51 protein-coding genes, 1 tRNA gene, 1 other RNA gene, 2 pseudogenes and 1 riboswitch (2 of these 56 only partly in view) are annotated in these 57,671 nt (G+C 46.8%); of the genes and pseudogenes, 27 read left to right on the forward strand and 28 right to left on the reverse strand.

Annotated elements, in window-relative coordinates; genetic code table 11:
* The 4 genes from C2757_RS06105 to C2757_RS06120 form a co-directional block, all read right to left on the reverse strand.
* Positions 1–1,761 carry the 5' portion of an arginine/lysine/ornithine decarboxylase gene (locus tag C2757_RS06105; protein ID WP_215373534.1) on the reverse strand. It extends 507 nt beyond the left edge of the window, so 1,761 of the gene's 2,268 nt are visible here — the first part of the coding sequence; it begins with the start codon at positions 1,759–1,761; its stop codon lies off the left edge, out of view.
* Entirely contained in the window at positions 1,758–2,669 is a 912-nt protein-coding gene (locus C2757_RS06110) for an ion channel (protein WP_215373536.1), read from the reverse strand. Before C2757_RS06110 ends, C2757_RS06105 begins: the two co-directional genes overlap by 4 nt.
* Before the next feature lie 15 nt (positions 2,670–2,684).
* Positions 2,685–3,251 carry a dCTP deaminase gene (dcd, locus tag C2757_RS06115; protein ID WP_215373538.1) on the reverse strand — a complete coding sequence of 189 codons (567 nt, stop codon included), beginning with the start codon at positions 3,249–3,251 and terminating at the stop codon, positions 2,685–2,687.
* Positions 3,252–3,313: 62 nt separating this feature from the next.
* A complete protein-coding gene (locus C2757_RS06120) occupies positions 3,314–4,153 on the reverse strand; it encodes a formate dehydrogenase accessory sulfurtransferase FdhD (protein WP_215373539.1) in 840 nt (279 codons plus the stop codon).
* A gap of 153 nt (positions 4,154–4,306) precedes the next feature.
* On the opposite strand from C2757_RS06120, the gene metG reads away from it, so the two are divergent.
* The 4 genes from metG (at position 4,307) to panC (ending at position 8,009) form a co-directional block, all read left to right on the forward strand.
* Positions 4,307–5,977: a methionine--tRNA ligase gene (gene metG, locus C2757_RS06125; RefSeq protein ID WP_215373541.1), complete on the forward strand. Its 1,671-nt coding sequence runs from the start codon at positions 4,307–4,309 to the stop codon at positions 5,975–5,977.
* A gap of 115 nt (positions 5,978–6,092) precedes the next feature.
* Positions 6,093–6,281: a DUF3460 family protein gene (locus C2757_RS06130; protein ID WP_215373543.1), complete on the forward strand. Its 189-nt coding sequence runs from the start codon at positions 6,093–6,095 to the stop codon at positions 6,279–6,281.
* Positions 6,274–7,161: a ScpA family protein gene (locus C2757_RS06135; RefSeq protein ID WP_215373545.1), complete on the forward strand. Its 888-nt coding sequence runs from the start codon at positions 6,274–6,276 to the stop codon at positions 7,159–7,161. The genes C2757_RS06130 and C2757_RS06135 overlap by 8 nt, the downstream gene beginning before the upstream one ends.
* Positions 7,158–8,009: a pantoate--beta-alanine ligase gene (gene panC, locus C2757_RS06140; protein ID WP_215373547.1), complete on the forward strand. Its 852-nt coding sequence runs from the start codon at positions 7,158–7,160 to the stop codon at positions 8,007–8,009. Before C2757_RS06135 ends, panC begins: the two co-directional genes overlap by 4 nt.
* Before the next feature lie 14 nt (positions 8,010–8,023).
* Here the strand turns inward: panC and C2757_RS06145 are convergent, their stop codons facing one another.
* The 6 genes from C2757_RS06145 to C2757_RS06170 form a co-directional block, all read right to left on the reverse strand.
* Complete coding sequence (locus C2757_RS06145; protein ID WP_215373548.1) at positions 8,024–8,956, reverse strand: methionyl-tRNA formyltransferase; 933 nt, start codon at positions 8,954–8,956, stop codon at positions 8,024–8,026.
* Position 8,957: 1 nt separating this feature from the next.
* The gene (frc, locus tag C2757_RS06150; protein ID WP_215373550.1) at positions 8,958–10,205 is read right to left on the reverse strand and encodes a formyl-CoA transferase; all 1,248 of its coding nucleotides are present in this window, start codon (positions 10,203–10,205) and stop codon (positions 8,958–8,960) included.
* A 138-nt stretch (positions 10,206–10,343) separates the two neighbouring features.
* Positions 10,344–10,772, reverse strand: coding sequence for a PAS domain S-box protein (locus tag C2757_RS06155; protein ID WP_215373552.1), 429 nt, complete (start codon positions 10,770–10,772; stop codon positions 10,344–10,346).
* A 68-nt stretch (positions 10,773–10,840) separates the two neighbouring features.
* Complete coding sequence (frc, locus tag C2757_RS06160; protein ID WP_215373554.1) at positions 10,841–12,091, reverse strand: formyl-CoA transferase; 1,251 nt, start codon at positions 12,089–12,091, stop codon at positions 10,841–10,843.
* An 89-nt stretch (positions 12,092–12,180) separates the two neighbouring features.
* Positions 12,181–13,890 (reverse strand): oxalyl-CoA decarboxylase, encoded by a 1,710-nt coding sequence (oxc, locus tag C2757_RS06165; RefSeq protein ID WP_215373556.1) that lies wholly within the window; start codon positions 13,888–13,890, stop codon positions 12,181–12,183.
* A 191-nt stretch (positions 13,891–14,081) separates the two neighbouring features.
* Positions 14,082–14,699: a Crp/Fnr family transcriptional regulator gene (locus C2757_RS06170; protein WP_215373558.1), complete on the reverse strand. Its 618-nt coding sequence runs from the start codon at positions 14,697–14,699 to the stop codon at positions 14,082–14,084.
* Between the two features lie 72 nt (positions 14,700–14,771).
* A riboswitch (cobalamin riboswitch) is annotated at positions 14,772–14,985 on the forward strand.
* Positions 14,986–15,126: 141 nt separating this feature from the next.
* Here C2757_RS06170 and C2757_RS06175 point away from each other — a divergent pair.
* The 5 genes and pseudogenes from C2757_RS06175 to C2757_RS06195 all read left to right on the forward strand — a co-directional run bounded on the left by C2757_RS06175 (position 15,127) and on the right by C2757_RS06195 (position 18,775).
* Positions 15,127–17,136 carry a TonB-dependent receptor domain-containing protein gene (locus C2757_RS06175; protein ID WP_215373560.1) on the forward strand — a complete coding sequence of 670 codons (2,010 nt, stop codon included), beginning with the start codon at positions 15,127–15,129 and terminating at the stop codon, positions 17,134–17,136.
* A gap of 27 nt (positions 17,137–17,163) precedes the next feature.
* The gene (locus tag C2757_RS06180; protein WP_215373562.1) at positions 17,164–17,442 is read left to right on the forward strand and encodes a hypothetical protein; all 279 of its coding nucleotides are present in this window, start codon (positions 17,164–17,166) and stop codon (positions 17,440–17,442) included.
* Positions 17,417–17,653: pseudogene (locus C2757_RS09070) on the forward strand (cell division protein ZapA); the annotation flags it as partial. The gene C2757_RS06180 and the pseudogene C2757_RS09070, both read left to right, overlap by 26 nt.
* 84 nt (positions 17,654–17,737) lie before the next feature.
* Positions 17,738–17,956, forward strand: a non-coding RNA gene (gene ssrS / locus C2757_RS06190) — 6S RNA.
* Entirely contained in the window at positions 17,957–18,775 is an 819-nt protein-coding gene (locus C2757_RS06195) for a sulfite exporter TauE/SafE family protein (protein WP_215373564.1), read from the forward strand.
* Between the two features lie 12 nt (positions 18,776–18,787).
* Here the strand turns inward: C2757_RS06195 and C2757_RS06200 are convergent, their stop codons facing one another.
* From C2757_RS06200 to C2757_RS06240, 9 genes are all read right to left on the reverse strand, one after another.
* Positions 18,788–20,311: a malonyl-CoA synthase gene (locus C2757_RS06200; protein ID WP_371817015.1), complete on the reverse strand. Its 1,524-nt coding sequence runs from the start codon at positions 20,309–20,311 to the stop codon at positions 18,788–18,790.
* A gap of 35 nt (positions 20,312–20,346) precedes the next feature.
* Positions 20,347–21,705: a TRAP transporter large permease gene (locus tag C2757_RS06205; RefSeq protein WP_215373566.1), complete on the reverse strand. Its 1,359-nt coding sequence runs from the start codon at positions 21,703–21,705 to the stop codon at positions 20,347–20,349.
* A gap of 2 nt (positions 21,706–21,707) precedes the next feature.
* Positions 21,708–22,214 carry a TRAP transporter small permease gene (locus tag C2757_RS06210; protein WP_215373568.1) on the reverse strand — a complete coding sequence of 169 codons (507 nt, stop codon included), beginning with the start codon at positions 22,212–22,214 and terminating at the stop codon, positions 21,708–21,710.
* 3 nt (positions 22,215–22,217) lie between these two features.
* Entirely contained in the window at positions 22,218–23,291 is a 1,074-nt protein-coding gene (gene dctP, locus C2757_RS06215) for a TRAP transporter substrate-binding protein DctP (protein ID WP_215373570.1), read from the reverse strand.
* A gap of 175 nt (positions 23,292–23,466) precedes the next feature.
* Entirely contained in the window at positions 23,467–24,771 is a 1,305-nt protein-coding gene (locus C2757_RS06220) for a malonyl-CoA decarboxylase domain-containing protein (RefSeq protein WP_215373572.1), read from the reverse strand.
* A gap of 131 nt (positions 24,772–24,902) precedes the next feature.
* Complete coding sequence (locus tag C2757_RS06225) at positions 24,903–25,811, reverse strand: LysR substrate-binding domain-containing protein (protein ID WP_215373574.1); 909 nt, start codon at positions 25,809–25,811, stop codon at positions 24,903–24,905.
* Between the two features lie 4 nt (positions 25,812–25,815).
* Complete coding sequence (lgt, locus tag C2757_RS06230) at positions 25,816–26,607, reverse strand: prolipoprotein diacylglyceryl transferase (RefSeq protein WP_215373576.1); 792 nt, start codon at positions 26,605–26,607, stop codon at positions 25,816–25,818.
* Between the two features lie 5 nt (positions 26,608–26,612).
* Positions 26,613–27,077, reverse strand: a complete 465-nt coding sequence (locus C2757_RS06235) for a DNA polymerase III subunit chi (RefSeq protein WP_215373578.1) — start codon at positions 27,075–27,077, stop codon at positions 26,613–26,615.
* Positions 27,078–27,092: 15 nt separating this feature from the next.
* A complete protein-coding gene (locus tag C2757_RS06240) occupies positions 27,093–28,691 on the reverse strand; it encodes a leucyl aminopeptidase (RefSeq protein WP_370623893.1) in 1,599 nt (532 codons plus the stop codon).
* Positions 28,692–28,853: 162 nt separating this feature from the next.
* Between C2757_RS06240 and lptF the strand changes: the two genes are divergently transcribed.
* The 3 genes from lptF to C2757_RS06255 all read left to right on the forward strand — a co-directional run bounded on the left by lptF (position 28,854) and on the right by C2757_RS06255 (position 32,124).
* Complete coding sequence (gene lptF / locus C2757_RS06245; protein ID WP_215373581.1) at positions 28,854–29,969, forward strand: LPS export ABC transporter permease LptF; 1,116 nt, start codon at positions 28,854–28,856, stop codon at positions 29,967–29,969.
* Positions 29,966–31,120 carry an LPS export ABC transporter permease LptG gene (gene lptG / locus C2757_RS06250; RefSeq protein WP_215373583.1) on the forward strand — a complete coding sequence of 385 codons (1,155 nt, stop codon included), beginning with the start codon at positions 29,966–29,968 and terminating at the stop codon, positions 31,118–31,120. The genes lptF and lptG overlap by 4 nt, the downstream gene beginning before the upstream one ends.
* A 62-nt stretch (positions 31,121–31,182) precedes the next feature.
* Positions 31,183–32,124: a CysB family HTH-type transcriptional regulator gene (locus C2757_RS06255; protein WP_215373584.1), complete on the forward strand. Its 942-nt coding sequence runs from the start codon at positions 31,183–31,185 to the stop codon at positions 32,122–32,124.
* Positions 32,125–32,161: 37 nt separating this feature from the next.
* On the opposite strand, the gene C2757_RS06260 is transcribed toward C2757_RS06255, so the two are convergent.
* A tRNA-Leu gene (locus C2757_RS06260) sits at positions 32,162–32,246 on the reverse strand.
* 152 nt (positions 32,247–32,398) lie between these two features.
* Between C2757_RS06260 and C2757_RS06265 the strand changes: the two genes are divergently transcribed.
* The 8 genes and pseudogenes from C2757_RS06265 to rng all read left to right on the forward strand — a co-directional run bounded on the left by C2757_RS06265 (position 32,399) and on the right by rng (position 39,052).
* The gene (locus C2757_RS06265) at positions 32,399–33,118 is read left to right on the forward strand and encodes a YebC/PmpR family DNA-binding transcriptional regulator (protein ID WP_215373586.1); all 720 of its coding nucleotides are present in this window, start codon (positions 32,399–32,401) and stop codon (positions 33,116–33,118) included.
* A 20-nt stretch (positions 33,119–33,138) separates the two neighbouring features.
* Positions 33,139–34,416: a phosphoribosylamine--glycine ligase gene (gene purD / locus C2757_RS06270; protein WP_215373588.1), complete on the forward strand. Its 1,278-nt coding sequence runs from the start codon at positions 33,139–33,141 to the stop codon at positions 34,414–34,416.
* Positions 34,417–34,457: 41 nt separating this feature from the next.
* Complete coding sequence (hemF, locus tag C2757_RS06275; protein ID WP_215376989.1) at positions 34,458–35,369, forward strand: oxygen-dependent coproporphyrinogen oxidase; 912 nt, start codon at positions 34,458–34,460, stop codon at positions 35,367–35,369.
* On the forward strand, positions 35,366–36,055 hold the full coding sequence (locus C2757_RS06280; protein ID WP_215373590.1) for a nicotinate-nucleotide adenylyltransferase: 690 nt from the start codon (positions 35,366–35,368) through the stop codon (positions 36,053–36,055). Before hemF ends, C2757_RS06280 begins: the two co-directional genes overlap by 4 nt.
* Before the next feature lie 46 nt (positions 36,056–36,101).
* A pseudogene (rsfS, locus tag C2757_RS06285) lies at positions 36,102–36,485 on the forward strand (ribosome silencing factor); the annotation flags it as partial.
* Between the two features lie 35 nt (positions 36,486–36,520).
* Positions 36,521–36,964 carry a 23S rRNA (pseudouridine(1915)-N(3))-methyltransferase RlmH gene (gene rlmH / locus C2757_RS06290; RefSeq protein ID WP_215373593.1) on the forward strand — a complete coding sequence of 148 codons (444 nt, stop codon included), beginning with the start codon at positions 36,521–36,523 and terminating at the stop codon, positions 36,962–36,964.
* Positions 36,965–36,968: 4 nt separating this feature from the next.
* Complete coding sequence (locus C2757_RS06295; RefSeq protein WP_215373594.1) at positions 36,969–37,592, forward strand: nucleoside triphosphate pyrophosphatase; 624 nt, start codon at positions 36,969–36,971, stop codon at positions 37,590–37,592.
* Complete coding sequence (rng, locus tag C2757_RS06300) at positions 37,589–39,052, forward strand: ribonuclease G (protein ID WP_215373596.1); 1,464 nt, start codon at positions 37,589–37,591, stop codon at positions 39,050–39,052. Before C2757_RS06295 ends, rng begins: the two co-directional genes overlap by 4 nt.
* Before the next feature lie 7 nt (positions 39,053–39,059).
* Here rng and msbA read toward each other — a convergent pair whose 3' ends face one another.
* On the reverse strand, positions 39,060–40,823 hold the full coding sequence (gene msbA / locus C2757_RS06305) for a lipid A export permease/ATP-binding protein MsbA (RefSeq protein WP_215373597.1): 1,764 nt from the start codon (positions 40,821–40,823) through the stop codon (positions 39,060–39,062).
* A gap of 10 nt (positions 40,824–40,833) precedes the next feature.
* On the opposite strand from msbA, the gene C2757_RS06310 reads away from it, so the two are divergent.
* The 3 genes from C2757_RS06310 to C2757_RS06320 are packed head-to-tail and all read left to right on the forward strand — an operon-like array spanning position 40,834 to position 43,540.
* Positions 40,834–41,595: a glycosyltransferase family 2 protein gene (locus tag C2757_RS06310; protein WP_215373599.1), complete on the forward strand. Its 762-nt coding sequence runs from the start codon at positions 40,834–40,836 to the stop codon at positions 41,593–41,595.
* Positions 41,592–42,371, forward strand: a complete 780-nt coding sequence (locus tag C2757_RS06315; protein WP_215373601.1) for a glycosyltransferase family 2 protein — start codon at positions 41,592–41,594, stop codon at positions 42,369–42,371. The genes C2757_RS06310 and C2757_RS06315 overlap by 4 nt, the downstream gene beginning before the upstream one ends.
* 11 nt (positions 42,372–42,382) lie before the next feature.
* On the forward strand, positions 42,383–43,540 hold the full coding sequence (locus C2757_RS06320; RefSeq protein WP_215373603.1) for a glycosyltransferase family 9 protein: 1,158 nt from the start codon (positions 42,383–42,385) through the stop codon (positions 43,538–43,540).
* On the opposite strand, the gene dnaE is transcribed toward C2757_RS06320, so the two are convergent.
* Positions 43,541–47,155 carry a DNA polymerase III subunit alpha gene (gene dnaE, locus C2757_RS06325; RefSeq protein ID WP_215373604.1) on the reverse strand — a complete coding sequence of 1,205 codons (3,615 nt, stop codon included), beginning with the start codon at positions 47,153–47,155 and terminating at the stop codon, positions 43,541–43,543.
* Between the two features lie 3 nt (positions 47,156–47,158).
* Here dnaE and gluQRS point away from each other — a divergent pair, with 3 nt between their 5' ends.
* Complete coding sequence (gene gluQRS, locus C2757_RS06330) at positions 47,159–48,112, forward strand: tRNA glutamyl-Q(34) synthetase GluQRS (protein ID WP_215373606.1); 954 nt, start codon at positions 47,159–47,161, stop codon at positions 48,110–48,112.
* 16 nt (positions 48,113–48,128) lie between these two features.
* Here the strand turns inward: gluQRS and C2757_RS06335 are convergent, their stop codons facing one another.
* The 3 genes from C2757_RS06335 to C2757_RS06345 all read right to left on the reverse strand — a co-directional run bounded on the left by C2757_RS06335 (position 48,129) and on the right by C2757_RS06345 (position 51,266).
* Complete coding sequence (locus C2757_RS06335) at positions 48,129–49,547, reverse strand: DEAD/DEAH box helicase (protein WP_215373608.1); 1,419 nt, start codon at positions 49,545–49,547, stop codon at positions 48,129–48,131.
* A gap of 8 nt (positions 49,548–49,555) precedes the next feature.
* Entirely contained in the window at positions 49,556–49,963 is a 408-nt protein-coding gene (locus C2757_RS06340; protein WP_088524809.1) for a heme-binding protein, read from the reverse strand.
* A gap of 118 nt (positions 49,964–50,081) precedes the next feature.
* Positions 50,082–51,266 (reverse strand): alanine--glyoxylate aminotransferase family protein, encoded by a 1,185-nt coding sequence (locus C2757_RS06345; RefSeq protein WP_215373610.1) that lies wholly within the window; start codon positions 51,264–51,266, stop codon positions 50,082–50,084.
* Positions 51,267–51,461: 195 nt separating this feature from the next.
* Here C2757_RS06345 and C2757_RS06350 point away from each other — a divergent pair, with 195 nt between their 5' ends.
* A complete protein-coding gene (locus C2757_RS06350) occupies positions 51,462–52,148 on the forward strand; it encodes a GntR family transcriptional regulator (protein ID WP_215373611.1) in 687 nt (228 codons plus the stop codon).
* Positions 52,145–55,237 carry an FAD-binding and (Fe-S)-binding domain-containing protein gene (locus tag C2757_RS06355; RefSeq protein WP_215373613.1) on the forward strand — a complete coding sequence of 1,031 codons (3,093 nt, stop codon included), beginning with the start codon at positions 52,145–52,147 and terminating at the stop codon, positions 55,235–55,237. Before C2757_RS06350 ends, C2757_RS06355 begins: the two co-directional genes overlap by 4 nt.
* A gap of 7 nt (positions 55,238–55,244) precedes the next feature.
* Here the strand turns inward: C2757_RS06355 and C2757_RS06360 are convergent, their stop codons facing one another.
* The 3 genes from C2757_RS06360 to queG are packed head-to-tail and all read right to left on the reverse strand — an operon-like array spanning position 55,245 to position 57,502.
* Positions 55,245–55,607 (reverse strand): AzlD domain-containing protein, encoded by a 363-nt coding sequence (locus tag C2757_RS06360; protein WP_251366723.1) that lies wholly within the window; start codon positions 55,605–55,607, stop codon positions 55,245–55,247.
* Positions 55,604–56,389 carry an AzlC family ABC transporter permease gene (locus tag C2757_RS06365; protein ID WP_215373615.1) on the reverse strand — a complete coding sequence of 262 codons (786 nt, stop codon included), beginning with the start codon at positions 56,387–56,389 and terminating at the stop codon, positions 55,604–55,606. The genes C2757_RS06360 and C2757_RS06365 overlap by 4 nt, the downstream gene beginning before the upstream one ends.
* 3 nt (positions 56,390–56,392) lie before the next feature.
* Positions 56,393–57,502 (reverse strand): tRNA epoxyqueuosine(34) reductase QueG, encoded by a 1,110-nt coding sequence (gene queG, locus C2757_RS06370; protein ID WP_215373617.1) that lies wholly within the window; start codon positions 57,500–57,502, stop codon positions 56,393–56,395.
* A gap of 43 nt (positions 57,503–57,545) precedes the next feature.
* Between queG and tsaE the strand changes: the two genes are divergently transcribed.
* Positions 57,546–57,671: the 5' portion of a tRNA (adenosine(37)-N6)-threonylcarbamoyltransferase complex ATPase subunit type 1 TsaE gene (gene tsaE / locus C2757_RS06375; protein ID WP_215373619.1), read on the forward strand. Its footprint extends 426 nt past the window's final position; only the first 126 of its 552 coding nucleotides appear in the window; it begins with the start codon at positions 57,546–57,548; its stop codon lies beyond the right edge, outside the window.

Here is a 57,671-nt window from a genome sequence, read left to right on the forward strand (position 1 = left end):
GGTATTCCAACGACCTTTAGTAATACCGATCGTAAACATGATGAAGAAGGAATACAGCCCACACTTCTCAACGATCACACCATGTTCAGCTAAGTACTTAGTGACGATGCTCGCTGGAATGCCCATGGAGCCAAAATGGCCCTCGATGTCGAGACCTGGAGTAACGACTGTCGCCTTGATCGGGTCAAGCATATTGAAGTCTGTGGCAAGTTTGCCAAAGTCATGCCAAGTAGCATTGGGCTCTAATACCCAATCGGAGCGCTCGCCAATACCCTCTTCAGCTAAGTGCTCTGGACCCCAAACTTTGAACCACCAATCGGCGCCAAATTGCTCATCGACTTCGCGCATTGCACGACGGAAGTCCATCGCTTCAGCAATAGATTCCTCAACCAAGGTTGTACCGCCAGGAGACTCCATCATTGCCGCTGAAACATCACAGGAAGCAATGATGGCGTACTGTGGGCTAGTAGAGGTGTGCATCAAGTAAGCCTCATTAAAGCAATCACGATCCAACTTAGTATCTTCAGCATCCTGAACCAATACCTGAGAAGCTTGTGACAAACCAGCTAATAATTTATGCGTTGACTGGGTTGCGAACATCAAACTCTTCTTCGTGCGTTTACGGTCAGCGCCAATCGCATGCATGTCTTTATAGAATGGGTGGAATGCAGCATGAGGCAACCAAGCCTCATCAAAGTGCAGGGAATCTACTTTGCCGTCAAGCATCTCTTTAATCATCTCAACGTTGTACACAATGCCGTCATAAGTACTTTGCGTCAAAGTCATGACGCGAGGAACAACATTCTTATCCTTAATAAAAGGATTTGCTGCAATTTTCTTCTGGATATTGGCCCACTCAAACTCTTCTTTCGGGATCGGACCAATAATACCAAGGTGATTACGAGTAGGCATCAAGAAAATCGGGATCGCACCCATCATGGTGATGGAGTGAATCACTGACTTATGGCAATTGCGGTCAACCAAGACCACATCGCCAGGCGCTACGGTGGAATGCCAAACAATCTTGTTCGATGTTGATGTCCCGTTTGTAACAAAAAATAAATGGTCTGCATTGAAGATGCGGGCAGCATTACGCTCACTTTGCAATACTGGACCAGTGTGGTCCAAGAGTTGACCTAATTCTTCAACCGCGTTACATACGTCAGCACGTAACATGTTTTCACCAAAGAATTGATGGAACATCCGACCCACAGGGCTCTTCAGGAAAGCAACTCCACCAGAGTGGCCCGGGCAATGCCAAGAATAAGAGCCTTCAGAGGCGTAATTGGTGAGGGCACGGAAGAATGGTGGCGCTAATGAATCGAGGTAAACCTTGGCTTCACGAATAATATGACGTGCAACAAACTCTGGCGTGTCTTCATTCATATGAATGAAGCCATGCAACTCACGCAAGATATCGTTAGGCATATGGCGTGAGGTACGAGTCTCACCATATAAGAAAATGGGAATATCTTCATTGCGCTTACGCACTTCAGTAATGAATGCACGCAAATTATTTAATGCTGGAAGATCATGGTCTTCAGAATCTGATACAAACTCTTCATCATCAATGGAAACAATGAAAGTTGAGGCACGTGAAGCTTGTTGCGCAAAGGAAGTTAAGTCACCATAACTGGTTAAGCCAATAACTTCCATACCTTCATGCTCGATCGCTTCGGCAAGGTCGCGTATACCTGAGCCCGAAATATTTTCGGAACGAAAGTCCTCATCAATAATGATGATTGGGAAACGAAATTTCATAAAAACTCCCCTGCTATTCGGTCCGAGGCATTCGGAACCCACTTCTCAAAATTAGCCAAGTCTATGACTCGACCGCCATCTGGCGAAACCGTGACTATATCGATAAATGTCGCATTTTGCTGAATATCTTTGGGCAAATATACGTGACGTGCATAGACTTGATTTGCGAGGCTCTCATGGTAACCAGTAAATGTGACCAATAGGTGCCAAAGATTGCTGGAGCCTTGGGAAAAGCACTCTGCCAATGGACTGGATTCATCTAGGCTATGCATCGCCGTCCAGGTTAAGGAAAATACTGGGCTCTCCGAGCGATGGAGGGTCAACTCTACCGAACGCCGGTAACGCTCCCCCTCAGAGGTGATGCTCTCAGCAATCAACCAAAGCCGTAACTGGGCCTCCACAATATGGGAGCTACGACAGTTAGCCACCCGAAATTTGAGGGTCTTCATGCCATCATGATTTCCGACTACAGCTACCTTAGAAAAGCGCACACCAGCAGTTGGGCGAGTAAAGCGGGCAAAAGCCAAACCCGTTGTTAGTGCGGAATATACGATCCCAAAAAATGCTTCAAAGGTCACGATGGAATTAGGCCAATGCCCTACTGGTGTCATCTGACCATAGCCAATCGTTGCCATTGTCTGGACACTGAAATAAAAGACATCTAAAAGTGAGCCTGGTTTGGTATTGGTAATAGCACCTGGGCCGCAAGCTAGGTATCCCAAGGCAAATAGCAGATTGGTTCCCAGATAAACCAGAATCACTAAGAGCATGAACTTGCTCCAAGTAGTTCCTAATAGCCAGTGGTAGAAATCATTCTCTGGTCGCGCTAAAGATGAGCGGGTTAAGGTAGCCCGATAGTCCTCAAGGTTTATCCGCGTGGGGCGGCGGCCAAACTGGAATTCGTCCACTGGCAGGAAAAGCTTTTAGGTCTTAGGCAGGGTTACGCCCCGCTGACCCTGATATTTTCCGCCGCGATCTTTATAAGATGTTCCGCACACTTCATCGCTCTCAAAGAAGAGTACCTGCGCACATCCCTCGCCCGCATAAATCTTGGCAGGCAATGGCGTCGTGTTAGAAAACTCCAAAGTCACATAGCCTTCCCACTCTGGCTCAAATGGAGTGACGTTCACAATAATTCCGCAACGTGCATAAGTACTCTTACCTACGCAAACTGTTAACACGCTGCGCGGAATCTTGAAATACTCAACTGTTCTAGCCAATGCAAATGAATTCGGCGGGATGATGCAAACATCGCCCTTGAAATCGACAAACGATTGCTCATCGAAATTCTTAGGATCAACAATCGTGCTGTTGATATTTGTAAAGATCTTAAATTCATCTGCACAACGAATGTCGTAACCATAGCTTGATGTGCCATAACTTACGATTTTGTTGCCAGCAGCGTCTTGGCGAATTTGTCCAGGCTCGAACGGGTCGATCATGCCTTGTTCGCCCATACGGCGGATCCAGTGGTCAGATTTAATAGTCATGGGCGAATTGTAAAACCTTCACCGCCCTTACCCCGCATTTATTGGGGTCTAAAGGCCCAAAATTAGCTGTTTTGGCTAAAAACCACCCGTTCAGGGGCGTTGTAGATCTCGAAGTGTTTGCCCGAGCAGCGGGACAGGATAGTGAGATTGGTTTTGCGGGCCAGTTCTAGGCCCATCAGGGTGACACCCGAGCGGGTTAGCAAGAAGGGAATGCCCATTTGTGCACCTTTAATCACCATCTCTGAAGTCAGACGACCCGTTGTGAAGAAGATTAAATCTTTTCCGGATTTATTGGCCAACCACATCAAGCCAGAAATCGAGTCCACCGCATTGTGACGACCAACATCTTCTATAAAGTGGAGCAACTGAACGCCGTGATCTCCTGATCTCTCAAAAACGGCGCAAGCATGCACAGACCCAGACTTTTTATATATTGAGTCATGTACTCGAATGGCTTCAATGAGGGCAACAATAGCTTCCTGGGATAACTTGGGTCCATCTGGCAAAGAAATCTCTGCCATCTCTTCCATCAAGCCACCAAACATAGTTCCCTGACCACATCCTGTGGTGACCACGCGCTTACTGGTGAGTGCATCGATATCTACCGTACTGCGGCGTGTTTTAACTGCAGCCGAATCGGTCTCCCAATCCACCTGAATACTTTCAATATCGTGCACAGACTCTACGAGGCGTTGATTACGCAGATAGCCCAGTACCAAAGCCTCAGGAGCGCTCCCCAGAGTCATCAGGGTGACCACCTCCCGCTTATCCAGATAGATGGTTAGAGGACGCTCACCAGGAATATGGGTGAGTTTCTTTCTTCCGGCCTCATCCAATATCTCCACCTCATGCACCAAGGGCACGGAGACATTGGACATCTGGATATCGGGTTTTACAGCCATGCAAGACTTTCTAAATCGGGTTGAAACTGAAGTTAATGGGGCTGAATTTAGCATTCGGGAGTGCTTTACTTTAACCGCAGACTAAAATCGTTGCAGAAGCCCGCATAATTGCGTATTACCCTAATTTAACCTTCTTATTTAAGTCCGCATTACATGAGCAGCCCCCAGCGTCGCCTCCTAGTTACCTCAGCATTGCCATATGCCAATGGCCAGATCCATATCGGCCATTTAGTGGAATATGTTCAAACCGATATATGGGTACGCTTTCAACGGATGCGCGGCCATGAAGTTCACTATGTGGGTGCTGACGATACGCACGGCACTCCAATCATGTTGCGAGCAGAAAAAGAAGGGATTACTCCCAAGGAATTAATCGCCAATGTTTGGAAAGAACACAAGCGAGACTTTGATAACTTCCTGATCTCATTTGATAACTACTACACGACTGATAGTCCTGAAAATGAAAAGCTGTCTCAAAGCATTTATCTCAAACTCCGGGATGCTGGCTTAATTGAAAAGCGTGCCATTGAGCAAGCCTATGATCCCGTTAAAGAGATGTTCTTACCAGATCGTTTTATCAAAGGCGAATGTCCTAAGTGCGCTGCCAAAGATCAATATGGCGACTCTTGTGAAAAATGTGGTGCCACTTACTCTCCTACTGATCTCAAGAATCCTTTCTCGGTAGTAAGCGGTGCAACCCCGATCAAAAAAGTGTCTGATCATTACTTTTTTAAATTATCAGATCCACGCTGCGAAACTTTCTTAAGAGACTGGACACAAGTCAGAACACCATTGCAAGCTGAAGCGCGCAATAAGATGAAAGAGTGGGTTGGCCAGCCTGGCGAGAGCAAGCTTGGGGACTGGGATATCTCCCGCGACGCCCCCTATTTCGGCTTTGAGATCCCTGATGCCCCAGGTAAATACTTCTATGTCTGGCTGGATGCCCCGATTGGCTACTACGCTAGCTTCCTGAACTATTGCCAAGCCAAAGGCCTGAATTTTGATGAATGGGTCAAGCCAGATACCACTACAGAGCAATACCATTTCATTGGTAAAGATATTCTGTATTTCCATACTTTGTTTTGGCCAGCGACACTGCAATTTTCTGGCTATCGCACACCCACCAATGTATTTGCTCACGGCTTCTTAACCGTTGATGGCGAGAAGATGAGTAAGTCTCGCGGCACATTGATTTCAGCGAACAGTGTGATTGAGTGTGGATTTAATCCTGAGTGGTTCCGCTATTACTTTGCTACGAAACTCAATGACAGCATGGAAGATTTGGATCTGAATCTTCAAGACTTTATCGCACGAGTAAATAGCGATCTCTTAGGCAAGTACATCAATATTGCTAGTCGTAGTGCTGGCTTCTTGGTGAAACGTTTTGGCGGTATTGTGTCTGATGCAGCGATGAGCAACCCGTTGCTCAAAGAAATTGAAGGAGCGAGCAAAAAAATTGCGCAGCTTTATGAAGGGCGTGAATATGCCAAAGCGCTGCGGACCATCATGGAACTTGCTGACACGGTGAATGGCTTTGTAGATGAAAACAAGCCTTGGGAAATTGCCAAAGACCCGGAGCGCGAAGCCCAATTGCAGCAGGTTTGCAGCATTACGCTTGAGGCCTTCAGAATGCTGAGTCTCTACCTCAAACCGGTTATTCCGCAGGTTGCTGCAGGCGTAGAGGAGTTCCTCTCGCTCCCGCCGCAGGTCTGGAACGATATCCACACGCCGCTATCGAGCAAGAATCCCATTCAGGCCTATAAACACCTCATGACCCGAGTGGAGGCCCCTCAAATTGAGGCTTTACTGGCTGCAAACCTGTAAAAATACCCCTAAAAAGCACCTATAATGGTGCCGTAGTCCAAGAATGACTGTAGGGATGAATTTCCGAATTTATTCCATTAAGTCATTGAATTTATTGAGTATTTTAGGAAATACCATGGCAAGATATCAATCTGAATTCACCCAGTTCTTAAATGAGCTCAAAACTGAGAAGCCCAATCTTGAGGCTGAGCAACAAGCGGGTCGCGCCCTCTTGTGGGACAAAGAGCCATTGAGCGTTGAAGACCAACGTCGCGCAAAAGCCGCGAAATTAAAGCAACGCGCTTACGTATATTCGAATGACTAATTTAGGTAATGGGTTGGAGCCTGAGCCAAGTGCTCAACCGATCTCCGATTTACTGGACAGCACGCCGTCTGTAACCGACGGGATGTCAGAAGCGTTTGCCAAGCTGTATGGCGAGCCACTCTTTAAGCTTCCTACTGATCTTTATATTCCGCCAGATGCACTCGAAGTTTTCTTGGAGGCATTTGAAGGGCCGCTTGATCTCTTGCTTTACTTGATCCGCAAGCAGAATTTCAATGTACTTGATATTCCGATGGCGCAAGTAACACAACAATACTTAAGTTACATCGATCAAATTCGCCATCACAATCTTGAGCTTGCTGCCGAGTACTTGCTCATGGCAGCAATGTTGATTGAAATTAAATCTCGCATGCTTCTGCCAATGAAAAAAGCAGATAGCGAAGAGGAAGTCGAAGATCCTCGTGCAGAATTAGTACGTCGTCTCTTAGAGTACGAACGCATGAAGTTAGCCGCACAAGAGCTTGACCAGATCCCTCAGCAAGGACGGGACTTCCAGGTTGCACATGGCTTTGTGGATACTACCGTTGCCATTACTTGGCCTGAAGTGAACTTAGAAGACTTGCAAATGGCCTGGCGTGATGTATTGCATCGCGCCAAACTCACCCAGCACCACACCATTACTCGTGAAGAACTCTCTGTACGTGACTTTATGACCCGCATCTTGCGTCGCTTACAAAGCAGTCGCTTTATTGAGTTTGGCGAGCTCTTCGAAGATGCCATTAAGAGTGGCAAGGGGATTCCAGTTGTGATCGTGAACTTTATTGCGATACTAGAACTCTCTCGCGAGGCTTTGGTTGAGATCACTCAAGCTGAGCCCTATGCACCAATTTATGTACGCCTTGCCTACACTCCTGTTGCATGAAAATCATTAGCGATATCCAAGAGCTGCGCGACCATTTGCGCGGCCAAAACCGCGCCTCTTTTGTGCCGACCATGGGCAACCTGCATGAAGGTCACCTCTCACTCATGCGACTAGCAAGACAACACGGTGATCCAGTGGTGGCTAGCATCTTTGTCAATCGCTTGCAGTTTGGTCCAAACGAAGACTTCGATAGCTACCCACGCACTATGCAGGCTGATATTGAGAAGTTGGAAAAAGAAGGTGTGTACATTCTGTTTGCACCGACTGAACGCGATCTGTATCCACAACCCCAAGAGTACCGTGTTGATCCACCTCAACAGCTTGGCGATATCCTCGAAGGCGAGTTCCGACCAGGATTTTTTAAAGGCGTATGCACAGTCGTATTGAAATTATTTTCTTGTGTCCAACCCAAGGTGGCGGTGTTTGGTAAAAAAGATTACCAACAGCTGATGATTATTCGCCAAATGGCCAAGCAGTTTGCTTTACCTGTTGAGATTGTTCCAGGTGAAACCATTCGCGCTGAAGATGGCTTGGCCCTCTCCTCCCGTAATGGCTATCTATCCACTGCAGAGCGCTTAGAAGCACCCGAGCTCATGAAAACCTTAAAAGACGTGCGTCAACGGGTCCTCGACCTCAATGTTCGTGACGCAAAATCGCTTTCAGAAATTGAAAAACTTGCTGTCGCATCCCTTGCTGGGCGTGGCTGGGAACCGGATTACATCGCGATTCGTCAGCAAAGTGATTTAGCACCGGCTTCAAATGAGACCTTGCAAGCTGGTGAGCCGCTGGTGATTCTCACGGCTGCGAAGCTAGGCAAAACGCGTTTGATTGATAACCTAGAAATTTAATCTGGGTGATATTCCTACAGGGTGAAAGATTGACCTACTTGTAGGTTTAACTCTTTCGCCAATTCAGCACCAGTCACCTTTCCTGCGCCACCCTTGGCTTTGAGGACCTCAATCTGTCCGCCATGGCAAGTGACAAAGAATGAATCTAGGGTGATCTGAGTAATTTCTCCAGGCTTTCCTTTAACAGCGCCATAAGTTGCAGCGATATGCTTATGGCAATCGTAGATCTGCACTTTCTGCTCACCAAACTTTGTCCATGCCCCAGGCGCTGGATTGCAAGCCCGGATGAGGTTATAGATTTGGCTGATATGTGTTGCCCAGTGAATCTGTGCGGCATTAGCATCAAACCAACCTTCGTAGTTGGCTTGTGATTCATCTTGAACCACCTCTTGATGCTTGCCTGCTACTACAAGGTCTGCAGCTTCTAGCAATGCTTTCACGCCAATTGGAAATAGATGATCAAAGTAGATTTTTCCAAGAGTGTCATCGGGACCGACAGCAACTTCCTTTTGCAAAATCACTTCGCCCTCATCTAAACCATCAGAAGGACGGAAAATCGTTAAGCCCGTTTTTTCTTCGCCCAATGCAATCGCCCAATTGATAGCGCTCGGACCACGATACTTTGGCAAAAGTGATGGGTGGTATTGAATTGTGCCGTGCTTCGGAATCTTACAGAGCTCTTGCGGAACAAACTGCAATACATAGGCCATCACGCAGATGTCCGCATTGCTATCAATCATGGCTTGAGCAGCCTCTGGACCCTTGAGCGAGCTAAACTGCAAGGGGGTCAATCCCCTTGCTAGCGCAGCCTCTTTAAGCACTTCAGGCTTAGTTGATTTGGGATTATCTGGTGGACAGAAAACGGCAACCACTTCATCGCCGCGATCTAAAAAGGCCTCTAAAGCCGCCTTACCGAAATCCGCACTCCCAATCAAGGCGACCCGCATCTTAAATAACCTTATCGTGACGGAGAGAAATCAATTCATCTGTTGAGTAACCAAGTTCACTCAAAATCTCATCAGTGTGCTCACCGAGCAATGGCGAACGCAACACCTCAGTGGGGCTATCAGACATCTTGATCGGATTACCGACAGTTAGGTACTTGCCACGAATCGGGTGATCTACTTCAACTACAGTACCAGTAGCACGCAATGCAGGTTCTTCTGCAATCTCTTTCATGGACAAAATTGGGCCACATGGAATGTCGTATTTATTCAAGACATCCATCACCTCAAACTTACTCATGGTCATGGTCCACTTTTCGATCTCACCAAAGATCTCCATCAAATGGGGCAAGCGAGCCATTGGCGATGCAAAACGTACATCCGTAATCCAGTCTTCACGACCAATGACTTTGCAAATCGCTTCCCATACAGGGGCTTGTACAACTACATAAATATAGGAGTTGGGATCAGTCTCCCAGCCTTTACATTTCAGAATCCAACCAGGTTGACCACCACCAGAGGCATTACCGGCGCGGGGTACAGACTCACCAAACTCGCCATTCGGGTACTGTGGGTACTCTTTCATCGTGCCATTGCGCTCAAGGCGCTGTTGATCGCGCAACTTCACGCGGCACAAGTTTAGTACCGCGTCTTGCATTGCAGCCAATACCTTTTGACCGCGGCCAGTATGAGTGCGCTGATACAAAGCAGTAACGATGCCTAGTGCCAAATGTAAACCAGTACCACTATCACCAATCTGCGCACCAGTTACCATCGGAGGGCCATCATCAAAACCGGTAGTGGATGCAGAACCACCAGCACACTGCGCAACGTTCTCATAGACTTTGCAATCTTCGTATGGACCAGGACCAAATCCTTTGACTGATGCCATGATCATCATTGGGTTGAGTTCTTGAATACGCTCCCAAGTAAATCCCATGCGATCGAGTGCACCCGGTGCAAAGTTTTCCACCAATACGTCACATTCCTTGATCAAACGCTCAAGAATTTCTTTGCCCTTTTGGGTTTTGGTATTCACCGTGATTGAACGCTTGTTATGGTTCAACATGGTGAAATACAAACTATCTGCGTCAGGAATATCACGCAACTGACCGCGTGTTGCATCCCCTTCACCAGATTTTTCTACCTTGATAACGTCAGCTCCGAACCAAGCGAGTAATTGCGTACAGGTTGGCCCAGATTGAACGTGCGTAAAGTCGAGGATTTTGACCCCTTCTAGTGCTTTTGCCATGATTTAAGTCCTAATAAGAATGAAATTTTGAATTAGGGCAATTTTACCAGCGAGAAATGGGGGTAAATCAGTTATGCCCGCTTTTTGGGCATCCATGCCAGATCAGCCTTAATCATTACTTCTAAAGCCTATATGCGGTTATGCAAGAGGGTTTTCAAGGTCAGCGATCCGCTTTTTGAGCGCCCTCTCCTGGGCAAAGCGCTCAGTTTCATCCCGAATCACCGCTAAGACTCCATTCGCTTGATGATGGTCATCAAACAACATCCCCACTGTAAAAGCGATAGAAAGCGTGCTGCCATCTTTGTGTAAGGCGGGAACTTTTAGCAAAGAAGCGCCATAACGGGTGGTACCCGTCTTCATTGAATTGCTATAGCCCGCGTTATGTTGATGACGCTGGCGCTCAGGCACGATCAGATCTAAAGTCTGGCCAAGCGCCTCTGCTGCTGAGTAACCAAAGATGCGCGTTGCTGCCGGATTCCACAGAATGATCTTTTCATGCGCATCCGCAACAATAATGGCATCACCCATGCACTGAACCAATTGATGTAGATCTACAGTTGTATTCATGTTCTCAGTCTATAGAATAAAAAAGGCGCTCACAAGGAGCGCCTTTAAATTCATGCGGTAACTAGAAATTAAACCGCACGTGCCTCGTGCAATTTAGCAATTTCTTCTTTGCCATATCCAAGGTCAGCCAACACTTCATCAGTGTGCTCACCCAATACTGGAGAAGGCTTCACTTCAATTTCCAAATCAGAGAACTTGATTGGGCTACCGATAGTCAAATACTTGCCACGAACCTTGTGGTCAACTTCAACAATCGAACCGCTCTTACGCAAGTCTGGTGAGTTTGCTAGTTCTTTCATAGAGAGGACTGGCGCGCAAGGAATGTCGAACTTGCGGAGAATATCCACAGCTTCGTATTTAGTCTTGTCTTTAAGCCAGTCTTCGATGGTTGCGAAGATGTCAAAAATCTTGTCTTGACGCGCTTCAGCAGTCATATAGGCTGGATCAGTTGCCCACTCTGGTTTGCCCAATGCTTTGGTAATTGGCTCCCAAGCATGGCCTTGAATAGTGAAGTAGATATAGGCATTAGGATCAGTTTCCCAGCCCTTACACTTCAACACCCAACCTGGCTGACCACCACCACCAGCGTTACCGCCACGTGGAACTACGTCAGTAAATGAACCGTGTGGGTACTGTGGATACTCTTCCAAGTAACCAATTTTGTCTAAACGCTGTTGATCGCGCAACTTCACGCGGCACAAGTTCAATACAGCGTCTTGCATTGAGCAAGAAACTTTTTGACCTTTGCCAGTTTTTTGACGCTGCATCAATGCAGTCAAAATACCAATTGCCAAGTGCATACCAGTATTAGAGTCGCCTAACGCTGCAGCAGAAACTGTTGGAGGACCATCCCAGAAACCAGTGGTAGAAGCAGCGCCACCAGCACATTGCGCTACGTTCTCATACACTTTCAAGTCTTCGTATGAGTGGCCATCGCTAAAGCCTTTAACGGAAGCCAAAATCATTTTTGGATTCAGCTCCTGAATACGCTTCCAAGAGAATCCCATACGATCTAATGCGCCTGGGCCAAAGTTTTCCACCATGACGTCAGAGGTCTTGATCATCTTTTCCAACACTTCTTTACCTTCAGGCGTTTTGGTGTCCAAAGTTAAAGAACGCTTGTTACCGTTGAGCATAGTGAAGTACAAAGCATCTGCACCTGGCACATCGCGCAACTGGCTACGGGTTACGTCACCAGATCCTGGACGCTCTACCTTAATGACGTCAGCACCATAAAAGCCCAATAGCTGAGTACATGCAGGACCTGCTTGTACGTGGGTGAAGTCAATAATGCGAATGCCGTCTAATGGTTTAGTCATGTTTGTTTCTCCTTAATTATTTCTTATTTGTTACTCAATGTATTCCAAAAATATGATCTTTTTATTACTGGCTTAAATCCTGTATGAACTTATTTCTTAGAAGCTGTAGAAGCTGGGTTTAAGTTCGTTAAACGCCCGCTCTCAGTACCCGCAGTTTCATCAATGACAGCATTGATGAGTGCTGGCTTACGAGCTGCAATCGCTTCTGTTAAAGCTGCCTCTAGTTCTGCTGGAGTAGTAACGTAATAACCCACTCCACCGAATGCTTCCATCATCTTGTCGTAACGTGCATCTTTTACGAAAACGGTTGGGGCAACATCAGCACCACCAGTAGGATTTACATCGGTGCCACGATAGACGCCGTTGTTATTAAAAACTACTGTGGTGATAGGCAAGTTGTAACGGCAAATCGTTTCGAGCTCCATACCGCTAAAGCCAAATGCGCTATCGCCTTCTACGGCAACAGTTGGCAAATCACTGATTACTGCAGCACCAATGGCATAACCCATACCAATACCCATAATGCCCCAGGTACCAGAGTCAAAACGCTTACGTGGCTTGTACATATCCACGATTGCTCGGCAATAGTCAAGCGTGTTAGCGCCTTCGTTTACCAAGTTCACATCTGGGTTCTTCTTGATCACATCACGAATTGCACGCAATGCGCCGTGGAAGTTCATTGGGTTTGCTTCTTTAGCAAGCGTTTCTGCCATCTTCGCAGTGTTCTTCTCTTTCTTCTCATTAATTGCAGCAATCCATTCAGCACTTGGCTTAGGAACAGCAGCAATACCCTTCAAGAGCTCACCAACGCATGAACCGATATCACCAATCAATGGAGCGGCGATTTGTACGTTGCTATCCACTTCGTTGGCTTGAATATCAATTTGAATAAATTTCTTTGGATCTTTACCCCAGGTTTTGCCTTTGCCGTGTGCAAGCAACCAGTTCAAACGCGCACCGACCAACATAACGGCATCAGCTTCAGCCAATACAAAAGAGCGCGCGGCAGAAGCAGATTGTGGATGGTTATCAGGCAATAAACCTTTGGCCATCGACATTGGCAAGTAAGGAATGCCAGACTTCTCGATCAAATCACGAATCTCTTTATCCGCCTGTGCATAAGCTGCGCCTTTACCCAAGAGGATCAATGGACGCTTAGCGCCTTTGAGAACATCTAAGGCACGAGCCACAGCATCAGCAGCTGGGATTTGACGTGGAACAGGATCGATTACCTTGAAAATAGATTTCTTGGCTTCTTCCACTGGCATGGTTTGACTGAGCAACTGTGCTGGCAAGTCCAAGTACACGCCACCTGGACGACCAGAAACGGCTGCACGAATAGCGCGCGCAAAACCGATGCCAATATCTTCAATGTGATTAATACGATATGCCGCTTTGCAGTAAGGCTTCGCCGCATTGAGCTGATCCATCTCTTCGTAATCACCCTGCTGCAAGTCAACGATCTCACGCTCGCTAGAACCAGAAATCAAAATCATTGGGAAACAGTTCACTGTGGCATTAGCCAAGGCTGTCAAACCGTTCAAGAAGCCAGGTGCAGAAACTGTCATGCAGATACCAGGCTTTTGTGTCATGTAACCCGCAATTGCCGCAGCATTACCGGCATGCTGCTCATGACGGAAACCAATAAAACGTATCCCTTCAGCTTGCGCTAAACGGCATAAGTCTGTAATTGGAATACCAACAAGACCGAAAATTGTATTGAGATCATTCGCCTTCAAGGCGTCAATGACGAGATGAAAGCCATCAGTTAATTGTGTGTTTTGGTTATCTGTTGTCATAGTATTTTTGTCAATTGCAAATTTGGCTCTTCATGAGCTCTTAGCAATTTAGCTTACGCTAGTGTCTCCAATCAAGTTATTAATTGCACAACGGGTATTGTTCCCGCCTAGGCAGTAACGAATATTAGGCTCGGGGGTGTGGATCATCATTGACTTCGGTCAATTTCCCCCTAAATCTTGGGGGTGCAAGCTCAGATAAAAAGCTCTTTATGCTTTGTTTTGAGGCGACTCAGGGTCTCAGGGGAGAGGTTCAGATAGGCCGCCAGCTCCTTTTTGGGGAGCAACTCAAACAAGTCCTCGTATTTACGTAAGAAGCGCTCTACTCGGCCCGGGGCATCGAGCATATGCAGGGTAATGGTATGAGCCATGATCTCACTCATTAAGCGCATGACCTCGAACTCAAAGCTTTCCTTGAGGGGTTTATGTTGCTCTAAAAACTCAGCCCATTTTTTGAGGGGCATCCGAGCTACACGGGCTTTGGTGACACTCGCAATGCTATAAGGTGCGGCCGTTTTAAGGCGCCAGGCAGCATAGCTGGTCTCAATATCCTTTTCGATGGCAAAACGCAGAATCATTTCTTTTGCATCAGAGCTAGAAACAATCCGCTTCAGAATGCCATCGAGCACAAAGTACTGCTCCATCTGGTGATCACCTTGATGCAGCAGGATTTCTGATTTCTTGAGGTCCGAGATCTCCAAATGGCTCTCTAGTTCAGCCATTTCTTCCGGACTCAAGCTGCTGAGAACGGAGTTTTGACTCAGCTGCAGGCGAATCAGGTTTTTTTCGGGGTGCTTGTCTAATGCGGTCATGAATCCTTAATCCTAGACCCATTATTGTAGGCTTTTTTACCCTGAATTTCACAGTAAATACCCCCAAATAGGCTAGAATTGAGAGGTCGTGGTGCTTTATTGCAATGCAATAAGGTTAAACGGGAAACACTAAACGTGTGCTGCCCCCGCAACGGTAAGTAAATGCCTCTTCAGCAGCAGTTTTGGAGGTCAGGAATTTGAACGCCACTGTGCGCGTCAATCGCATGGGAAGGCCAAATTCTGAGATTTACTAGCCCGGATACCGGCCAAGACAGGTGGAATTTCGCGGACGGGGACCTTCGCGCGCCAGTGAAGCTCTTGGTCTATCGATCTTGCGCCAAATTGACGCCAATCTCCTGCACGAGAAATTCTGTTCGACCCAGCTTACGGGGAGGTGAGCTAGGCATTCGATCACAGAAAGTCAAGAATGAAACAGCAGTTCAGTAGCAAACACTTTGGCACCCTTCTCTGTGCCGGGCTAGTTATTTATGGCGGCGCAACAGAGGCGCAGAATAGTTCTAGTGTTTCGGTAACCAATTCTCTAGACCCAATCAATCCGATTATTGTTACTGCAACGAGGACGCCTAAGTCAGGCAATGATGTGTTGGCAGACTACACATACATCAGTAGAGATGAAATTGAAAATTCAGCGCAATCAAGCCTTCCTGATTTGCTTCAACAACAAAGAGGAGTTCAGATATCGAGCTCCGGTGGGTCTGGAAATATTTCGAGCGTTTACTTAAGAGGCACAAGTAATGCTCAAAGTTTAATTCTGATAGATGGCGTGAAAATTGATTCTGTTGGAGGCGGGGCTATATGGAACTCTATTCCACTCTCCCTAATAGATCATATTGAAATCATTTATGGCCCTCAAAGCACCTTTTATGGCTCAGATGCAATGGGTGGTGTAGTGCAAATCTTTACCAAGAAAGGCAGTGCAGCAACAGAGTTTGATGTCTCTGCAGGATACGGCTCCTATAACACTAGCATTTCAAGTGCATCCGTCTCAGGATCCTTGGGAAGCGAGAAATCAACCCAATATTCAATTGGGGTAAGCCAAGAAAATTCAGCTGGGTTTAACACCGTTGCCAGTAACAATCCAGCTAACCCCAGTGGCGCAAATTATCGTGGGTGGGGGCCATACCCTACAGTTGCGACTGGCTACACCAGAATAGGAACCACTGGGTCTATATCCAATACTTGGTCGCAAGGACAAGAACTGGGTTTCAAAATATTTGCTAGCAAAAACAATTGGCAATATCCAAGCTACGATTATTTAGGTGGGGCTGCAGCAGTAAACGGCGGTGTAAACCAGTTGTCCGTATTTTCTGCCTACTCACGAAATCAAGTAACGGATATCTGGAATAGTCTGTTTCAGATGTCGAGTTCAACGAATGCAACTCAAGCGAATACTCCTCAAAGCAATGACAAATTAGTTACGCCGGCCTATGATTTTCTTTGGCAAAACGATATCAAAATTGGTCCAGATAAATTGCAAGTTCTGTTAGAACGAAATATGCAATATGCCAATATGGATAATTCGGCTTATTCGACATACTGCGGATATGGTCCAGCAGGTGCATGCAACAATATCAATGTCAGCCAACTTCGAACCACTAACTCCATTGCTGGTGCTTACGAATTAAAACGGGGCAATAACCTCGCCACCCTCTCAGTTAGAAATGACCAAATTTCTCAATATGGGTCTAAGGTTACTTACAGTGCTGCGTATGGATATTTTCTAACCAAAGAATTTAGAGTGAATGTGAATTACGGCACTGGATTTAGAGCGCCATCATTTAGTGATCTTTACTACCCGGGTTACGGGAACATCAATTTGCAGCCGGAGACAAACAAAAACGTTGAAGGCGGAATTCATTATGAGACACAAAGTTACGGCCTACATCTCACCGCCTATCAAAATAGAATTGAGAATTTTATTATTCCCATTAATTGTGATCCGAACCTAGGATGCGCAAACCCAGCATATTATTCACAATCCTATCCAGCAAACTTTAGCCTGGTTCAAATTAAAGGCGCTTCTTTGGGCGCAGACGCAAGAATTTCAAATTTAACGCTGAAAGCGTCTGCCGATGCAATGAGTACTGTAGATCAAACCACAGGTCTAGATGTGCCCAATAGGGCAAATTGGGTTGGCAATTTACTGATTGATTACAAGCTTAATAAATTTAATGTTGGGTCAAATGTCACAGTAACCGGAGCAAGATGGGGAGGCGTCAATTCCGATCAAACAGCAAATGTGAATAACCTACCTAGCTACACCCTGGTTGGCCTTTATGGGAGCTACCAAATAGAAAAAGGTCTCTCCACTTTCATTAGGTGGAATAACGTATTCAATTCACAATATCAGACCAGCTACGGCTACGCTAATGCTGGATCTAATGTATTTGTGGGCCTTCGCTACGCCATGAAATAAAGGCTTTTTTCAGTCTACAATGCCAGTATGAATGAGCCCACCCCTCTCTCTACTGACATTGATACTGATGCCCTGAGCGCATCCCTTAAAAGGATTGCCGAGAAGATCCATTCGATCTCTGAATCTGTAAAGCAGTTAACGCAGAATCGCGTGCAGCTTGAGGGCAAAATTGAGGATGCTCAAAAACGCGTGCAACGCATCTTGAGTCGTCTTCCAGAACAAAACGATGGTCGCCAATTAAATTTACTTGGTGAAGCTATTCCACCCACCAACGCAGAGGATGATAGTGAGCCAACAACGCATTGAAGTAACTCTTGCCGGTCAAAAAATTACGCTGGCGACTAGCACTGAGCATGAACCCCTCCTGCGCGCAGCCTGCGTGTTAGTAGATGAACAAATTCAATTAGCTATTGGCGGCGGTAATCGCAGCATTGAACGCGCTAGCATGATGGCCGCCCTTAAAATTGCAGGTGACTTAATTACTCTGCAAAAAAAACAAACGCAACAAGCCCCCTCTTCCAACGTGAGCCCTGATGAAGTCATTCGACTTCAGTCAGAAATTCGTGCACTCGAAGATCAAGTGGATGCTTTGATGCAAACCCTTTCCCTGCCTGGTTCGCCAAGGCCAATAGTTCCTTGAACCGATGCGCAAGCATCCGGAACGATCTTTACCTTGTGGGCGTGAGCGTTTCGGTAGTTCACAGTGCCAACTTAGACTTGGTGACTCCCTGAACTCCTTAATGCACCCGAAACAGAGTAGCCGTTCCACCTTGAACCTTAGGGTTCAGGATGACGGCCTAGCGGCTAAGGCGGGGAATTCATGTTACTAAGCGATATCTTGATGCTCCTCTTATGTGGGGCTATCTCTGGATTTTTAGCAGGTCTTCTTGGCATTGGTGGCGGCATGATTCTGGTGCCCTTCATGATCCTGGTATTTAATCATCTCGGATTTAGTCAATCAGTGATTGTGCATATGGCCATTGCAACTGGTATGGCTACTATTTTGTTTACTACCTCTTCTGCCATTTGGGCTCACCATAAGCATGGCTCAATTGATTGGAAGTTGGTTGCTTCACTCAGCCCCGGAATGATTTTTGGCGGTCTTGTGGGTGGCAGTGAATTATTTGAAGCCATCAAAACCTCTTGGCTCTCTTTATTTTTCGCCATCTTTATTGTCTACACATCCATCCAGATGCTACTCAATAAAAAGCCAAAAGCAGGACGAGATCTTCCAGGACCCTTAGGCTTATTTGGCTTTGGCACATTTGCGGGCGCTCTAGCCAGCTTGGTTGGTGCAGGCGGCGCATTCATCACTATCCCATTTATGCTTTGGTGCAATGTAAAGCCCCACACCGCAATGGCCAGCTCCTCTGGCTTAGGACTACCGATTGCTGCTGCAGCGACGATTGGGTATATGTATGGTAGTTGGGGCAACCCTAATCTACCAGCTGGCTCGCTAGGCTTTGTCTATCTGCCTGCAGTCGCCTGCATTGTTGTAATTAGTATTTTCACTGCCCCTTGGGGAGCAAAGATGGCCAGAAAACTGAATGTCGCTCAACTCAAGCGTGTTTTTGGCATCATGTTATTTTTCCTTGCAGCCTTCATGTTCAATGAAAGCCGCAAGGCGTTTGGTTTTTAATACCCAACGAAATTATTTAGCGTACTGCTCACGCAAAATATTCTTCTGCACTTTACCCATTGCATTACGCGGTAGGTCGCTCACAATCTCTAAACGTTTTGGTATCTTGAAATTAGCAATCTGAGTTTTCAGAGTTGCGATCATGGAGTCAGCATTTAACTTTGCGCCGGCTTTAGGTACTACGACTGCCATCACCGCCTCACCAAAGTCTGGATGCGGAATGCCAATCACTGCACTCTCATCGACACCATCCATGTCATCGATAAAGCCTTCAATTTCTTTTGGATACACGTTGTAACCACCAGAAATAATCAAATCTTTGCTGCGACCAACAATGCAGAGATAGTCATTCGGAGCCTTGCCGCCATTAGCGTCGCCACCCCAACGTCCGACGTCACCCGTCTTAAACCAGCCGTCTTTAGTAAATTCTTCAGCGGTCTTCTCAGGCATACGCCAGTAGCCCTTGAATATATTGGGGCCCTTCACCTGAATGCTGCCAATTTCATTTACGCCACATGGCTTATTATTTTCATTTACTACGCGAACCTTAACGCCAGGGAGAGGTAGTCCCACAGATCCGCCCACTCGCGCACCTTTGTAAGGATTGGAAACCAACATCACGGTTTCGCTCATGCCATAACGCTCAAGAATTGGCTGACCAATAACCTCTTTGAATGAATTGAAGGTTTCTGTCAGCAACGGTGCGGATCCAGAAACAAACAAGCGCATATTGCGGGCAACTTTTTTATTGAAACCTTTATCTGCTAATAAGCGAACATAGAAGGTAGGCACGCCCATCATGACAGTTGACTGTGGCATGTGGTGAAGCAACTGTGCGATATCCAAGCGAGGCAACCAAATCATTTTGCTGCCATTGATCAAAGCGCCATGTGCTGCTACAAATAAGCCATGTACATGGAAGATTGGCAATGCATGCAATAGCACGTCGCCCTTTTTCCAGCCCCAGAACTTTTGCAAGACCTGAGCATTGCTGTAGAGGTTTTTATGGGTCAGCATTGCGCCCTTGCTACGCCCTGTAGTACCAGAGGTATACAAGATTGCTGCCAAATCATCATCTTTAGTGACGACAGTTTTAAATGAGTCGCTTAGACCAGCTGCACGCTCAAGTAAGGTACCCGTGCGGTTTTCATCCAAAGTGAAAACATGATTTGTACCTGCTTTAGATGCGACCTTGGATACCCAAGAATAATTCTTACTACTGCACACCATCACTGCAGGCTCGGCATTCTCAATGAAGTATTGGATTTCAGCAGCTTGATAAGCGGTATTGAGAGGCAAATAGACATAGCCTGCACGAATGGTAGCCAGGTACAAGAAAAGCGCCTCTGGGGATTTCTCCACTTGAACCGCGACACGAGAGCCCACAGGGAGCTTCAGGCTCTTGAGTAAATTGGCTAACTTAGCAGTTGCACCCTCTAGGTCGCCCCATGAGTAATACAAACCGTCATGCGTTTCCAATGCACAAGCTTTTTTATCTTTTGGAAAACCTTTTTCCAATACCGAGTACAAATTCATGAAAATTCCTAAAGGACTTATTGATCAATATGCTTTCAATGCAGTTTGGCTGGGCCCATGACAAGATCAGACAATCCAGTTGCAATCTCTGGTACGAAGCAGAGCAAAACAACGGAAAGAATCATGATGATCACGAATGGGAACACACCCCAAATAATCTCGTTGAGCGAAATATCAGGAGCAATGTTTTTAATCACAAAAATGTTGAGTCCTACTGGAGGGTGAATCAATCCAGTCTCCATCACAATCGTCATGACGACACCAAACCAGACCAAATCAAAGCCAGCAGCTCTGAGGGGTGGCAAGAAAATGGGAGCAGTCATCAAAATGATCGAAACTGGAGGCAAGAAGAAACCCAAAATCACCACCAAAGTCAGGATAGCTGCCAATAGCCCCCAACGACCAAAGCCTAAATCAACGATGGCTTGGGCTGCAGATTGACTAAGGTGCAAATGACTCATCACATTGGAGAACAGGAGTGACATACCGATGATGAACATCAACATGGTGGACTCTTTGATCGTTGCATTCAGCAAAGGTGATAAATCTTTAACACGCCACATCTTGTAAATACCGGCGATCAAAGCAAAGGCCAGAATTGCACCAAGGCCAGCAGTTTCTGATGGCGTTGCATAACCACCATACAAGGCAATCATCACACCAATCAAGAGAACCAAAAATGGCAGTACCCGGGGCAGCGAACTCATCTTCTGCTGCATGGTGTAGGTTTGACGCTCCAAGATTGGCTGGCGAGGCGCGCCAACTTTAACAGCCTCTAAAGCCAAGTTGTATTCCTTGCGGAAGCGGTAAACCGTATAGATCGAGAAAAACAATACCAACATCAAGCCAGGGCCAATACCAGCAAGGAACAAACGCCCCAATGATTGCTCTGCCGCAACAGAGTACAGAATCATCGTAATCGATGGTGGCAACAAAATACCTAGAGTGCCACCAGCAGCAATAATGCCTGCAGCCAAACCAGGGGAATAACCACGCTTACGCATTTCTGGAATACCTGCGCTACCAATTGCAGAGCAGGTTGCTGGGCTTGAGCCCGCCATTGCAGCAAATAAGGCGCAAGCTAACACGTTTGCCACGCCAAGGCCACCTGGAACTTTGCCTAGCCATACATGCAAAGCCTCATACAAATCTTGACCGGCACGTGAACGACCAATCGCAGCACCCTTCAAAATAAAGAGCGGAATTGAGAGCAAGGTGATACTTGCCATTTCTTCATAAACGTTTTGGGTAACCGTATCCAAAGAGGATGATGGCATGAAGAAAAACATAAAGACCACTGCAACAGAACCCAATGCAAAAGAGATTGGCATTCCTGAAAACATAATGAGTAGCGTGACTACTGCAAACAATAAACCGAGCATCATAATTGACATGCTTATTCCCCTTTGCCTGGATTAGATACATCTCCAAACGCTTGGAGCAAGATTTGAAATGCCAATAAGCTCATACCAATCGACATCATGATGTAAGGAATCCACAGCGGCGGGGCCCATGAAGAGGATGTGACTTGACCATCAATCCAGGCCTCATGAAACAAGGCCCACGACTTCCATGCAAAAAAGGCACAGAAGGCACAGGAAGCGATATCAATTAGCAAAATCCGCACACGATTGATAGACCTCGGCAACATGGTTGAGATTGCTGAGATTCCAACATGACCCCGTATCTCCTGAACATAGGCACCACATAGGAATGTCGCGCCCACCAAGCAAAATACAGCTGCTTCATCTTGCCAGTCTGTCGTAGCCCCAAAGAAGGCACGTGAGGCAACGCTGTAACTCAATATCACAGATGCTGCCACCAATGCTAAAGAGCCAAATAACACCATTAGCTTGTTTAATCCCGACATGAAGCGGTCGGTCGCTTGTAAAAGTTGAGTCATGGATTAGGTCACTTTTTCTGCTGCTTTGAGTAATGCCGCACAGCTTTCATTCTTTTCGGCGTAATCCTTCCAAGCACTATCGCGCGCAATGGCTTTCCACTTATCCACGATTGCTGTATCGATATCTGTCACCTTGCTGCCTGCTCTTGCATAAGCCAGTGCCGCTGTTTTATCATCGTCCTTGGCCTGCTCCATACCAAATTTTTCCATCTCAGCACCCGCAGCCATCAAAGCATCGCGTTGATCTTTTGGTAATGCATCAAAAATTTGTTTGGACATCATGAGTGGCTCAAGCATGAACCAATAGGATTTATTGCGGGCACTAGTAAATGCTTTTGCCAACTCTTCCAGCTTGAAAGACATGAAGCTGGTTGAAGAAGTAAATGCCGCGTCCATTGCACCGGTCTGCATGGCTGCGTAGATTTCATTGGATGGCAAAGAAATAACAGATGCGCCTGCAGCTTTGAGCATCAAATCAAATTCACGGCTACCACCACGGATTTTCATGCCCTTTACATCCTCCGGAAGGACGATTGGCTTGGATCGGCTGGCAACGCCACCCGCCTGCCAAACCCAACTGAGAATCACAATACCCTTATCTTCTAAGATCTTGGTCAGCATGCGCCCTACTTCAGCAGTTTTCCATTTTGCAGCCTGCTCATAGCTACTCACCAGTGCTGGCATCAATCCAATATTGAGCTCAGAAACTTCACCGCCGGCATAGGGCATCGGGAACAATGAAATATCTAGAGCACCCTTACGCATTGCACTAAATTGGGCATTGGTTTTCATGAGGGATGATCCAGGATAAACCTGAAACTTCAGCGCGCCTTTAGTGCGCTTTTCTACGGACTCAGCAAATTTACGACACAAGCGATCTCTAAAATCGCCTGCTTGAATGGTTCCACCAGGAAACTGATGAGAAATATTTAAGGTTTTTGTGGCGCCTTGTGCATTGATATTTGGGCTATAGCCCATTACGCCAGCTAAAGGCAGCGCTGCAGAACTCGCCAACAATTGGCGGCGCAGTGCATTTGGTTTAGATGCGCCAGATCCTGAATTGAATTCATTGCTCATATTGATCTCCTAATTTCTTGTCTTTATATTTATTCAAACTACTTATAAATTGCCGGATCTTAGCGCCCAGCTTCTTTGTTTTCATTCTAAAGCGAATACTCTATGAATTCTGCTTTAGAACATCTCCTCCAGCTATATATTGCTTAAACTGCTTTAAATCTTACTTTCATCCCCATCAAGGTGCCATTAAACGACCAACTGCACGCGAATAATCAATTTCACCCTGTGTAAATCGCTCATGATTCTCCTCAACTGCGGAGAGATCATACAAATAGTTCACCATCAGCGCAGCAGATTGACGCAATCCCTTGCGGGAGAGATCAGCAGCCCAGTTAATCTGATGCAGTCTTGCGCCATTACCTAAATGGAATTTGGCTACTGGATTACCGTTGCGGCCTGCAGACCCTAATCCAAGATAAATACTTGCCAAACTTAGCAAAGCATTTTTTTCTTTTTCAGTTGCATTATCTGGATGCCATCCACCACTCAATCTCTCCGTCCAAGAGCGATTAGCTAAACCCAAGGCTTCTAGAGCTTGCTCCTTAGCAACCCGAATCGCTGGCTTCAGTTGAGCGCCCGCTTTATCTGGACCAAGATCAGCACCGGCAGCAACCCAGTCAATAAAACCTGGAATTGGTGACAAGGTTACAAAGGTTTTTAATCCTGGAAATTCAGCATGCAACTTTTCAGCAACGCGCTTAATTAAAAAGTTACCCATCGAAACACCACGCAAACCAGGCTCGCAGTTACTGATCGAGTAAAACGCAGCAACCTTATAGTTTGTAGTTTGATGAACAGTCTCTGCTTTCTTATCGACCAACGGAGTAATTACCGCAGGAATATCTGGCAGCAAGGCTACTTCAACAAAGATTAATGGCTCATTAGGTAATTGCGGATGGAAAAATGCAAAGCATCTACGATCAGGCTGGAGGCGGCGGCGCAGGTCATCCCAACCATCAATCGCATGCACCGCTTCATGCTGAATCAGCTTCTCCAAAATCTCTGCAGGAGACTTCCAATCAACCTGATGCATCTTTAAGAAACCAGGATTGAACCAGGAAGATAGTAAGTGCCGTAAATCAAAATCTACGGCCGTTAATTCAGGTTGCTTTTCAAGAAGCGCTAATAGATCACGACGCATTGCCACAAGAGCAGCAGTGCCATTGGTGGCACGATTTAAGCGACGGAATAACTCTTGTCTTGGTGGCTCAGCAACACGTTGTAACTTAATATAGTTTCTGGCGTTGGCTTCTGCGGAAAAATTTTGTGCTGCAGCCATCACTGCTGCTGGATCCGGATTGAGTTTTTGAAATAAGAATGTGAAAAACTTCGCGTGCTGATCTTTTGACAACTTGCGGTAATTGTTAATCACTTCATCTGCCATGCTGACAGCATTAGACTCCCCTCGCTCAGATATCAAGCGATTCACTGCGCCGGTAAGGCGAGATAAGTAACGGGCTTTTGCTAACTTTTCAAGCATGTAGATCTCTTTAAAAAATCAGTCCGTAAATAGACCAATTCAATTTATTACCGCTTGATGTCAGAATCAATTAACGCAGATTCATATTCATTAACTTTAAGTTAATGAATATTAGCAAAGTTTTGGAGTGCTTAATTATTATTGCGTTGCAACATACGGGTTTCAGCCGCTAAGGCTAAAACATTGGGGTTGGCTTCATTAGCCTGAAGGTACATAAGGGCAATATGCTGAAAGACCTGATATTTTGGCATTAGAGGGGTGAAGTCTAGAGCATCGCCCATTAAAGCCTTGACTCTTCCAGGCAGCAGCGACCTTCCCAAATCACCCGAAACCATATTCATCAGGGAAAAAATATCGCCTACTTTCATCACAACACTCGGCTCAAAACCAGCCAAGCGAAAGGCCTCGTAAAAACCTGCAGTCGTTGCGAAACCGTCCTGCAAGGTCATAAATTTCTCATCTTTGTATTCAGATAAATCAACACTGGATTGCAAGGGTTTACTTTTCTTCGATGAAGCCAAATACAGTTGATCCTCAAACAAGGGAACTACCTGCACCCCCTCTGGCAAATTTTCTGAGGGAACTGCAATGACTATCGCATCTACCGCCCCTTCTGATAACTTCTTCATGAGATCTTCATTCGAACCCAGATACAAATCAATATCCAATTCAGGCCTACGAATTTTGGTACCCATAATCAATCGCGGAATGATGTTGGCCGTTAGGGAATACATCGAGCCTAAGCGAATTTGACTGCTCTCAACGCCTGCTTTAGCTCTCGCCTTCTTGAGAATGCGCTCCATATCTCCCAGCCACTCGCTACTGGCTTCAGCCAGATAAAGCGCTGCAGGCAAAGGCTTCAGTTGCCGCCCTTCCTTAACGAATAAAGGACATGCAATGCCGACCTCTAAAGAATGAAGCGCCTTGTGAATGCTGACTGCGCTTAAGTGCAACTCATCGGCAGTTTTGGTGAGACTTCCAGTCCTCACAAAAGAGCACAGAATCTCCAGCTTACGAAGGGTGAGTTCTTCGTTCAGCATCAGCTTATGCAGCGGCCTTCGATTTAAATATAGTCATCAGGTAAATACCCAAGAAAATCATTGGCAGGCATAACCATTGCCCCATAGATAGCCCAAGCCCAAGAAGACCCAAGAAAGCATCTGGCTCTCGAGCGTATTCAGCTAAGAATCGGCAAACTCCATAACCTAGAAGAAAAAGTCCTGAAACTTGGCCAATACGATGGGGTTTGCTGGAATAGATCCACAACACAATACCCAATAAGACACCTTCACCAAGCATCTGATAGATCTGGGATGGATGACGCGGGATGCTATCCACTAAAGGAAAGACCATTGCCCAGGGAAGATCAGTAGGTCTGCCCCAGAGCTCACCATTAATGAAATTACCCAAGCGCCCAAATGCCAAACCAAATGGTACGAGTGGCGCTACTAAGTCACTCACCACAAAGAAACTGGTCTTTCTATTTTTGGCAAACCAATACATAGCCACTAAAACTCCCAACAAACCTCCATGGAAAGACATGCCGCCTTCCCAGATTTTAAAAACACTCAAGGGGTGTGAAAGATAAAAGCCAGGCATATAAAATAGTACATAACCCAAGCGCCCGCCGAGCACAACCCCCAGAACACCTGCAAAAAGCAAGTCTTCAAGGTCTTTATAAGTCCAGCCGAGAGCTTGATAACGAGGTGCACGAATGCGCAAACGACCTAAGAGCAAGAACTGCGCAAAAGCCATTAGGTACATCAAACCATACCAATGGACTGCGAACGATCCAATACGAATCGCTGCAGGATCAAACTGAGGATGAATGAACATTCAAATTAACTCTTGGACTGGTCAAAGTTATGCAGCTCGTGACCCAACTCGCGATAGGCTTTATAGCGCTCACGCCCAGCTAAGCGCTCTGCTTCATTGACTGTCACTACTTCCACAATTCGGGGAAAGCGAGCCACTAATGTAGGAACATCCTTGGGCATGCGCATCCCCAAATGAATCATCACATCTGCATGAGGAATATTTTGTAGCGCAGGAGAAGAAAAGTCGTCCGTTAATACGATGGGAGTCTCAGTGGCAGCTTCGTCATCAATAAAGCAATGGGGCAAAAAGTCAGTTGCACTAAAAGACCAAAGTAATGCATCTAATTTTTTCAAATCTGCAGCTTCACCAATCATCACAATATTACGCACTGCTTGCCCAGCAGGTGTAGCACTCCAAATCTTGCGCGTTAAGCGGCAAGCGTATTCCAGCTTATCCCCAACATTACTGTGAAAGTCGATGCGCGCCATGTGAACTTAAATAAATTACTTAGACTCGAGCAAATAATTCACCAGCAAAGGCACTGGACGACCTGTTGAACCTTTAGCTGCGCCACTCTTCCAAGCAGTCCCTGCAATATCTAAGTGGGCCCACTTGTACTTTTCAGTGAACCGCGACAAGAAGCAAGCCGCCGTAATGCTGCCGCCAGGCCGACCGCCAATATTGGCTACATCCGCAAAATTCGACTTTAATTGCTCGTGGTAAGCGGCATCTAAAGGGAGACGCCAAACAGTATCCAGTGAAGCATTACCCGCTTTAGTTAAAGCGGACACCAAGTCTTCATCCTCCGAGAATAAGCCGCTGTGTACATGCCCTAAAGCAATCACACAAGCACCAGTCAGAGTGGCAATATCAATAACCGCTTTAGGTTTAAAGCGCTCAACGTAAGTTAGGGCATCACAGAGTATTAAACGCCCTTCTGCATCCGTATTGAGAATCTCAATTGTTTGACCAGACATGCTTTTCACAATATCGCCCGGTCTAGTCGCTCGACCCGATGGCATGTTCTCGCAACTTGGAATAACGCCAATCACATTCTTTTTGAGCTTCATCAAACCCGCTGCATACAGAGTCCCAATCACTGAAGCAGCACCACACATGTCGTACTTCATTTCATCCATGGCTTCGCCCGGCTTCAATGAGATACCACCGGTGTCAAAGGTAATCCCCTTGCCCACCAACACAATGGGTGCTTCACCAGCTTTACCCCCCTGATGACGCATCACAATAAATTGCGGAGGGGTCTCAGAGCCTTGAGTTACCGATAGAAACGAACCCATACCTAGGGCTTCTATCTGCTTGCGTCCCAGTACATCTACTTTAAGACCAGCCTTTTTGCTCAAGCCTTGAGCAGTCTTGGCTAAATAGGTCGGGGTACACACATTGGGAGGAAGATTGCCTAGGTCTTTTGCGAGATGCATGCCTTCAGTCATCGCAATACCTTGCTCAACAGCAGCCTTCAATGGTTTTGCGCAAGCATTGTTGCCCGCGAATACTAGATGCTTAAAAGAATCTGCTTTATCTTTTGCCTTGTGCTTCATAGTAGGTTGACGAACCCCAAAACGATAGGCCTGATCACCTGCATACTGAATACATAAGCGTACTTCTTCAGCAAGCAATTCTGCATGATGAGTAAAGCTGGGTACAAACCATAGAGCACTTTGAATCGACCCGCCGCTGAGTGCTTTTAATCCCGCACGCGCCACCTTTGAAAAGCTCACTAAATTGCGCTCACCTGCGACATGGCTATCACCCAAACCAATCAAGAGAACACGTTTAGCCTTCACTCCATTTGCCACCCAAGTCTTATCCGCACGCAATAGGCAAACTGACGATTGCTTCACATCAAGATCGCCAAGAGAAAGGGCATGCCCGACAGCACCACTAAGGAACTGATCAAGCTCAACGAGAAGCCCAGCCTTATGCTTTGCATTCTTAGTGCCGCTGAGTGCGTCAAAATCCGCCTTGGAAAAGGCCAACACCAAACAATCGGAACTATGGGCTAACAAGCCTTTCAGGCCAGATTTGAGGAGTTTTGGACTCTGGAGGTCGGCTTGAGGGAAAATCTTGGTACTAAATTGAATGGTCATAATCTATTGCAGTGTTTTGGTCGATTCAAAGGGGTATAAATTCAGGAAATGGCTCTTTTATCCATTATCCTCCGACAGTAGAGCTTCTTCTTTTATCTACACCAATATAAGCCATTTAAGCCCCACTCCCAAATTCCCAGAGCCATCTACCAAAGCATGATTTTCCACCAAGCCCTCCGCCGCGAACTCAGTTTTACGACTGGTGGGGTATTTTTGGTCTTGGTCACCATTATGGTGACCACCCTAGTGATCCGAATTTTGGGCTATGCAGCTAACGGCACAGTCAACCCTGAAGATGCGCTGGTATTAATAGCGCTGGCTACTTTGGGTTACCTTGCGGTATTGCTGACGGTGTCGCTGTTTGTAGCAGTCTTAATTGTTCTTGTTCGTTGGTACAAAGACTCTGAAATGATCGTCTGGTTTGCCAGCGGTCTGAGCATTACGAATCTCATTCGTCCTATTTTGCAATTTGCTACTCCTCTTCTCATCATCATTGCATTGTTGGCCTTGTTTGTATGGCCTTGGGCAAATCGAGAATCAACCCTGATTAGCCAACGCTTCCAACAACGTGATGACGTCTCAATGGTGAGCGCTGGTCAATTCAAAGAATCCGCCAAAGCAGAACGGGTGTTCTTTATTGAGGAACTCGATATTGATAAAAACGAAGTAAAAAATATCTTCGTTGCCGACTCAAAAAATGGGCGCCTAAGCGTAGCCGTTGCCGCAACTGGCTTTGTGCAAAACTCTCAGGGTGGCGAAAAATCCATCGTTCTACACCATGGCCGCCGCTATGAAGGCCAGCCTACCCAGCCCGATTTCAGAATTCTAGAATTTGATGAATACAGCACAAAGATTCGGAGTAAGGAGGCTTTGGCTCCAGCCCCACGGGATCGAGAAAAAACTATCTCAGAGCTCTTAAATGACACTAGCCCAGATATGCTCAATCCAAACCGCGCCGAACTTTTATGGCGCATTGGTCTTCCGCTCATGGCGCTTGGCCTTGTTCTGATTGCGATTCCCTTAGCCTACGTGAATCCGAGATTGGGTAACTACACTGCGATGTTCTATGCAGTCTTAATTTATTTAATTTATAGCAATCTACTCAATCTCACGCAGAACTTTGTTGCAAAAGGCAAGTTGAGTATGTTGATTGGCATTTGGCCAATCCATCTACTTGCACTACTCATTGCGCTATTCCTAATCCGCAATCGTATTAACCCATCCCTCAAATGGTGGCAGCGACAACTACCCGCAAGGCTTGGTCGCAAATGAAATTGCTCTTTCCATTCATCTACGAGCGTTACTTAGCCAAGCAAATTTATGCGGCATTTGGTTTTATTCTGTTTGCGCTAGTTGCCTTGTTTTTGTTCTTTGATATTTTGAGCGAGCTGGGCTCAGTACAAGGCGGATATACGCTTCCTTTAGCACTGTTGCACGTGCTTTTGAAAGCACCGAGTCGGATCTCTGAAATTATTCCGATTGCTGGATTGATTGGGAGCATCTATGTGTTTGCCATGCTGGCAAGTCAATCTGAGTTCACAATTCTGCGCATTGCAGGATTAGACGTCAAGCGTGGCCTGATTACTCTTGCCAAGATTTCTCTGCCACTGATTGTCCTCACACTTGTCATGAGTGAGTGGGTTGGACCATTTACCGAAGCAAAATCCGAGCAAATTCGAATGAAGGCTCTAGGGTCTACTTATTCATCTCAATTTAGAACCGGCGTCTGGGTGAAAGATCGTCTGCGCGACGAAGATGGCAGCGGTCCAGTACGCCCCGGAGTGCGGTATGTAAACGTGGGCACCGTAGATAAAGATAATGAGATCCACAATATACGGATGTATGAGTTTGATGACACCTACCATCTTCTCTCCATTCGTAGCGCAGTATCAGGTCAGTTCGATGAAACAGGCATCTGGGTACTCAATGATGTTACTGAAACGCGCTTCAAAGAAACCAAACAAACAGATCCCTTGAATCCAGTCTTTTCTGCGCAAACATTTACACACCCCATTCTGACTTTGGAATCTGAAGTCACGCCGCGAATTTTGAACGTGTTACTGATTAGTCCAGAAAAAATGTCTATCGTGAGTTTGGGTCGATTCATTTCTCATTTACGGGAGAATAAACAAGATGCCCAACGTCACTCCATCGCTTTTTGGAAAAAAGTGGTTTACCCCTTTACGATTTTTGTAATGCTTGCTTTAGCCCTGCCTTTTGCCTACTTAAAAGTACGTGCCGGAAGTGTGGGTATCAAAGTATTTGGTGGAATCATGCTGGGGATGAGTTTTCAACTCTTTAACTCACTGTTCTCAAATGTAGGTTTACTGGGCTCATGGCCTGCATTTATGACTGCCTTGATCCCGCCTTTGCTGTATTTCCTCCTAGCATTAGTCGGATTACGCTGGGTTTCTAAGGCCTAATACCCAAAATTCATTTAGAATTTGATTCCTATATCTTTGTAGATATATAGATAGGAATCCATATGAATCTCCATCAATTCCGCTTTGTCCGCGAAGCCGTCAGACAAAACTTTAATTTAACTACTGCCGCAAAGGCGCTCTTTACTTCTCAGCCTGGAGTGTCCAAGGCCATTATTGAGCTTGAAGATGAATTGGGTGTGGAGATCTTTCGTCGTCATGGCAAACGCATTCGCTCTCTCACCGAACCCGGCAAAAGAATTTTGCTTTCGATAGAGCGCATCCTCGATGAGGTAGAAACTCTCAAGCGGGTTGGTAAAGATTTTGCGAGCCAAGATCAAGGCAACTTTGTAATTGCTACAACGCATACTCAAGCACGCTATGCACTACCTAGAGTACTCACTGAATTTACGAAGCGTTTTCCCAAGGTACGTGTCAGCATTCAACAGGGTAACCCTGGTCAAATTGCAGAACTCCTCATTCATGATCGTGCTGATATCGCGATAGCAACTGAAGGCATCGCCAATACCCCTGGAGTCCTTGCTTTACCGGGCTATCAATGGCAACACGTCATCATGGTACCTTTGAGTCACCCGCTTCTTAATCAAGCCACTGTGACACTAGAAGAGATTGCTAAATACCCTATCATCACTTATGACAAAGCCTTTGCTGGTCGCAGCAAAATTGATGCTGCTTTTGCTCAACGCAATTTAAACCCAGACATTATTTTGGAAGCAATTGATGCAGACGTGATCAAGACCTACGTAGAAACTGGTATGGGTATTGGTATTGTTGCAGGCCATGCGTACGACACTGATCGAGATCGCAATCTCAAAGTGATTCCTGTGGGGCACTTATTTGGCAACAACGTCACTCATCTAGGTGTTAAACAAGGCGCTTATCTGCGCTCATTTGTGTACACCTTCATAGAACTATTCTCACCCACCCTAACAAAGAAAATTGTCGAGCAGGCGATGTCCAACGAATCGGATTCCTACGAAATCTAGCTTTAAAGTAAGCTCAACAGCTGCAATGTCAGTTGAGTGGTGCCTCGGGGCGGACTCGAACCGCCACGCCTTGCGGCACCGGATTTTGAGTCCGGCACGTCTACCAATTCCATCACCGAGGCAGGTGTTTGCAGTGGAAATTCTGCACAATTTGCTGTTTTGTTACAGCCAAGACATGAGAGTGTAACAAAAATTGGCTAAGAGCCCCCTACCTCCACCCTAGAACACCTTAAAATGAGGGTCTCTAGCCAAATTATTAAAAGGAATTACCCGTATGGCCGGCCACTCGAAATGGGCCAATATTCAGCACCGCAAAGGTCGTCAAGACGAAAAACGCGGCAAGATTTGGACCAAACTCATTAAAGAAATTACCGTAGCTGCCAAATTAGGTGGCGGCGATATTGCTACCAATCCCCGTTTGCGCTTAGCCATTGATAAAGCCAAAGACTCCAATATGCCTAATGACAATGTGCAAAGAGCAATTGCGCGCGGCACAGGTTCGCTTGAAGGCGTGAGCTACGAAGAAATTCGTTACGAGGGATACGGCATCAATGGTGCTGCGGTCATCGTGGATTGCCTCACCGATAATCGCACTCGCACTGTTGCAGAAGTGCGTCATGCGTTTAATAAGAATGGCGGCAATATGGGAACCGAAGGTTCTGTAGCTTTTCTCTTTAAACACTGCGGTCAAATGCTATTTGCTCCTGGTACCAATGAAGATCAACTGATGGAAGTTGCTCTTGATGCAGGCGCGGAAGATGTTATTAGCCATGATGACGGGTCACTTGAAGTGCTTACTCCTGTGCCGGATTTTCCAAAGGTGCAAGATGCAATTAACAAGGCTGGTTTGAAGTCTGAACTCGCCACAGTGGCGATGCGCCCTGAAACAGAAATTGCATTGGAAGGTGATCAAGCCGAGAGTATGCAGAAATTACTCGATGCGCTTGAAAACTTAGATGACGTGCAAGAAGTATTTACGAACGCTGCTCTTTAACCCTCTTTACATCTTCAAATATGAAAATTCTTCTGATTGGATCTGGTGGACGCGAACATGCATTAGCTTGGAAGCTTGCACAATCACCTCAAGTACAAACTGTCTATGTAGCACCGGGCAATGGCGGCACTGCCACCGCTAAACAAACTACCGCTGGGATTGAGAATCTACCCATTACTGGGCTACAAGAATTAGCTGATTTTGCTAAAAGAGAAAAGATTCATCTCACCGTAGTTGGCCCAGAAGCGCCACTAGCTGCTGGGATTGTGGATGTCTTCCGTAACAATGGTTTGCGCATTTTTGGCCCCACTCAGTTAGCTGCTCAATTGGAGTCCTCGAAGGATTTCTCAAAAGCGTTTATGAAGCGTCACGGCATTCCAACTGCCGATTACCAAACTTTCTCCAGCGCACTGCAAGCACACGCCTATATCGATGCCAAGGGCGCGCCAATCGTCATTAAGGCGGATGGCCTGGCCGCTGGTAAAGGTGTAGTGGTAGCAATGTCTCTTGAAGAAGCCCATGCAGCAGTGGACATGATGCTGGCTGATAACAAATTGGGTAACGCTGGCGCTCGGGTAGTGATTGAAGAATTTCTCACGGGTGAAGAAGCGAGCTTTATTGTTTTAGTAGATGGTAAACACGTTTTGGCTTTAGCAACCAGCCAAGATCACAAGCGCTTATTAGATGGTGATCAAGGTCCTAACACTGGTGGGATGGGCGCCTACTCTCCTGCGCCAGTAGTCACCCCAGAAATTCATGCGCGAGCCTTACGCGAAGTCATCATGCCGACAGTGAAAGGCATGGAGGCTGATGGCATTCCATACACCGGCTTCTTATATGCTGGCTTGATGATTGCACCCGATGGCAAGATCAAAACTTTGGAATTTAATTGCCGCATGGGCGATCCCGAGACACAGCCCATCATGGCACGTCTACGTAGTGATCTGGTAGACGCTTTAGATCATGCTGTCGATGGCAAGCTCAATGAGGTAGATCTGGATTGGGACCGTCGTACAGCCTTAGGTGTAGTGCTAGCTGCCCATAACTATCCCGACACGCCACGAAATGGGGATGTCATTACTGGCATCCCAGCAGATACTGAAGACCAAATCACTTTCCATGCTGGAACCAAATTGCAAGATGGCAAGCTAGTGACTTCTGGCGGTCGCGTGATGTGTGTTGTCGGTCTTGCAGATACCGTTCGGGGCGCCCAACAAAAAGCGTACGAAGCGATTAATCATATTCACTTTGATGGCATGCAATATCGTAAAGATATTGGCTATCGTGCCCTTAAATAAATCAACGCAAAGTACGCTCCTTGACTACACAGCAAGCTCAAATCGATATCGCAGCACTCCGAGAATACTTTCTGGGGCTGCAAGATCGCATTACCGCCGCAATGGGTGACTTAGATGGCAAAGCCTTTGTTGCTGATGAATGGCATAAGCCTGAAGATAGCAAGCTTAAAGGTTATGGTCGCACTTGTATTTTGGATGGCGGGAATATTCTCGAAAAAGGTGGGGTTGGTTTCTCACACGTGCGTGGTGATCAAATGCCTCCTTCTGCCTCACACCACCGCCCTGAAGTTGCGGGTCGCAGCTTTGAAGCCATGGGGGTCTCCTTGGTTTTTCATCCTAATAATCCTAAAGTACCAACCACCCATATGAATGTGCGCTGCTTTATTGCGCAAGCACCAGATAAAGAGCCTGTATGGTGGTTTGGGGGCGGCTTCGATCTCACGCCCTATTACGGCGTTGATGAAGACTGTAAACATTTTCATCAAACTGCTAAAGATGCCTTAGATCCTTTTGGCGATGAACTCTACCCCCGCTTTAAAAAGTGGTGTGACGAATACTTTTATCTCAAGCATCGCGAAGAACCACGTGGCATTGGTGGCGTATTTTTTGACGACTTTAATGAATTAGGATTTGAGAAGAGTTTTGCGATGACTCGTGCAGTAGGTGATGCATTTATTGATGCCTATCTACCCATTGTTCAGCGACGCTACCAAGATGCCTTTACTCCTGAGGAAAAGTCTTTCCAAGAATATCGCCGTGGGCGTTATGTGGAATACAACCTCATCTTTGATCGTGGCACCATCTTCGGACTGCACTCTGGCGGTCGTACTGAATCTATCTTAATGTCTATGCCACCTGTAGTTCAGTGGCGCTATAACTGGCAACCTGAACCTGGCACACCAGAAGCTAAGCTGTATGACTACTACCTCAAACCCCGCGATTGGCTAGCGTGAGTACTACCAAGAAAATTGGCATTTTGGGCGGGACATTTGACCCACCCCATATTGGCCATTTGAGATTAGCTAGCCATTTTGCAAAAATCTTGCACTTAGATGAGTTACTTCTCATACCGAGTGGTGAACCCTGGCAAAAAGGCTCTGACATTACTCCCGCAGAAATTCGGTTTCAATTAACGGAGGCTGCAGGTATTGATCTAGCTAGGGCATTCCTCTATCTGAGCATCCCCACCCAAATTGGCATTGACCGGATTGAAATTGAGCGTGCTGGTCCGAGCTACAGCATCGATACCGCTAAATCGCTACGTGAACGTTTTGGACCAGAGGCAAGTTTGATCTGGCTAACTGGAGTGGATTCATTAATCCATCTACCCAGCTGGAACTCTTGGCGCGATTTATTCCAATACATGAATTTTGCCGTTGCGAGCCGTCCTCACTATGACCTGGTTGCAGAAATGAGTCCGGAGATTCAAGAATTATTGGAGACTCATCAAATACAAGATCCAGCTGCCCTTGAAAATCAGCCTGCTGGCCTCATCTATATCGATGAAAGCCTATCGGTCGATCTTTCATCCACCGATCTACGCAATCGCCTCAAAACCCCTGCTCGCAGCCAAATCGAATCTGAACAAATTCCCTCGCATACTCTACAAATCATTACAAAACTGGGTTTGTATCAGTAATCGGGATAAGATCATCCCAAACACTAAAAAATATCATTGAGAACACATGGAATTACGTAAATTACAACGCGTCATTATTGATGCCCTAGAGGATGTTAAGGCGCAAGATATTCGCGTTTACGACACCTCTAAATTAAGCGAATTATTTGATCGCGTCATCATCGCAACCGGTTCAAGCAATCGGCAGACTCGTTCTCTGGCAATGTCTGTCAAAGAAGAAGTGAATGCTAAAGGTGGAGAAGTCATTTCCGTTGAAGGCCTTGAAACTGGTGAATGGGTCTTAGTGGATTGCGGCGATATCGTTGTCCACATCTTGCAACCCATGCTGCGCTCTTACTATCAGCTCGAGGGGATGTGGGGTGCCAAACCTGTGCGCGTCAAATTGGCTGGCAGTAAAGGTCTAGTCAAAGCCAGCGAATCTGACGACGAAGTGTAATTCTTCGTCTTTGATTTTCTTTAGCACCCATGCGCTTAACAATTGTTTCTGTAGGTCACAAAATGCCGGACTGGGTAGCAACGGCTACCAATGATTACGTCAAGCGCATGCCAGCAGATTGCGCCATTGAGATCAAAGAGATTAAGCCAGACCTGACGCCCGCAAAAGAAGCGATCAAGATTGCGGCTGCAATCCCTAAAGGATCCAAAGTGATTGCCTTAGATGAGCGCGGTAAAGATCAGACAACCCAGAATCTGGCAACGCACCTGGCTTCCTGGCGCCAAGAAGGCTTTGATATCACTTTTTTAATTGGTGGAGCTGATGGTCTTGATCCCAGCCTAAAAACCAATGCTCAAGCTCTTTGGCGTCTTTCCAGCTTAACGCTCCCGCATGCGATGGCTAGAGTGTTGCTAGTAGAGCAACTCTATCGCGCATGGACTATCCTACAAGGCCACCCATACCACCGGGAATAATCCTGTGCATTCGTTTATCTATCTAGCCTCCCAAAGCCCACGTCGCCAGGAGCTATTAAGGCAGCTGGGCGTTCACTTTGAAATGCTAGCCCCAGCTCCCGGTGAGGAGACTGAGAGTATTGAAATACCCCTTCCCCATGAAAAAGCATATGACTATGTTCAACGGGTCACCCTGGCAAAGAGTAAAGCTGCTTTACAACGCTGGCATAAAAGTGGTTTGGAATGGGCGCCCATCTTGTGCGCAGATACTACGGTCAGCATTCCCAATAGTGCTGATGCGGAGATTTTGGGTAAACCAACAGACGCCGTCGACGCAGCACGAATATTAAATTTACTCAGCGCCCAAGTTCATGAGGTACTTACCGCAGTTGCCATTACTGTTACTCCACAAGCAGCCCCTCTCGCTTTCGTACAAGTATCCAAGGTCCAGTTTTCAGCTGTATCGCCGGATCAAATCAATCATTACATTGCCAGTGGGGAGCCTTTCGGTAAAGCAGGAGCTTACGGCATCCAGGGCCTTGGGGGTGCCTTTATTCCCTCAATAGAGGGAAGCTATAGCGGTATCATGGGCCTTCCCTTATATGAAACAGCCCAACTTTTAAAGCGCGCTCAAGTGACATGCATATGAATGAAGAAATCCTCATCAATATCACCCCGCAAGAAACGCGAGTTGCTTTAATTCAGCAAGGCGCTGTGCAGGAATTGCAGATTGAGCGCACTCGCCAGCGCGGTATTGTGGGCAATATCTATTTAGCCAAAGTTGTACGAGTGCTCCCGGGCATGCAATCAGCCTTTATTGAGATTGGTCTTGAGCGTACCGCATTTATGCACGTTGCTGACATTACCCAAAATAATCCCCAAGCCCAAATTGAGAAGCTGTTGTTTGAGGGGCAAACTATCTTGGTGCAAGTATTAAAAGATCCTTTGGGTACCAAAGGCGCTCGCTTAACAACCCAGCTCAGTATTGCTGGTCGCAATCTTGTGTATCTACCTCCAGCAGGTAGCGATACAGCAACCGAGAAATACATTGGCGTGTCCCAACGCATCGACCAAGCAGAAGAGCGTGAAGCCATTAAAGCCCGGCTTGCTGGGCTGATGGCCGCTGATGAAAAAGGTGGCATCATCGTGCGCACTAGCGCCCAAGATGCCTCTGATACTGAGTTACAGCACGATATGCATTATCTGCGCACCACTTGGGAAAATATTCGGGAGGCGATGAAGCATCATCCTGCACCCACGCTCTTGTATCAAGATCTCAGCCTAGCTGAGCGAGTGTTACGTGATGTAGCGGGTGAAGAAACAACGCAAATTCGGGTTGACTCTGCTGAGAATTTTGAGAAGCTGAAGGGTTTTGCCAATCTTTATATGCCCAATCTCTTAGGTAAGCTAACTTTGCATCGTGGTGAGCGCGCCCTCTTTGATTTATTTGATGTAGATGCAGAAATTAATAAAGCCTTAGGTCGTAGAGTGGATCTGAAATCTGGTGGCTATCTCATGATTGACCAAACAGAATCGATGACTACTATTGATGTCAATACTGGCAGCTATGTTGGTGCACGCAATCTGGATGACACTGTCTTTAAAACAAATCTAGAAGCAGCGCAAGCGATTGCTCGTCAATTACGCTTACGTAATCTTGGTGGCATCATCATTATTGACTTCATTGATATGGTTGGCAAAGATCATCAAGAGTCTGTTCTTCATGAGCTGAAGCGCAACCTGGAGCGTGATCATGCTCGCACCTCTGTTAGCGAATTTTCTGCTTTAGGTTTGGTAGAAATGACCCGCAAGCGTACCCGTGAATCCTTAGCTCACATTACCTGCGAACCTTGTGCCACTTGCATGGGCAAAGGGGAAATTAAAACCGCACAAACTATTTGCTATGAAATCTTGCGTGAGATTGTGCGCGAGCATCGCCAATTTAATCCCCGTGAATTTAGGATTGTGGCTGCACCTGATGTGATTGATCTATTTCTTGAAGAAGAAAATCAATTCTTAGCCCAATTGGGCGACTTCATTGGCAAGCCGATTACCCTCCAAGCAGAAGGTAGCTTCCGCCAAGAGCAATACGATATCGTTCTGAGTTAGTGCGACTTTAAGCGTTAGAAAACTGGATGCGATGCAAGTTGGCATACAGACCATCCTGCTTAATTAAGTCTTCATGAGAACCGTTTTCTACAATTTGGCCATGCTCAAGCACCACAATGCGGTCAGCATGCTCAATCGTAGATAGGCGATGTGCAATCACCAGAGTGGTTCTGCCAGCCATCAGTCGGTCTAGGGCATCTTGAACTTGACGCTCAGACTCTGAATCTAGCGCTGAAGTAGCCTCATCTAAGATCAAGATAGGCGCGTTCTTATAGATGGCACGAGCGATTGCCAGTCGCTGGCGCTGGCCGCCAGATAAGCGGTTGCCATTGTCACCAACCATAGAATCAATGCCCTCTGGCAACTCTTTCATCAGCGCGCCCAGATTAGCGGCTTCTAAAGCCTCAATGACTCTTCCTCGATCAATACCATTTTGATCAGAAGCGCCATAGGCTACGTTTGCAGCAATAGTGTCATTAAACAGGATGACATCCTGACTCACGAATGCAATCTGCCTTCTGACGTCAGCTAAGACAATATTCTCCAGAGGAATATCGTCCAAGAAAATATGGCCACTTGTAGGCTTAAAGAAACGTGGTAGTAAATTCACTAAGGTAGATTTACCTCCGCCCGATGGGCCAACAAAGGCGACTACTTCACCCGGCTTAATTAAAAGATTGATCCCATTTAAAGCATCTTTGCGGCCCTCTTCTTGCTGGTAAGAGAAGTTGACATTCTCGAAGCGGATACCACCTTTTGCTTTATCCAAAGCTCTCATATTGAGCCTTCGATCTTCATCTTCTTCAAATGGCTGATCCATTAGGCCAAAGATCATTTCAGCGGCAGTCAGACCCCGCTGCAAGGGTTGATTGATGTCAGCCAAGTGTTTTAGGGGGGAGATGACTAGCATCATCGCAGTAATAAAGGCTGCAAAGCCGCCAACTGTCGTGCCTTCAGTGGCTGATTGCATTAAGGCAATCACCAGCACCACCGATAAGGCCATTGAGGCGATCAACTGAGTAATCGGCTGGTTCAAGCCGCCTGCCACAGCAGACTTCAAAGCAAACTGGCGCAATCGGTCCGCTTTTTCTAAAAAGCGATTCATCTCATATTGCTCAGCACCATGAACTTTAACTATCTTATAGCCAGCTGCTGCCTCTTCCACGATATACGCTAAATCACTGGTCAAAGTCTGTTGTTCGCGATTCAGAGAACGTAAGCGCCGATTAATTTTGCTCATAATGAATGCGATGATGGGGAAGATAACTAATACAACAAGCGTCAATTGCCAGTTCAAATAAATCAAATACCCCATGAGACCGACCACTGTAAGCGAGTCTCGCACCAGACTGATGAGCATACCCCCCATAATAGAAAGCACATTATTCACTTCAAATACAACGGCATTAATTAAATTGGATGCAGAATTTTTTTGGAAAAAGGCAGTACTTGCGTTTAACAAAGTTTGAAACATTTGTTGACGTAATTTCAGCAACACCGAATTAATGACTCGCGACAATAAATAATTCGATAAGAATTGCGCCAAACTGCGGACCATAGCCAAGCCCACCAAGAAAACCGGCACCTGCCAAAGTTTGCTATTCAGCTGACCAGTAAAACCCCGGTCAAGCAAGGGCTTCATCAAAGCCGGAATAGAGGTCTCGGCGGCTGCCACAAAAGCCATAGCCACCAATGACCCAATAATCAGGCCAATATGGGGTTTCAGGTAGGTAATTAAGCGATTTAGAGCGGTACGGTCTTGAGCATTCATATAATGAATTATGCCCACCTTATCAGTCATACTCATCACCCGCAATGAAGAGGCCAATTTGGACGATTGTCTAGCCTCCCTGGAGGGCATTGCCCAGCAGATAGTAGTGGTTGATACCGCTAGTGCAGACCGCACCCTTGAGATCGCCCAAAAATATGGCGCTGTCATTGCCAGTCCACCAGATTGGCCCGGTTTTGGGCCTCAAAAGAACCGTGCTTTAGATCTGGCGATGGGGGATTGGGTTTTGTCATTGGATGCTGATGAGCGCCTTACCCCAGCCCTACGCTCAGAAATTTTGACAGCTATTCACCATAGCGCCCATATAGATTGTTTTGCTATCCCCCGTCTTTCTTGGTACTGCGGACGCTTTATTCGCCATTCAGGCTGGACGCCGGATTATGTTGATCGCCTCTTTAAAAGGGGTACTGCCCGCTTTTCAAATGATCTGGTGCATGAACGATTAATTCCCAATGGGCAAGTAGCCAAGCTTGAAAATCCCATGCTGCACTTTAGCTTCATGAATTATTCCCAGGTCTTACAAAAGCTAGATCGCTATTCCACCGCCTCTGCCGAACAAGCATTTTCTAAAGGCAAAACCAGCACCCCAGTTAAAGCAGTCCTCCATGGACTTTGGGCATTCTTTCGTACTTATATTATTCGCGCCGGATTCTTAGATGGTGCGCAAGGCTTTGCTTTAGCAGTTTCTAATGGCCAAGGTACTTACTATCGCTATATCAAGTTGTGGCATCTGAATCAGGAAGCCCGTAAATGATTTCAATTTTGTTGGCCACCTACAATTGGCCACAAGCACTCAAGCTCTGCCTCGAATCCCTTGCCACCCAAACGGATCGTGATTTTGAAATCATTATTGCTGACGATGGTTCTACTGAGACTACTAAGCATGCTATTGAGCAGTTCAAAACATCCTGCTCTATCGCAATTCAACACCTCTGGCAAGAAGATCAAGGATTTCGGAAAACGACTATTCTCAATCAAGCGATTGCTGCTGCTCGGGGAGAGTATCTAATCTTTCTAGATGGTGATTGCATTGTGCAGCCCGATTTTGTAGCCCGTCATCGCAACCTAGCCCAACAAGGGCATTTGGTGACAGGTAGTCGCGTCTTGCTAAATGAAAAACTCACCAAGGAAATCTTGACCTGGCCGCATTGGGATTTCCAACGCTTTAGTGCTGGCCTTTTAGCCAAACGCATTCGCGGGGAAATTAACAAGTACCTACCCCTCAAGATGAAGCTCGGCAGTGGCAGATGGCGAGATTACAAAAAGTTCGTTTGGCGTCGCATTAAAGGCTGCAATATGGCTTGCTGGAAAGTAGATGCTCAAGCCATTAGTGGCTTTGATGAAACTATGACCGGCTGGGGTCATGAAGATGCTGATTTTATATTCCGCTTACAACGTAATCACATCATCCGCAAATCAGGTGCATGGGCAACTGAAGTCTTGCATTTATTTCATCAGATTCACGATCAAAGTAATGCCGCTGAAAATGCGCGCCGCGTTCGTGACAAGATTCTTGCTAAGGCAATGTAAGACCATTTCCTATGGCCAAATTTTCTAACCTTAAACCTAAAAAAGTTTTGTTTATTGCCACTCGGCAAATTGGTGATGTACTTGTCACCACCCCACTCATTAGCAAAGCCAGAGAGCTTTGGCCAGATGCAGAGTTTCATTTTCTAGGTTATCGCGGCAAGCTAGATATGCTCCATGGCAATCCGAACATTACTGAAGTCATTGAAACTTCAGATCGCCCTGGATTTGGAGAATACCTTTCTCTCTTCAATCGCTTATTTCAGCGCTATGACTTGGCGATCGTTACTCAGCCAAGCGATAGAGCTTACCTGTATGGCTTAGTTGCCGCTTTCAGAAGAGTCGGTGTTTTGGGAGGTCATCCTCAAGGCAAAGATGCTTGGGATCAATCCAAAAGAAGTAAGAGCGATAAACAAAATGCATGGAAAAAATTCATTTGCATGCATACCGTGGATGTGGATTACTTTAAGCAACATGTCATTGCAGAAAAATTACGCTTACTTGAAGCCTTCTTCAAAAGTCCCGCTGAATTATTTAATAAACCAATCGCCGTTACCCCACCTGCTGGAAAAGTACTGACCCCAATCATTGCTAATACGCTGGTACAGCCTTATGTCGTGATTCATCCAGGGCCGCTTACGGCCTATAAGCGTTGGCCTCTAGCGCATTGGCAACACATCATTACCTGGCTAGTAAGCAAGGGTTTCCAAGTCGTATTAAGTGCTTCTCCAGCAAAGCAGGATGTGCAACTGAATCAAGACATCTTCTCCTTACTGGATGAGCAAACTCGTGCAAAAGTAATGAATACTGCTGGGAAGCTATCGATCCCTCAAGCTGGGACGCTTTTGCGTGGAGCTGCTCTCTACATTGGGGTGGATACCTCAATTACCCATTTAGCAGCAGCTTGTAATACGCCAACCATCACCTTATTTGGCGCCACACCACCTACTAACTTTGGCCCGTGGCCTAATGGCTTTATCGGCGAGCAGCCCTATCAATTACGCGCCCGCTCTCAAACTGTAGGTAATGTCACTATCCTTCAGGGCCCAGGTGAATGCGTTCCTTGCCGCAAAGCAGGCTGCTTAGATCGGGCTGATAGCTATAGTGAATGCTTGGATTTATTAGAGCCTGCTCAAGTCATCGAAGCGATTGAGCAAGTATTGCAAAAGTAATTAGTGGTACTGAACCTGCACAGGGTCTTTTTGCTTTGAGGCCAATAATTGATTGAGGCTATGCAAGCAAGCATCATCCGGGTAAATTCGCAACTCTTCAGGAAATTGCATTAAGCATGCGCCACCGCTAGTGGTAACCGCAGCGGTTAGCATCAAACCCTTCACGCCATCATTCGATCCAGGCATTGGCGGTGGGGCACCGAACTTTGGATCTCGTACACGATTGGCCATTAAATAGGGGCCGATTTGGCTACGCAGCATCTTCAAATCAATTGCCGAATCAATGCAGACGTGTACATTGCGAGCAAAACGCATCCGCGCACCAGTGATATCCATCACAGCTTCAGCTACAACTCGCACACCACCCGAGAATTTATCAGGAGTGACATTCACCTTCGCAATAAGCATCTCATCTTCTTTGAGCCAAGAGCGATTGGGCTCATATACCTCGCTATAGAGGGTTACCTCGATTGCCGCACTACCATCATCAATCGTTGCAATCATCATGCGGCCACGTTGGCCAGTGAGCATTCTTGCAGAGGTGATGATGCCCGCTATCAGCTGATCTTTACCTTCTGCCACCTTAGCCAAAGGTTGGCGTATGAAATGCGCCGTCTCCTCGCGATAGGCATCAAACATATGCCCAGTCAAACACAGGCCAAGCGCTGTTTTTTCTTCTTGAAGCCGTTTCTTCTCAGACCAAACAGGTTCACGTACCAACTCTGGGAGATGCCGATCTTCCTCACCAGCGATATCAAACAAACTCACTTGATGAATTGAGGCCTCAGCTTGTTCTGCCGCCTCAATTGCTCTTGCCAAAGAAGCCAACAAGGTTGAGCGAATATCGTACAGATTGCCACCTGCTGGAACAGAATCCCGATAGAGACTGTCGAATGCGCCAGCGCGCATCAAAGCCTCAATTGCGCGGCGATTCACTTGTCGACGATCAACCCGTGCACAGAAGTCAAACAAGTCTTTAAATGGTCCGCCCGTCTCACGCGCTTTCACAATCGCCTCAATTGCTGCCTCTCCAGTGCCTCGAACCGCACCTAAGCCATAACGAATATGACTGATTGATGAATCTGGGGTAGCATCTGGAGCACGCAAGGGTGTGAACTCATACACACCGGTATTAATGTCTGGCGAGAACACCCGAATCTGATTGGCCAAACAATCGTCATACAAAATCTTCACCTTATCGGTGTCATCCATTGCGAGCGATAAGTTCGCCGCCATAAATTCTGCTGGGTAGTAAGCCTTGAGCCAAGCAGTTTGATATGCCAAGAGCGCATAAGCAGCAGCATGGGACTTATTAAATCCATAGCCAGCGAAACGCTCCATCAAGTCATAAATCTCGTTTGCCTTGCCTTCGCTAATACCGCCGGCTTTTGCACCGTCGCTAAAGATCTTACGGTGCTGGGCCATCTCTTCTGGCTTTTTCTTACCCATCGCACGACGCAACATATCAGCACCACCCAGAGAGTAGCCGCCGATCATCTGCGCCATCTGCATCACCTGCTCTTGATAAACCATAATGCCGTAGGTTTCACGCAGAACTGGCTCAATACGGGGATCTGGGTACTCCACTTTTTGACGTCCATGCTTACGCTCAATAAAGTCTGGAATGAGATCCATTGGTCCAGGACGATAAAGGGCTACCAAGGCAATAATGTCTTCGAAGCGGTCAGGCTTAGCTTCACGTAGCATGCCTTGCATGCCGCGGCTTTCTAGCTGGAACACGGCAACCGTATTCGCTCTCTTCAAAACATCAAAGGCTTTTTCATCATCGAGGGAGATATCACTGATACTCCAGTCCTTGCGATCAGCATGTAAGGCTTTAATCCAGCGCTCTGCTGCAGCCAAGATAGTTAGCGTAGTCAGGCCTAAGAAGTCAAACTTCACAAGACCGATGGCTTCAACATCATCTTTATCAAACTGACTAATGACTGAGCTGCTATCTTGATCTTTACTTTCCTGGGTATAGAGAGGACAAAAATCGGTGAGGCGCCCTGGGGCAATCAATACACCACCCGCATGCATACCCACGTTACGGGTCATGCCCTCTAATTGCTGCGCGAGTGAGAGGAGTTGACGCACCTCATCTTCATTCTTCTCACGTTCAGCCAATTGCTTCTCTTCTTTCTTGGCCATTTCAATCGTCATATATTGACCTGGCTTATTCGGTACCAATTTGGCAATGCCGTCTACAAAGTTATAGCCCTGCTCCAGCACACGACCTACGTCACGAATGGCCGCTCGTGCAGCCATGGTTCCAAAGGTAGCAATCTGACTCACCGCATCCTTGCCATATTTATCTTTCACGTACTGAATCACCCGGTCACGACCGTGCTGGCAAAAGTCGATATCGAAGTCGGGCATCGAGACCCGCTCTGGATTTAAGAAACGCTCAAAGAGCAGGTTGTAACGCAGAGGGTCTAGGTCAGTAATTCCTAATGAATAGGCTACTAGTGAGCCCGCACCCGATCCACGACCTGGCCCAACGGGAACGCCATTATTTTTGGCCCAGTTGATGAAGTCCGCCACGATTAAGAAATAACCTGGGAAGCCCATCTGAGAAATCGTTTTTACCTCAAAGACTAAGCGCTCGTGATAACGCGGCATTTCTTTGGCACGTTCCTCTGCATCTGGAAAATTGCGCTCCATGTGACGCTCTAGGCCAATTTCAGATTGCTGCAGTAAATAATCATCCAGCGTGATGCCAGGAGGGGTTGGAAAATCTGGCAAACGTGGCTTACCTAAAACTAAAGATAAATTACAACGCTTGGCAATCTCTACGGAGTTCGCAATTGCCGCGGGCAAATCTGCAAAACGTTGCTCCATTTGAGCTTGCGTTAAGAAATACTGCTCATCATTAAACTTCTTAGAGCGTCGTGGGTTACCCAATAATTCCCCTTCAGCAATACAGACGCGCGCCTCATGCGCAATGAAATCACTTTTTTGCATGAACTGCACTGGATGAGTTGCTACCACTGGCAAATCCAATTCACTGGCGAGGTGGCAAGCAAGCTGAAGTTGTTTTTCATCTTGCGGATGACCGCCCCGCTGGACCTCTAGATAAAAGGATTTCGGGAAAAGCTTGGCGTATCGCTTGGCGATAATCTTGGCTTGATCCTCTTGTCCTGCTAATAAGGCAGCACCGATCTCACCTAAACGCGCCCCGGAGAGTGCAATGAGACCGTAAGCTAAAGTTTTCTTCGCGGCCTTGTCTTCTGCTTTCGCAGAGGGCTCACTAAACCATGAAGAGTCAACTTCTGCACGCCCACGTGATTGATTATCCAAAGATGCTCTACTGAGTAACTCACACAGATTGAGATAACCAGAATGATTTTGGACTAAGAGCAATAAACGATGGGGTTGATCGGGATCCTGTGGATTACTGACCCACACATCTGCACCAGCAATCGGCTTGATACCTCCTGCACGGGCAGCACTATAAAAACGCACCAGACCAAATAAATTACTCAGGTCGGTCAGAGCAAGCGCGCCCATGTCATCTTTAGCCGCAGCGGCTACCGCATCGTCAATACGAACGACTCCATCCGTAATCGAAAACTCGGAATGAAGGCGAAGATGTACAAAACGGGGTAAAGCCATGAGATGATTTTAGCTGTGTCGAACCTAAAAAACCCCTCATCCCCACCCGACGGCTACCGCGGGCGATTTGCCCCTTCGCCCACCGGCCCCCTCCATGCTGGATCGCTGGTTGCAGCCCTCGGGAGCTGGCTAGATGCCCGTAAAAATAAGGGTAAATGGTTGCTCAGAATTGAGGATATTGACACCCCCAGAACTATCCCTGGGGCTGATCAGCAAATCCAGGCTCAACTGCTTGCCTGTGGTCTTTGCTGGGATGAAGAGCTCACTTACCAGTCCAAACGCCAAGAGCTCTACCAAAACGCTTTAGAGCACCTTGGGCAGCTCAAATTACTTTATCCCTGCACCTGCTCCCGGCAGACCATTGCAACCACCTTGGCAAAGCTGGGTATCCAAACACCTCGTAACCAAGAAATGGTCTATCCCGGAACCTGTAGACCAACTGTATTGGGGCTTCAATCACTAGACGTGTTCGATAGTCCTACAGTTTCAGTGCGACTCGCCCTCCCCGAAAATTGCCATATTGAGTTTGAGGATTTGAGATTAGGCTCTCAAGGCCAAGATCTCAATCAAGAAGTGGGTGATTTTGTGCTGCGCAGAAGTGATGGTTTATTTACCTATCAACTCGCAGTAGTGGTTGATGATGCCCATCAAGGCATTACACATATTGTGCGTGGTGAGGATTTACTGAGTAATACTGCCCGACAAATGCATCTGCAAAATGTATTGGGATATCACGCCCCACAGTATCGACATCTACCCTTAGTACTCGATGAGCATGGGGAGAAATTGAGTAAGCAAACCCTCGCAACGCAAATTCATACTGAGGATGCAAAGCAATCCCTTGTTGAATTACGTAAGGCTGCGATTCATTTGGGATTGAGCAATTTGCCCGATAGTGAAAACATCACGATTGCTGAGTGGCTATTGGCAGCTACTCAGGCCTGGAAAAGCGCCTAAGCAAATCAAAACTGCTTTATTTCTTTTTGAAGCCACCTAATAAGGCGCCTACTGCTGGCTTGGCTGGCGTAATGCCCACCTTCTTCTCTTCTGGCTTTGCGCCTTCTACTGCTTGCGGTGCTGCACTAGGCTCATAAGGTTTATAAAAAAATGGGTCTGACATTTTTGCAGGAGTAGAACTGGAAGTAGATCTGCTCTGAGCAGGAGCACCATTAGGCAAGGGAGCAACCTCTAACTTGCGCTTCATTAATTTTTCAATGTCGTCCAGCAAGCGCTTCTCGCTGGCGTCCACTAAAGCAATCGCGTCGCCTTTGCTTCCAGCGCGGCCGGTTCGACCAATACGGTGAATAAAGTCTTCGGCGTTATATGGCAACTCATGGTTGATCACGCATGGCATATCTGGAATATCCAATCCACGAGCTGCAACATCCGTTGCTACCAAGGCTTCAATGGCACCAGACTTAAATGCATCCAATGTGAGAGTACGCTCACCTTGGCTCTTATCCCCATGAATCGCGCCTGCTTTAATGCCATCTCGTTCGAGTGCACGTGACAACTTTGCGCAACCCAAACGGCTATTGGTAAAGATGATGCATTGACGAGAGAGACCTTGGCGGGTGCGTGCTTCTAAAACTTGCACAATAGCGCGCTGTTTATCAGCTGAGTTCACCATGTGAATCACTTGCTTCACAGTATCAGCAGCCGCATTTTGGCGGGCTACTTCCACAGTCACTGGAGTACGTAAATAACTTTGCGCCAGTTTTTTGATCTCTGGAGAAAAAGTTGCTGAGAACAAGAGTGTTTGTCTTTGCGCTGGAATTAAATTGATGATGCGTTGCAAGTCGGGTAAGAAGCCCATATCGAGCATGCGGTCTGCTTCATCAAGCACTAAGAGCTCAACCTGCGACAAATTAGCGACCTTAGAGCCAATGTGGTCCAGCAAGCGTCCAGGTGTGGCAATCAATATCTCAACGCCATTACGCAAGAGCGCAACTTGTTCTTTCATATCCACGCCGCCATAGACCACAGCGGTGCGCAAATCGGTGTATTTGGAATAATTGCCTGCGTTTTCTGCAACTTGTACCGCTAACTCTCGGGTTGGCGTGAGTACTAAGGCTCGAATTGGATGGCGGGCCGGAGAGGCGCTATTGCTAGCATGACGCAAGATACGTTGAATGATCGGCAGAACAAAAGCTGCAGTTTTACCTGTACCTGTTTGGGCGGCACCCATCAAATCACTACCCGCTAATACGTGCGGAATAGATTGCGCTTGAATCGGAGTTGGAGTGGTGTAGCCTTGTTCGGATACCGCTTTTTGAATCTGCGGATCTAAACCAAAGTCAGCAAATGTGATTGTTGCTGGAGGGGTAACACTAGGGGCGACTGTGTCGTCAGCCCCTGGAGAAGAAGTTATTTCAGTAGCAGTATTTGTCAAAAGGAAATCTATAGAATGGCGGCGATGCCGGCCTTAGCGGTTTCAGCATCCTCCGCCGATTTAACGCCGGAAACGCCGACTGCGCCGATAGTGAACCCGTTCACCTCGATATTGACACCACCTTCTAACATGCCCGATACATGTGGGGCTGATAAGAAAGCATGGCGTCCGTTATTAATAATTTCTTCATAAACACGAGTCTCGCGTTTACCCATAGCTGCAGTGCGTGCCTTTTCTTGAGCAATGTAAGAAGACAAAGGGGCACAACCATCGCGACGAATTAATCCCAACATGTGACCACCATCATCACAAACGGCAATCGTGACTGCCAAATTATTTTTAGCAGCATGTTGATCCGCTGCATTCAAAATCTTTTGAACATCAGCCTGAGTTAAATAAGGTTTAGTCGCTAACATGTTTAATCTTTCTGTCTCAATCAATGAATGCACAGCTATAGAAGTGCTGTAATTATAAGGGGTGTGGCCAGACCTAGCTTCCTAGGCCCTGCCACACCCTGTCTCCACCTAAATTCGATTATTTCAGGAACTCTTGAGCCGCCACAACGCCGCTTTCCTTAGGTTTGTAGCCCATCGCGCCCAAACTCATCTCTACCCCACTCAGGGCAGCCATTAGGCTGAGCTCATTACAGTCACCCAAATGGCCAATACGGAAAATCTTGCCCTTGAGCTTGCCAAGACCAGTTCCCAGAGAAAGATTGAATTTTTCCAAGGCGTGCTTACGCAAGATGTCTGCATCCATTCCTTCTGGCATTACTGCGGCAGTTAAGACTGGAGAATATGCACTTGCATCCTGACATTGATTTTCAAGGCCCCATGCAGTAACTGCACGACGACAGGCTTCAGCCAATCGTTGATGACGTGCAAAAATCGTGTCTAGACCTTCAGCCAACATCATGTCAATGGCTTCATGCAAGCCATACATCAGATTCGTGCTGGGTGTTGTTGGCCAGTAACCTGTTTTATTTGCCTCAAGAATTTCTTCCCAATCCAAATACGCTTTCATGGTCTTGCTGTTTTTACTAGCCTCAATTGCTTTCGGTGATAAAGCATTAAACCCAATACCAGGGGGTAGCATCAAGCCTTTTTGTGAGCCAGATACTGTCACATCAGCGCCCCATTTGTCATGCTCATAATCGGCTGAACCCAAGCCAGATACGCTATCCACGAGCAATAAGGCAGGATGCTTAGCGGCATCAATCGCTTTACGAACTGCAGCGATATTTGACGTCATACCAGTGGAGGTTTCGTTATGCACTACACACACTGCTTTAATTTCATGTTGTGTATCTTTTCGCAAACGCTCCTCGATCACATCAGCATCCACACCCCAACGCCAAGTGTCTTTGCCTTCTTTACCAACTACCTCTGGCACTAAGCCAATTTTCTGAGCAAGTGCACGCCACAAGTTTGCAAACTGACCGGTTTCATAAAAGAGTACTTTGTCGCCAGGACTCAGCACATTTACTAACGCACCTTCCCATGAGCCAGTTCCAGATGCGGAATAAATAATGACGGGTTGCTCGGTCTTAAAAATCTTCTTAATGCCGTCTAGAACCTTTAAACCAAACTGCCCAAATTCAGGACCGCGGTGATCGATGGTTTGATAACTGATGGCACGCAAAATGCGTGGCGGTACCGGACTTGGCCCAGGTATATGTAGAAAATGGCGGCCAGATGCGTGGTTATCGAGTTTCAGCATGTTTTGTCTCACGGGTTTTAGGTTGAATAATAGGCTTAGTGTATGACAATTTTTGCCAATTTTCCATTTTGTATACAATTTTTTCTATAAAACTTTAAAATAAAGCCCTTAAATAGGCCTGAAATCTGATATTTTTACTTTATGATGGCTTATTGGTATTTTTGTATACAAATTTAGTGGCTAAGGAAATAGGGCATGACATTGCTAGAACAGCCTAACTCACAGAACTTGCACGAGGCGATCTTCCAAAAGCTCAGATTGCTATTGGTAGAGGGCAAGATTGCTCCGGGCAGCAAACTCAATGAACGTGAATTGGCTGAGAGCTTACATGTATCACGCACCCCCATTCGGGAGGCGATTCGTCGCCTAGCTGCAGACGGCTTAGTAGAGCTCATCGCCAATCGCGGTGCGATTGCGGTGCAACTCAGTCTGGCAGATGTGATTCACACCTTTGATGTGATTGCAGACTTAGAAGGATTTTCGGGTGAACTCGCTGCCAAAAATATTACGAATACCGCCCTCTCAGAACTAGAAGCGCTCCAATATGAAATGATGGCCTCCTATGCGCGTCGTGATTTATCCACCTACTACAAACTCAATCTGCGCATTCATCACTTAATTAATCAAGCGGCCAGTAATCCTGTGCTCACTAAACTCTTTTCACAAGTCAACGCTCGGATTGAAGCCTTACGCTTTCGCTCTAATCAAGATGGTGTTAAATGGGAGAAGGCTGTAGAAGAGCATCAAGAGATGCTCGATGCCCTTAAAGCAAGAGATCCTGGGCGCATGCGCAAGATCATGATGACCCACGTGCAAAACAAACGTGATGTTGTTATCCAGTTACTCAAAGCCGAAACTCCTGAGACCGAGACAGTCAAATGAATAAACCCTTAGACCTCAAAGAGTTAATGGTAGATCAGGCTCAATTAGCCAAACGCCTACGCCAAGAAACCTCAGGCGAGGTGATGATCGATAGCGCTAGCCGTGGTCGTTACGCAACTGATGCTTCTATTTATCAAGCAATGCCCGTTGCCGTCTTTGTACCGAAGACAGCGCAAGATATTGCTACTGCTATTCAGATTGCAGCGGAACTCGGTGTACCTGTTTTGCCACGTGGCGGTGGCACAAGTCAGTGCGGCCAAACTACTGGCGCAGCACTGGTGATTGATAACACGAAGTATTTCAGAAATGTACTCGATCTCAATCTTGATCAAGGCTATGTAGAGGTTGAGCCTGGTATGGTGCTCGATCACCTTAATGGCTCACTCAAACAACATGGTCTCTGGTACCCAGTGGACGTTTCTACTGCTGGGCAAGCAACCATTGGGGGCATGGCAGGGAATAACTCCTGCGGTAGTCGCTCAATTGCTTACGGCAATATGGTGCACAACGTCTTAGGTATCAATGCTTGGCTCGCAAATGGCCAAGTTGGTGAATTTGCCAACTACGCAAGCAGTTCTGGAGTTGCTAGAGAACTCGGTAACTTTGTGAAAGGTCTGTCCAATACATTGCAGCCTGAGATTGAGGCGCACTTTCCTAAAGTGTTACGACGCGTTGCGGGTTACAACCTCGATATCTTCCACCCCCAAAGCGAATTGCCCTACACCCAAGATGGCAGCGTCAATTTAGCGCATCTCTTAGTGGGTAGCGAAGGTACCCTTGCCTACTTCAAGTCGCTCAAGCTTAAGTTGGCACCCTTGCCGCAGCACAAGGTATTAGGCATTGTGAACTTTGCCAGTTTTTATAAGGCAATGGATAGTGCTCAACATATTGTGAAATTAGGGCCGACCGCAGTGGAGTTGGTTGATCGCACCATGATTGATTTAGCACGCAGTAATCCGAGTTTTCAGAAAACGATTGAGAGTGCACTGATTGATCACACTGCTCAGACCCCTGAAGCCATTCTCTTGGTGGAGTTTTCAGGCGAAGCACATGCACCACTGCTGGATAAACTCAAAGCCTTACAAGAACTCATGAGCGATCTGGGTTTACCAGGCTCTGTTGTGGCCATGCCAGACGCTGCATTACAAAAGAACTTGTGGGAAGTGCGCAAGGCCGGCTTAAACATCATGATGAGTCTCAAAGGCGATGGCAAACCGGTGAGTTTTATTGAAGACTGCGCAGTGCCCCTGGAGAGTCTTGCTGATTACACCCAAGCACTCACGGATGTCTTCTCTAAATATGGCTCACGCGGTACTTGGTATGCCCACGCCTCTGTAGGCACCTTGCATGTACGCCCGATTTTGGATATGCGCAGAGATGGCGCACAGAAAATGCGCGCTGTTGCTGAAGAAGCCTCTGCTTTAGTGCGTAAATACAAAGGTGCATACAGCGGTGAACATGGCGATGGTCTATGTCGTGGTGAGTGGATCTCTTGGCAGTTTGGCCCCAAGATCACGCAAGCCCTCTCTGAAATCAAATATGCTTTTGATCCGAAGGGTTTATTTAATCCCGGCAAGATTGTGAATCCCCCCAAGATGGATGACTCCATCAATTTTCGATTTCCGCCGAATTACAAAGTGATTCCATTGCAACCAGCTTTAGATTGGTCAGCCTGGAATGTGCAGAACGACCCAGTTACAGAAGAAACAACTGCGCCAGGTACCGGTGGCGATCCTGCCATGGGCTTGGCCAAGGCAGTGGAGATGTGTAATAACAATGGTCACTGCCGTAAGTTTGATGCTGAAGTGATGTGTCCTAGTTATCGCGTCACCCGTGATGAGAAACATCTCACTCGAGGTAGAGCGAACACCTTACGCTTGGCGCTATCGAATCAACTCGACATCAAAAGTGGGTCAACAGTCGATTCATCCCCACTAGCGAGTGATGCGATTAAAGAAGTGATGGAACTCTGTGTCAGTTGCAAAGCCTGCCGTCGTGAGTGCCCTACTGGCGTCGATATGGCCAAGATGAAGATTGAGTTCTTATCAGCTTACAAGAAGCGGGTTGGCCACTCCTTGCGAGATCTCGCTGTGGCATATCTACCAAAGTACGCGGCAAGTATTAGCAATATTCCATTATTACCCGCCTTACTCAACCTACGCAATCACATCCCACCAGTAGCCAAACTACAGGAATGGGTGATGGGCATTTCTGCACAAAGAAGTTTGCCTATCTGGAAGAGTAAGACGTTCTGGAATCAGAAATTTGCATCAAACTACCAGTTCACACCAGAAGAATTAGCGCAGAGCACGAATGGCAAGGGCGTGGTCTTGCTAGCCGATACTTTCAATGCCTATTTTGAAGATGAGAACCTGACAGCTGCACTGAAAGTGCTCCAAGCTGCAGGCTATCGCGTACATATTCCGCACAAAAGAGAAGATCAAAGCCAAGGTAAGAGCGAAAGCAATACAGCAAACACCTGCTCCAAAGAGTTTTGCTGTGGCAGAACCTATCTTGCAGCAGGCATGGTGGATAAAGCCAAAGAAACTTTAGGTGAATTAGTCGATCACCTTGCTCCTTACGCCGACAAGCACATTCCAATTATTGGTTTAGAGCCTTCTTGTCTGTTCACGCTGAAAGATGAAGCCTTAGTGATGGGCTTTGGGGACAAAGCGATCAGCGTTTCTAAACAGGCTCAACTTTTGGAAGAATTTTTAGCCAGCGAAGCAAAAGCGGGCACTCTCAAACTCCACCTTAAAGAAGCCAGTAAACAGGTACTCTTTCATGGTCACTGCCATCAGAAGTCTTTTGCTGCGGTTACTCCCGCAATGGAATTACTCAAACTCATTCCAAAGGCTGAGCCTAAACTGATTGAATCCTCTTGCTGCGGTATGGCTGGTAGTTTTGGTTATGAGGCAGAACACATTGCAGTGTCCAAACAAATGGCTGAAGCTAGCTTACTACCAAGCATTCGGAAATCACCCGATAGTTGGGTGGTGGCTGACGGTACGAGCTGTCGTCATCAAATCGCCGATGGCACTCAAAGAGAAGCGGTGCATATCGCCAGAATCTTGGCAGCGCACCTCTAATAAATACTTAGCGCATTACGCCGTAACTGACCATGAGTAAAGTTCCAGTCAATAAGGCTGGAACTAAACGCCTGGTGGGTTTGGAAACCATCACACCAATACTTAAGACGCAAATGAGAATGCGAATCCATAAAGGCACGGTAGCCATTAAGCCCAAGGGCATCACTATCAAACGCACAGTTAAGGCGGCTACCATCGCATAAGTAATAGCCGCTAGCCAACGAAAGATTTCACTATCTTGATTAATACTGTTCGACAAAAATACGCCAATCGCGCGACAAAAATAAGTTCCTAAGCAAGCTCCGACTAAGGCAAGCCACAGACCCCAACCAGACAGGGCACTAGTCATCGTATCGATTACGCCGTTCATCCGATGAATCCCGCTTTTTTGCGCAAGAACTTGCGATCAATAAAGTAAGCCAGTGTTCCTGAAACTACGCCTGCCGATAACAGGCTCGTGTCGCGATCAATCAGAAAGAAGATGGGCCCAAAGATACAACCTAGGCAAATTGCGATGCGGTTAATCCAAGGCTTGACCTCTGTAAAGGTAAGCAAGAAAAATAAGGGATTAATAAAGACAAGGCCCAGAGTCACTGGCGTAGGCACCATCCCAGCCAAGAAATATCCCAGAATCGTGCCCGGCACTGAGATGAGCCAGCAGAGTAAACCAAGTCCCACAAAATAGTTCAAACGGTGTTTGGTTTCGATTGCATGAAACTCTCGCATCGAAATAGCCCACGCTGTCATTGCTAATAAATGGACGGAGGCATATAAGCTGCGATTGCGATCTCTCTGATGAAATTGCGGAAAGAGCGTCACCGTCATCGTGATGAAACGGGTTGAGGTCAAGGTCACCGCTAGAGCAATTGCCAAAACAGAAGAACCTGTAATGGCCATCTCAAATAAGACCACCTGCCCTGGCAAGGCGAACATGAAGAATGAAGTAAAGGTGGTAAACCACACATCAAAGCCATTGGTCTTCCCCATCGCACCAAAACCCACCATTCCCGCAAAGAGCACCATTGCAGGAGCGCCAGCGGCGTCCCGCATTCCTGTCCAGAATGCATCACTGGGATTTTTAAAGCGCTGGGCTACAGCTTCCTCGAGCGCGATCTCGCTAGGATCAATATATGGTTGGTCAGATGAAGACATGAATTAATTGTAAGCCCTGTCAGCCCCTAGGGCCCACTCAATATGTTCTGCCACCAAGGGATCGGCAGTACCTAAAGCCGCACTTAAGGCCCGATGAATCTGCGCCTTCTCCGCCTCTGAAACTGTCGAGCTCGCTAGTGCATTGCCCATAGCAACCGCTAAGTTGCGACGCCAGCGACTGTAACCAATTCTGCGAATGGCACTACCCTCATGACGTTGCTCAAACTCAGCTTCAGTCCATGACCAAAGGTGCAGCAGACTGGCTTGTCCTAAACCATGACGCTGTGCAAAGTCAGGCAAGCTGGTGCGCTGGGCAAATTTATTCCATGGGCAAATCAATTGGCAGTCATCACAACCATAGACCCGATTCCCCATCGCACTTCTGAACTCTACCGGAATCGCCTCGGGATTTTCAATGGTCAAGTAGGAGATGCAACGGCGTGCATCTAATTGATAAGGGGCAGTAATCGCTTGAGTAGGACAGACATCGATGCAGGACTGGCAAGTACCGCAATGTTCTGCTTGCTCTTCATCCATTGGCAGCGGTACATCGACCAAGATCTCGCCCAAGAAAAACGTGGAGCCCGATTCTCGATTGAGCAGCAGTGTATGTTTACCGCGCCAACCTAAACCCGCTTTGCGCGCTAACTCGACTTCCATTAATGGCGCTGAGTCTGTAAAGACACGATAACCAAAGGCGCCAATTTTTTCTTCGATCAGTTTGGCAAACTCTTGCAAACGATTACGCAATACTTTGTGATAGTCACGTCCACGCGCATACAGCGAGACAACTGCTTGAGTCGGATCTGCTAGTCGCCGCCACTCAACATCAAAATCACTCTCTAGAGGAAGGTAGTTCATCGAGACGCAAATCACTCTGACTGCGCCAGGCACCAATAACTCTGGCTTAGCACGCAAATCGGCATGGCGCTCCATATAGTCCATATGGCCATGGCGCCCTTCAGCCAACCATTTCTGCAAGCGCTCACTTGCAGGGCCTAAATGGGTATCAGTAATGCGCAATCCATCAAATCCCAAGCGCTCAGCCTGCTCCCCTAGCCAATTGCGCAGATCAGGCTGATTTAGTGACTCGGATTGGTTAGATAAAGGCATGGTGAATACAGAATGTAGCGCAATAATTGAATAAACTAGGGCAATGACCCAAAACCAGACGCCCCAGGCATCGCCACAAGCATCGCTTAAGCAATATTGTAGGCAGGAAGCAGAAACTGCATCCTTAGCCAAACAACTTGCCATCAGCATTGCCCAATGGATTTTGGCA

Origin of the sequence: Polynucleobacter sp. MWH-Svant-W18 (assembly GCF_018687495.1) — a bacterium.
Taxonomy (GTDB): Bacteria; Pseudomonadota; Gammaproteobacteria; order Burkholderiales; family Burkholderiaceae; genus Polynucleobacter.

Excerpts from the sequence above, each read along its gene's own strand:
- C2757_RS06170 (WP_215373558.1), bottom strand. The coding sequence starts at position 14,699 with ATGACCGCATTAGACAAGCACCCCGAAAAAAACCTGATTCGCCTGCAG.
- lptF (WP_215373581.1), top strand. The coding sequence starts at position 28,854 with ATGATTTTCCACCAAGCCCTCCGCCGCGAACTCAGTTTTACGACTGGT.
- oxc (WP_215373556.1), bottom strand. The coding sequence starts at position 13,890 with ATGACAACAGATAACCAAAACACACAATTAACTGATGGCTTTCATCTC.
- C2757_RS06265 (WP_215373586.1), top strand. The coding sequence starts at position 32,399 with ATGGCCGGCCACTCGAAATGGGCCAATATTCAGCACCGCAAAGGTCGT.
- C2757_RS06120 (WP_215373539.1), bottom strand. The coding sequence starts at position 4,153 with ATGGCTGTAAAACCCGATATCCAGATGTCCAATGTCTCCGTGCCCTTG.
- C2757_RS06315 (WP_215373601.1), top strand. The coding sequence starts at position 41,592 with ATGATTTCAATTTTGTTGGCCACCTACAATTGGCCACAAGCACTCAAG.
- C2757_RS06235 (WP_215373578.1), bottom strand. The coding sequence starts at position 27,077 with ATGGCGCGCATCGACTTTCACAGTAATGTTGGGGATAAGCTGGAATAC.
- C2757_RS06345 (WP_215373610.1), bottom strand. The coding sequence starts at position 51,266 with ATGCTGAAACTCGATAACCACGCATCTGGCCGCCATTTTCTACATATA.
- C2757_RS06310 (WP_215373599.1), top strand. The coding sequence starts at position 40,834 with ATGCCCACCTTATCAGTCATACTCATCACCCGCAATGAAGAGGCCAAT.
- C2757_RS06180 (WP_215373562.1), top strand. The coding sequence starts at position 17,164 with ATGAATGAGCCCACCCCTCTCTCTACTGACATTGATACTGATGCCCTG.
- C2757_RS06340 (WP_088524809.1), bottom strand. The coding sequence starts at position 49,963 with ATGTTAGCGACTAAACCTTATTTAACTCAGGCTGATGTTCAAAAGATT.
- metG (WP_215373541.1), top strand. The coding sequence starts at position 4,307 with ATGAGCAGCCCCCAGCGTCGCCTCCTAGTTACCTCAGCATTGCCATAT.
- C2757_RS06135 (WP_215373545.1), top strand. The coding sequence starts at position 6,274 with ATGACTAATTTAGGTAATGGGTTGGAGCCTGAGCCAAGTGCTCAACCG.
- lptG (WP_215373583.1), top strand. The coding sequence starts at position 29,966 with ATGAAATTGCTCTTTCCATTCATCTACGAGCGTTACTTAGCCAAGCAA.
- dcd (WP_215373538.1), bottom strand. The coding sequence starts at position 3,251 with ATGACTATTAAATCTGACCACTGGATCCGCCGTATGGGCGAACAAGGC.
- lgt (WP_215373576.1), bottom strand. The coding sequence starts at position 26,607 with ATGTTCATTCATCCTCAGTTTGATCCTGCAGCGATTCGTATTGGATCG.
- purD (WP_215373588.1), top strand. The coding sequence starts at position 33,139 with ATGAAAATTCTTCTGATTGGATCTGGTGGACGCGAACATGCATTAGCT.
- C2757_RS06360 (WP_251366723.1), bottom strand. The coding sequence starts at position 55,607 with ATGAACGGCGTAATCGATACGATGACTAGTGCCCTGTCTGGTTGGGGT.
- C2757_RS06155 (WP_215373552.1), bottom strand. The coding sequence starts at position 10,772 with ATGAATACAACTGTAGATCTACATCAATTGGTTCAGTGCATGGGTGAT.
- frc (WP_215373554.1), bottom strand. The coding sequence starts at position 12,091 with ATGACTAAACCATTAGACGGCATTCGCATTATTGACTTCACCCACGTA.
- C2757_RS06200 (WP_371817015.1), bottom strand. The coding sequence starts at position 20,311 with ATGAATTTGTACTCGGTATTGGAAAAAGGTTTTCCAAAAGATAAAAAA.
- C2757_RS06320 (WP_215373603.1), top strand. The coding sequence starts at position 42,383 with ATGGCCAAATTTTCTAACCTTAAACCTAAAAAAGTTTTGTTTATTGCC.
- rlmH (WP_215373593.1), top strand. The coding sequence starts at position 36,521 with ATGCGCTTAACAATTGTTTCTGTAGGTCACAAAATGCCGGACTGGGTA.
- C2757_RS06130 (WP_215373543.1), top strand. The coding sequence starts at position 6,093 with ATGGCAAGATATCAATCTGAATTCACCCAGTTCTTAAATGAGCTCAAA.
- queG (WP_215373617.1), bottom strand. The coding sequence starts at position 57,502 with ATGCCTTTATCTAACCAATCCGAGTCACTAAATCAGCCTGATCTGCGC.
- C2757_RS06145 (WP_215373548.1), bottom strand. The coding sequence starts at position 8,956 with ATGCGGGTCGCCTTGATTGGGAGTGCGGATTTCGGTAAGGCGGCTTTA.
- dctP (WP_215373570.1), bottom strand. The coding sequence starts at position 23,291 with ATGAGCAATGAATTCAATTCAGGATCTGGCGCATCTAAACCAAATGCA.
- rng (WP_215373596.1), top strand. The coding sequence starts at position 37,589 with ATGAATGAAGAAATCCTCATCAATATCACCCCGCAAGAAACGCGAGTT.
- dnaE (WP_215373604.1), bottom strand. The coding sequence starts at position 47,155 with ATGGCTTTACCCCGTTTTGTACATCTTCGCCTTCATTCCGAGTTTTCG.
- frc (WP_215373550.1), bottom strand. The coding sequence starts at position 10,205 with ATGGCAAAAGCACTAGAAGGGGTCAAAATCCTCGACTTTACGCACGTT.
- C2757_RS06225 (WP_215373574.1), bottom strand. The coding sequence starts at position 25,811 with ATGCTGAACGAAGAACTCACCCTTCGTAAGCTGGAGATTCTGTGCTCT.
- C2757_RS06220 (WP_215373572.1), bottom strand. The coding sequence starts at position 24,771 with ATGCTTGAAAAGTTAGCAAAAGCCCGTTACTTATCTCGCCTTACCGGC.
- C2757_RS06205 (WP_215373566.1), bottom strand. The coding sequence starts at position 21,705 with ATGTCAATTATGATGCTCGGTTTATTGTTTGCAGTAGTCACGCTACTC.
- C2757_RS06210 (WP_215373568.1), bottom strand. The coding sequence starts at position 22,214 with ATGACTCAACTTTTACAAGCGACCGACCGCTTCATGTCGGGATTAAAC.
- msbA (WP_215373597.1), bottom strand. The coding sequence starts at position 40,823 with ATGAATGCTCAAGACCGTACCGCTCTAAATCGCTTAATTACCTACCTG.
- C2757_RS06195 (WP_215373564.1), top strand. The coding sequence starts at position 17,957 with ATGTTACTAAGCGATATCTTGATGCTCCTCTTATGTGGGGCTATCTCT.
- C2757_RS06365 (WP_215373615.1), bottom strand. The coding sequence starts at position 56,389 with ATGTCTTCATCTGACCAACCATATATTGATCCTAGCGAGATCGCGCTC.
- C2757_RS06355 (WP_215373613.1), top strand. The coding sequence starts at position 52,145 with ATGAATAAACCCTTAGACCTCAAAGAGTTAATGGTAGATCAGGCTCAA.
- C2757_RS06255 (WP_215373584.1), top strand. The coding sequence starts at position 31,183 with ATGAATCTCCATCAATTCCGCTTTGTCCGCGAAGCCGTCAGACAAAAC.
- C2757_RS06350 (WP_215373611.1), top strand. The coding sequence starts at position 51,462 with ATGACATTGCTAGAACAGCCTAACTCACAGAACTTGCACGAGGCGATC.
- panC (WP_215373547.1), top strand. The coding sequence starts at position 7,158 with ATGAAAATCATTAGCGATATCCAAGAGCTGCGCGACCATTTGCGCGGC.
- C2757_RS06175 (WP_215373560.1), top strand. The coding sequence starts at position 15,127 with ATGAAACAGCAGTTCAGTAGCAAACACTTTGGCACCCTTCTCTGTGCC.
- gluQRS (WP_215373606.1), top strand. The coding sequence starts at position 47,159 with ATGATTTTAGCTGTGTCGAACCTAAAAAACCCCTCATCCCCACCCGAC.